The following is a 50,579-nucleotide window of genomic DNA, read 5'->3' as shown; positions in this document are numbered from 1 at the left end:
CGGTCATAGCGAACGGCCCTTGCGCCCCGGGTGCCTGCCGTTCGCGGTGCGGTGCAACGAGCGTCTCAGAAGGGTCGTGCTGCGTCCGTCCGCTCTTTAAACTCATCGCTGGAAAGCGGCCAGTCGACAGTGCGTACTCCCGACCCTAACTTGCCGTTCAGCCTTTCCGTGACCTGAACGGCCGCTCCCGAGCGGTATAACGGGCTCTCAAGGACGCCGCCCCGCCTGCTAATGCTCAGGACGCGCTGAAAGGCTGCTACCGGTCAAGCCGGCGCTCACCGACCGCGCACGGATTTAGAAGCCAATCGGATGCCACTATCCTTTGCTCCCAGCGGTTGGTGTCCCGAGCCCTCGAATGCCGTTCAAACCGCGCCTGCCCCCCATGCGAGGAATCCACCGTCCACCGGAAGCACGATCCCGTTCGTGTATCCAGCTTCCTCGGACGCCAAGTAGCAGACGGCTGCGGCGATTTCCGACGTCGTGCCGTATCGCTTCATCGGAATCGCATTTGAGTATTCGGCACGGAACTCTTCGCTGTGGAGCGCCTTAGTCATCGGCGTATCAACTGGACCCGGGGCGATTGCGTTAGCGGTGATGCCGTAGTCACAGAGCTCCACCGCCATCTGGCGCGTTAAAGCGATGACAGCGCCTTTCGACGTGCCGTAGGCCGTGCGTCCCTTACCGACCGCTCGCATGCCGGCCACCGACGCTATATTGATGATGCGGCCCCAGCGGTTCTTAACCATCAGACGCGCGGCATGTTGGGAGCATAGAAACGCGCCAGTTACATTGACCTGCATGGTTTTGAGAAACGTGTCGAGGGGATAGTCTATGAATGGCACCAGCTTGGCAATGCCGGCGCCGTTCACCAACACGTCACAACGCCCGTGCGTCTTGTCGATCGCATCGAACGCAGCGGCAATCGATTCGGCGCTTGAGACATCCATCTCCGTAGCCGAAACTGACAGGCCCGCGCGCCGCAAGTTTGACGCCGCTTCCTCTGCGGCGTTCTGGTTGATATCGGCAAGAACGACGTGATAACCCCGTTTTGCAAGCTGTTCTGCTGAATCTGCACCGATGCCCATTGCGCCGCCCGTGACCACTGCAACGCGGCTTGCGTCTTTTTGCTCCATCTGCTCCACCTTGTCCCTTTTGATGTCAGACCGCTAGCGGCATCGACAGGATGCCCGTAAGCGTAGAACGACGGCGCTGCGCGCCATCCCGTATGGAGATTATTGGAGCCTAAGCGGACACGGTCAAAGGATAATAAGGCCGCACATTGTGAAAAAAAGTCACACTACATTACGTAGATCGCGGCGAGAAAACAGGCTGATGAGGCTTCATCCCTCCATTTGCTGTAGCTCGTTCCTCAGCCATTCCACCAAGGCGACGGTTTTCGACTGACTCTCCGCGTGAGGAGCAACCCACAGCACAATGCTTACAGGGCCTGGGACAAAGCCAAACGGCGCGACAAGACCAGCTGAGTCCAATTCGTCCCGGACAAGCATTCTCGGCACTGCAGCGACTCCCAATCCGCATTTAGCGGCCTGGATCTGAAGATAGAAATGATCGAACGATTCAGCGATCTCGGGCGGGTTTTCGAGCACAGTCGAGGTCGCCTTAAACCAGTCGGCCCACGCGGACGGTCGCGTATTGGTTGCTAGAAGCCGCACACGCGCCAGGTCGCTCGGTTTTTCGATCCGGTTTGTTTGCATGTACTCTGGCGCGCACACTGCGCCGATCCATTCCTCAATCAACGGTATCGGGGTGACACCTTTAGGTACCGGGATGGAGGAAAGCCGTATCGCCACCGTTATCTTGTCTCGGGTAAAGTCGATTTCGCCATGACTTGTGTTGAAACTCAGCTCAAGCGATGGGATCGCATTTTTCAGCTTTGAGAGGCGCGGCAGCAGCCAGTACATCATGATCGAGGCCGAGCACGAGAGCGTCAACGGCCCGGGCTTCAGCTGATCGACGGTCCTTTGTATAAGGTTGAACGCCACGCTCAGGCCTTCGGCCATCTGCGCCCCTTCGGGCGTCGGCTCCGTCAAGTGTGCATTGCGTGACAGCAGCAGGACACCCAGCTGGTCTTCGAGTGCACGGATATGTCTGCTGACCGCACCATGAGTCACGCTGAGCTCGTCGGCGGCGGCACCGAAGCTCCGCAGGCGAGCTGTGGCTTCAAAGGCGCGCAGCGCATTCAATGAAAGACGAGGCACATGGGCTCCTATGGGCCCGAGGCCCACGGCTTATGGAAGTGGCCTATTGTGAGTTTTTCGCTCGGCGTCGAGAAATCATATCGTTTGATGTCGCAACACGTCAAATCTATATTCTGGTCATCCCCCGGCTAAAGCGCATGCCGCCACGGCAGGTCCATGCGCCCGGTTTCAGCTCGAATACCCAGGACGAAGAGTCAAACATGGTCGAAATCTCCCATCAAAGAGCGGAATTCACTGCGCGCTATCTCGTCGAAAGCGCAGTGCCGATTGCAAAAGCCGCAGAAGTCATTGCGGGCGAACAGTCTAGCGGAACGTTTCTGTCGCTCCCGGGAGAGACCGATGCCCTGAAAAATCGTGCCCGTGCTCGCGTAGTGAAGGTGGATTCTCACCCCCCCGTTCTCGAGCCGTCGTTGCGCAGTGCTCACGTCGAACGGAAGGGGTCGCCGAGTGTCTATTATCGAGGCGAAATCGAGATCGCCTTTCCGGTGGACAACATTGGCGCCAATCTGCCCACCCTTTTATCCACTGTTGCAGGCAACCTGTTTGAGTTAGGGGAAGTGACAGGGCTGCGCCTGCTTGACGTCGATCTACCAGCAACGTACGCGGCACAATTCCCCGGCCCTCAATTCGGTATTGGCGGAACCCGTGACTTCGCTAAGGTATACGACAGACCAATGATCGGGACGATCATCAAGCCGAGCATTGGCTTGCTTCCGGAGCAGACGGCTGAAATCGTCGATAGTCTTTGCGCCGCAGACATCGACTTCATCAAGGATGACGAGCTGCTCGCCGATCCAGCATACGCGAGCTTTGATGAGCGTCTCGCAGCCGTCATGCCGGTTTTGCATCGACACGCGGACCGCATGGGTCGCATGCCGATGTACGCGATCAATATCTCCGGCACAATCGACGAGATGCTCCAGCGACACGACGCGGTTCTACGGGCCGGCGGTACGTGCGTGATGGTTTGCATCAATTGGGTTGGTTTTGCTGGCGTCGAGCATCTTCGCAAGCATGCCCAATTACCTATCCACGGCCATCGCAACGGCTGGGGTGCGTTCACTCGCTGCCCGCAACTCGGGTTCTCCTTTCAGGCGTTTCAGAAGTTGTGGCGACTTGCTGGAGTGGATCATTTGCACGTCAACGGCATTCGCAGCAAGTTTTGGGAGCCAGATGCATCGGTCATCGATTCGGCCCGTGCCTGCCTGGCACCGTTCGCGGGTGTGCAGCCGTTGATGCCAGTTTTTTCGTCGGGCCAGTGGGCGTCTCAAGCTCCTGACCTATATGCTCAGCTGGGCTCCGTGGACCTGATGCATCTGGCCGGCGGCGGAATCATCGGACATCCGCATGGAATCGCCGCGGGTGTTGCCAGTATGCGAGAAGGGTGGGAAGCAGCAGTCGAAGGAGTAGATCTGAAAACCTTCGCGGAGTCCCGACCTGCGCTGCGTGCTGCGCTGTCTCACTTCCAATCGGCGTAATCCAGGATGAGTGCAAAAGCTGAACAATCCGACGCGGCATTGCGTCTGGCTTTCTACGGCGACGACTTTACCGGCTCGACTGACGCTCTGGAAGTCCTGGCTTTCGCGGGGCTGCGGTGCGCCCTTTTCTTGACAGCGCCTTCGTCCGAAAGACTGTCGCAACTCGGCGGATTTGACGCTATCGGTGTCGCAGGTGACAGTCGAGGGATGAGTCCGTCCGAAATGGACGAGTCTCTTCCATCGGTATTCGGGGCTCTGCGCGCCCTGAATGCTCCGATCCTGCACTACAAAGTCTGTTCAACTTTCGATAGTGGCCCAGCGATCGGAAGCATCGGAAAAGCTCTGGAGATAGCCCGCGCTGGAATCACCAGTACGCCAGTTCCGATTGTTGCCGGTACTCCAGCATTAAAACGCTACTGCGCCTTTGGCAACCTGTTTGCCCGATCCGGTACCGATAACAAGACTTATCGAATCGATCGCCATCCGATTATGAGTGTCCATCCGGTCACACCGATGATGGAAGGAGATCTTCTGCGCCATCTGGCGCTGCAGACAGACCTGCCTCTCTCCGGGATCTTCCTGCCCAGTCTGGAAGGCGCTCGCGAAGAAATAGACCGGGCGTGGTCGGAAGCAACTTCAACCGGCGACGCGGGAATCTTGCTCGATACAGTCACGGAACGTCATCTGACCGAAGTCGGCCGCATCCTTGACGGCTACGCTTCAACGGTCGGTCCCATATTTACCATTGGCTCGTCCGGGGTCGAGTATGCGCTGACCCAATGGTGGCGTGAACTCGGGAAGCTTCCCAATACGCAGCGATCTTACGACCATATCGCGCCCACGAGTCAAATTCTTGCCATCTCTGGGAGTGCCTCACCGCTCTCTGCCGCACAGATTGACACGGCGATCGCGGCAGGCTTCGCCGAGATTGCCATCGACGCAAAAGCGCTTGTCCGGGAAGACTCGTGGCAGCAAACAGCTGAAGATATCGTCGGACGCACGATTGCGCTGGTCAGCGAGGGGCGCAGTGTCATCATGCATACTGCCCGTGGCCCGCGCGATACACGCATCGCGGAAATGCTCGAGTGCTTTACCGCCGACGGACTGACCCCGGACGACGCTCGGCATCAAGGGGGGCGATTGCTGGGCCAACGGCTTGGCGCGGTCGCGAGTGCTGTCCTTGAGGCCACTCATTTGCGCCGCCTGGTTCTGTCAGGCGGCGATACGTCGAGTCAAGTCACACAGGTTCTTGGGCCCGATGCACTTGAGATTGACGGGCGCCTCGCCGCAGGCGCGCCATTGTGCCGCGTGCTTTCAGACAAGTCTCATTTGCAAAACCTGCAGCTCGCCCTGAAAGGCGGCCAGATGGGCGACGAAAACTTCTTTGTCATCGCCCGGGATGGCACCACAAGATAATCGCCGCGCCGCACGACGCAGCCACACTTCTTGACGCCGCAAAGTAGGTGCTAACGGGAAACCGCGACCTAAAGCGCGTTCCCGTTTCATCAATCAAACACGTCGGACAACGGCCCCCACGCTTCGGCGATGGGGAGAAGGAGGACCTCCGCACTGAGTCACGCGGAGCAAGTCTCTATCGCATAAGTTCCCTGTACGGATGGAGACCGACTGCAATGTCGTCGCATCTGAAGGCGGTAGTTGCTCGCTTTCCCAAGCGGCGTCATCTCCGCCCGCTTCGATTCCTCGTCTCTTCCGCACGAAGTCTTCCGTAACCTGAGAATCTTCATCGATGAACAGAAACCGCTCCACGAAAATCCTTGCGACGCTCGGACCTTCAAGCTCCGCCGAGAGCCTGATTGAGAGCCTGTATGTGTCCGGCGCCGACGTTTTCAGGTTGAACATGAGCCACGGCAGCCATACGGAACAGGCTCAGCGACTGCTGGCAATTCGGCGCATCGAGGCCCGACATGGTCGTCCGATCGGCGTGCTGCTTGATCTGCAAGGGCCGAAGCTACGTGTGGCGCAGTTCAAAGATGGGAAGGTCGATCTGCGGCCAGGACAGACCTTCAGCTTTGACCTTGATAGCGCGCCCGGTGACGAGTCGAGGGTCTGTCTCCCTCACCCGGAAATCTTCGCAGTCGCAGCGATCGGCGATACTTTGCTTGCCAACGACGGCCTGCTGAGGTTCAAGATCGTCGATACGTCGCTTACCCGTATGACGACCGAAGTTGTCATCGGCGGCATCCTTTCGGACCGAAAAGGCGTCAACGTCCCGAGCGTGGTCCTCCCCATTCCAGCACTGACCGATAAGGACAAGCAAGACCTGCAATTCGGCCTAGGACAAGGCGTAGAGTGGATCGCACTGTCTTTTGTGCAGCGGGCAGACGATGTGCGCGAAGCGCGTAATCTGATCAAAGGCCGGGCTAAGATTATCGCCAAGATCGAGAAGCCGTCCGCCGTTGATTCGATCGAGGAAATCATCGAGGCTTCTGACGGAATCATGATTGCGCGTGGCGATATGGGTGTTGAACTGCCCCCCGAAGAAGTCCCGGTAATCCAGAAGCGAATCGTAGGTTTATGCCGGGAGGCCGGAAAGCCTGTCGTTGTAGCAACGCAGATGCTGGAGTCGATGGTGAACTCTGCCGTGCCCACGCGAGCAGAGACGTCCGACGTAGCGACGGCCGTTTTTGACGGCGCCGATGCCGTTATGCTGTCCGCGGAGTCCGCGTCAGGTGCCTTTCCAGTCCAAGCCGTTTCGATGATGAATAGGATTATCGAGCACACAGAGAATGCGCCCTCGTATCGTCAACTGCTGAAAGCAGTCAGGCCACCGGCCTCTGCTGACGCACCGGAGGCGATTAGCGCAGCGATCTTTACCATTACATCAATGTTGTCGGTTGCAGCAATCGTCGCCTATACCACTTCCGGCGCGACTGCCGAGCGGATTGCTCGCGAACGGCCAACCTCCCGCATCCTGTCGCTCACTCCTGATGAAGCCGTTGCGCGTCAACTTACGTTGACCAGGGGTGCCTGTCCTTTACATGTCGACGATGCGGAGAACGTTGAAGATATGGTCACGAAGGCCACGGCGGCAGCGCATCGGATCGGTGTCGACCGCCGCAAACCGCTCCTGATCGCAGCAGGTGTCCCGTTTGGCACGCCCGGCATCAGTAATCTGCTGAGAATCGTCTACCCTTCCTGATCTTTCATTCATACGTCAGGGCATGGGGGCGCGCTGCGCGGGCCCCATGAGTTTCGGCAAGGCGCTGGTATCCGCCATGGTAACGAAAGCACGGAATCTCAAAAAACCACGACGCGGACCGGCGCTGTCCAAACAGATGCTTCTTCCGCTTCCCTTGCCGCTTGTCAAAGACCTGTCTTTAGTCTCGCACCTCGCCCTTGCTTCGTTTCAATCCGGCCACGGCAGCCAGCATCTGCTATATCAACTCATCCGAACAACATATCTCTCATATTTGATGTGGAACGAGGGACTGGGCGCCGGCACCTATCAGCTTTACTGCGACGCTGAGCGCGAGATAGAGGCCATCGCTGCTGTTCGCGCAGGCGGCGGGCCATGGACGCTCAGTGAGAACGCGAGGTCTATACTCGAGAAGATCGTATGTATCTACGACGTCCAGCTTAGCGGCATATCCGGGGGGCTTTTCACACGATGCCACGCTAAGTTGGAACAGCTCCTTGGCATGTTGGTAGTCCGATCCGGGGAAGCCTTGCTGCAGTGCGATCAAACTCGAAGCGCCGATAAAGCCAACGGGGATTGATCGTCCATCCAGCGTATCGTATCGGCACAGGCGAGCTTGTTGCAGGCACCGTTCTTTTCTCTTGTTCCGCAACTTGATACCGGCGGCAACGCACTGACGCCGTGTCCAATCCGCGCTGGCGATAGTTGCTTCCCACCATCTCATGGCCTTATCAACTTATCAACATCGCCACGATCCCCTGATGCCCCGAAGCGACTTCCAAACAAAAAAGGCTGAACGTGCGTCCAGCCCTTTTGATTTCTGCGTTAGGCGCCTCTCAGGTTTTCAGAAAGCCGGTCGAAATCCACGGTACCGCTGCGATGACCACAATGCCAATGAACAGTGCAGCCATATAACCCATGATCGGACGAATGCCCAAGTTCGGCGAGATCTTGCTGACTGCACACGCGCCGTAATAGCCGACCCCGAACGGCGGCGAGAACAGCCCCAAACCCATCGAAAGAATGACAACCATCGCGTATTGAACTTCATGGATGCCGACAGCCCGGGCAATGGGGAAAAGTAACGGCCCGAAGAGCACGATGGCTGGTATTCCCTCGAGGACGCTGCCCAGGATGATGAACATGAAAATTGACACAACCATGAAGGTGAACGCGCCCCCTGGCAGATGCTGCATGAAATCCGCCAGTCCGTGAGAGAAGCCGGACTGTGTGAGCGCCCACGCCATCGCTGTAGCCGTACCAATGATGATGAGGATCGCACCGGAAAGAGCGGCCGTCTCCACGAGCATGGGGCCAACACGCTTCCAATCAAAGCATCGATACACCATGAGCCCAGCGACAACAGAATACGCGATGCCGACTGTCGAAACTTCCGTTGCCGTGGCTACGCCTTCGACCACAGCCACGCGGATGATAACCGGAAGGGCCAAGGCCGGGATCGATACCACAAAAGCCTTTCCGACCAAGGACCACGCGGCCCTCGTGGAGGACGTGGGCTCGAATTTTCGGGCCCGCCACCAGACAAGCATGCACAACATGAACGCCAGTACGAGCCCCGGCAACAGACCGCCGGTAAAAAGCGCAGAGATTGATACGCCAGTAACCGATCCGATCGTGATGAGCACGATGCTTGGCGGAACCGTTTCGGTCTGTGCGCCGGTTGCCGATAGCAGTGCGATGAGCTCGCCGGGATTCTCGCCACGCTTCTTCATCTCAGGGAACAGAATCGGAGCAACGGCCGCCATATCGGCCGCCTTTGAACCGGAAATCCCAGAAATCAGGTACATCGCGCCAACCAAAACATATGAGAGGCCACCCCGAACGTGACCCAGCAACGATGCCAGGAAGTTGATCATCGCCCGTGCCATCCCTGTCATCTCAATGAGAAGCCCGAGGAAAATAAACATCGGCACAGCCAACAGAAGGATTTGAGACATTCCTTCGTCCATGCGGCTGACGACGATTTCCAACGGCATGGAGGTTGACATTGAAAGGTAAGCAAACACGGAAAGGCCGAAGGAGAATGCGATGGGCATGCCGCTCAAGACCGTGAAGCCGACCACTCCAACGAAGAAAATCACTAGGTTAAGGTTTCCAAGCGATTGCAAAACAGGTCCGGCATGTTCCAACGCAAACACACTTACTAGCGACACCGCAACCCCAGCGATAGCGGTCTTCCAGCCGATTGCTAACAACTTGACCACGCAGATCAGCAGCATCGACACAACCCCGAAGATGATAGCCGCAACGCGTACGCCGTCATTGATCTCCATTGTCGGGGTCAGAATGTCCCACTGCTGCTTGATGTAAGCGATCGATGGAACAAGTATGAGCCCGAGAAAAAGCATGCTCGCCACCATCGAAATGGTGTCCCAGAATGGGTCCCAGTGCTCGCCCATGCGGTTGACCAGTGCCGTCATGCGCATGTGGCTTCCTCGGTGCAACGCCGTAGCGGCACCTGTCATTGCTAGCCAAAGAAACAGGATGGCAGCGAGTTCGTCGCTCCAGATTAACGGGTGGTGCAGGACATAACGAGCAACAACGCCGCTGAAAAGCAGGATAACTTCTGCTAGCACCAGCAGTGCCGCAGGCACAGAGACGATTACGCCAAGCGCAAAGTCCACACGGGACAGCCAGCGTGGCATTGTCTTCGTCGTCTGGTGGACAGTTGCGCTGGTCTGTTGTTCGAGCGCGTCATCCACGTCTTTCAGCATTTGCGTTCTCATGCGAGCTTCCCCGTGTATTTCTCCATGAGACTCCATTCTTCGTCGCCGAAGAATTGCTTCTGCTCCGTGTAGAAGTTCGCGGATTTCAGGGTTTGGCGGAACGCGTTCGCGTCAGTGGCGTTAAACGCAAGCCCTCTGCCCTCAAGCGTCTTTTGCAGGGAGGCGTTCAACTGGATCACGTCTTGTCGTTGCTTCAACGCCCCCGCATTGAGGTGCTTTGAGACGATGTCACGGACGGTGGACGGCATTTTTTCCCACGCTGTCTTGTTGCCCAGCAACCAGTAGCCGTCCCACATGTGGTTCGTCATCGAGCAATATTTCTGGACTTCATAGAGCTTCGCGGCGTCTACCACAGCGAGCGCGTTCTCCTGTCCGTCGACGACCTTTGTCTGCAACGAAGAATAGACCTCGTTGAAGCTGATCGACGCCGGGGCTGCGGAAAGCGACTTGAACAGCGAGATCCAGAGACGACCACCCGGCACCCGGATTTTCATGCCCTGCAGGTCGGCAGGAGTCTTGATGGGCTTCGTACTGGTCGTGATCTGGCGGAACCCGTTGTTCCAGATCTTGTCCTGAACAACCAGATTCGCCTTTCCAATAAGCCCGCGAATATGGGCGCCAAGGTCGCCATCGAATGCCGCGAATACCTGGTCATAGTCTTTATACGCGAAGCCGACGCCAGAAATGGATGCCTTCGGCACCAGAGTCGACAAGGTATTTGCGCCCGACACCGTGTAAAACTCCAGTGCCCCAGCTCGCAACTGCGAGAACATGTCCGGGTCGCCACCGAGCTGATTATTTGGAAACACGCGGAGGTCGACCCGACCGTCTGTCTCCTTTTTGATCGCATCCGATGCCTCTTGAATACGAACATTCAGCGGGTGATTTACCGGCAGGTTCGTCCCGACCTTATACGAGAACTCTGCCGCGTTGGCGCGTCGAACCCACGGACCATCCAGGAGGCCTGTCGCTGCGACAACGGCTGCTCCGGTTCCGGTGATGAGAAAGTTTCTACGATTGAATCCCATGTTGTCTCCTACGATTTGAATAATCGTCCGTCAAGGACTTGCGCTTTATATGCTTAGCCGCCCTTCCCGAACGGGATGGGTCGAAGGAACGTCTTGGTGCGCTTTTGATTTGACGCGCCGGTCAGATCGGTGCGTGCATTTAGAGTAGCGGACGCGCCGCTCCTCAACAAACGACTTTATCTCGGCTTACGGTGAGAAAAACTCGCTGACAGGAAATCGAGACGCGACGGCCTCGGCAGACGCTCCCCGGCGCAGCGCAGCGGCTGCGGACTGTCAAGAATGTCGCGTGCAGTGTGGGCGACTGCGCACTTTGAGGATCGCCTCTAGCTTCTACGCACCGGGGGCGACGGGGAGGGCGATATTTATGACGCGCGCGGACCGATTTGGCAGCCAGTCGCGCTCGCAAAAAAGATCAACATTGCGGGAGAATTCTCGAACTGCTTGAAAGCCTTCCGCGGTGAAAAAAACTCATCGATCGGACCGCGGGCTTCTAAGCGCCGTCGCCCCGATCACAATGAGAGGTGCCATGGCCTTTGGCTTCGTGATCTTGCGTTCTCCGTCGCAAGCGCTACTTTGCGGCTGCTACCGGAGCTAGTCCGGCCATTCCAGCGCCGGGTCGTTCCAGGCGCTGAACGTCGCCTTCTGGCCGTGTCGAGGAAGTGCCACCGGCAATTCGCTCGCCGGAAACCGGCCATTGAGCGACGGCGGACGAGGCCTTGGTATCTAAATTGGATGGCGGCTTCGACCGACCGCTTGTGGCCGACTGCTGCCCGATGCTACCTGAATAGATCGCTCCGTAGCTGTCGGCGGCGGAAGTAGTGACGAGCGTTCGTCCGTGTGCACGCTCAGCATCGCTGTGTTTGGATTGCGCCGGTCCGAAAGTCCACCAACAATCACGCGACAGCTCAGTTCTATGAGTGACAGGTCACCTCAGGCGCTGCACCAGTTCGTCGATCTGGTGCTGCAACGAGCGGACTTGCTCCGTCAGTTCCACAATACGCCTGTTCGCGCTTGCCACCAGCGATTGTGCCGAATCTCGCTGCTGCAAAGCATCGGCGAGCCGCTCCTCCAGCGTTCGCCTGCGGCTGCGGAGCTTGATGCGTGCCTGACGCTGCGATCTGTGATCAACCTTGTGCAGTTCGACATATGCCTGGATTTCTCGAATCAACGCCGGAAACCGCGCCTTCTTAAGTGCGGATGGATCGCAACCGGCTTCGCGAGCAACGTTGTTCTGTGTAACGGCCGTTCCGCGATCCAGGACGTTCGGCTCACCGTTCTTGATACGTTCAAAGGCCTCCCGAAAGCGCATTTCGGCATTCATTTTGTTAATTGTTCTCGACGACGTTCAGATAGTTCTCCATGCCCCGGCATTCAGAAAGTAGCGCGTTATAGCGGGGACTGTCCTGAGGCAGCTGAGATTTTTCCCTTCTCAGGGACGACAAGTCCTGCCGAATCTGGTTCTCTTTGGCTCTATCAAAAAGCACATCGGCGCAAGGCTTCCCATCATCACCGCCCGCGCATCGAGCAATCGACTCAACCCCACCGTATTCGCACGCACCGGCCTTCATGCAACCACCAAGCCGGTGCTCACGGAATGTCACTTTTCCCCTCTTGGCCCAAGTGAGCAGCGTTTTGACGTCTTTATCGCTCAGCAGATTGACAAGAATCGCATCCTTTCTCTCGGGTGAGTGCGGAGAAACAAAACGTGCGCTCATTGCTGACTCAAGCTGAGCGGCCATTGTTTCATACATCGCTTTGATGATGGCGGTTTCCACATGCTCGTTAAGGCGCAATCGGGTGTACCCTCGACCATAGTAGAGAGGCATCAATCGGGAGCTATGCTTCATATGCTGTTGCATCGAGACATCCGATATGAGACCCGATGCGAACATGCTCACGGCACCCGTGCGTCGATATTGGTGCCATGCCAAAGGCCATACCTTCCCGACGGCGAACTCGTCTTCAGGCAAGTTCGGCGTCAGCTGGCGCGCAATCTTGAGGTCCTCGCTGGTAATGCGCAATTGCTCAGGGTCCATCAGCTTTGGATAAATTTCCAAATATTGCTTAAGGCTCCAGGTTTCGGCGCGAATCTCATAAGTTTTGCGATTGCTGGTGACCCAAGGTTCGGATGGTGAGCTGAACAGAAATGGGTCGCGCTGGTCCGCGGCCGTCGTTGCGCGAGCTGGGTTTGCCTTGTCACAGAACATCCGGAGCCGGGCAATGACAGTCATGGCCTCGATGGCGACGCCGACGCTAGGGCTCGCAACCCAGCGTGCATCCGAGTCAGGATCGGTCTTGGTCGTCTCTCCGCAAATCAAGGGGACTCGCCCCAGTTTTTCATCGTCCTCCCAAACCAAACAGGCCACCCTGAGCGATGCGGCCTCGTCCCTGCGCTGAAGCGTGAAGTTTGCAATGTATGCGAGCCCCGCTGCGCTCACCAAGCTCATGTATGCGGACAACGAAGTCACCAGAAAGCGCTCAGGCCGAACGTCTAACCAGCGTTTGAGTAGATTGTCGATACCGAATCGTTCCGCCGTTTCGGCGAATGGCCCGTAGGACGTGCCGGTGTTTCGACTAGTTCTGAACGGCGCTTTGAGACGATCCCTGTTCGCCGTAAACGCTTTCTGCAATGACCCATAGTTCTCCGCATAGGCATCCAGGCAAAACATGTAGCATGCCTCGAGCTGATCGCGGTGGCTATGGAATTCGTCGAGACACTCGCGCAGTCGATTGACCTGATACACCCAGATTCGTGGCGGGATGTAGGGCGTCTGGACTTCTATATGATCTTTTCGGGCAGTCGCCAGCCGCTTGAGCCCCTCGGCGTCCAGAATAACGAAACCGACGTGCTTCCTCGCGTCATAGAAGCGATGAAATTCAGCTAGCAGATTGTCCCCCTTGCTTGGCGCCATAACGTTAGGAATCTGCTCTAGCACTCGTGGAAAGCGCATCAGACGATCAGCTGGAATGCCGTTTTTGCTGCACAACGCAATCACAGCCCGCATCCGGGTAAATTCAGATTTCAGCGTACTCGCCTTCCGTACGGCACGGTTCCCCCACATGCGCCAGGTCACGAGTCGTCGTAACAGGTCCGCATTTACGGGATCTATCGGATCGGTTTGACAGACCGCGCCGTCACCGAAATTCAGCGTCAGAGTTGTGCCCGCCACAGGGGATAGATCCCATATGGAGTCGCCCCACACAGACAGGACGTTTCCGTTACGATCAATACTCACCGGCCAGTCGCGTGGCGGCGGCCAACTCGGGGGGCGAAAACAGGATGCAGTGGAAGCCATCCAGTCTGGCTTCATCGCAAGAACGAATTCCCGTAACGAACTGTTCATCCCGCAACACCTTCCATGTTTGCGATTAGCATCTGCCAATCAGCGTGGTAGTGGCCTTCCTCCACCCGCGCGAAAGACTCTTCAACCCACGCTCGTCGTGTCTCATTCGAATTCCGGAACCACATCAGTTTCATACTTATGCGGCTGATCGCATGATCGGCGGGGTGCGTTACTACAGCTCCCTGGGGAGGGCGATATCGGCCCACCTCCAGAATTTTGAGATGTCTGAAGCAGCTCAATGCCCATACATAATCCAGCGAATCAATATCGCGATGATGCTCGCACCAGAGACAGCCTGATGGACGGATGCAGTCGGGTTCTGGCGCGCCCTGGGGTATGTCTTGCACTGCGGAAGGTGCGCCGTCACACTCGCCGGGCGCGATAGCCGTGACTGATGAACGCCTGGCAAGATGGGGATCGGCTTGCTGCCAGAATCGCGTGACTTCTCCAATCGTGCGTTGTAGCGATGGAATTTCATAAGTTCCAAGCAGCGTTTGCTTGCGGTGTTGGGCCATCTCGGCTGTCAGACCCGGATCGCCACTCCGCCGCAAGAGCCAGTTGATCCTGGTGCTTCGCAGAAGCCTAGGCGGAACCCAGCGGACGCCTGCTTGCTTGCACGCTTGTTGGATCTGCAGAAAGCCAGGAGGAGTCGATTCGAACGTCTTGAACCTGAACACTGGGAATAAGCGACTATCGTCGGGGAAAACGGAACGTCGCCAGACGAGATAGCGCTCGAAATGACTCCGGTATTCCTTGAATATTTCGAAGATGACCTCGCCGCCACGCCGGGCCTTATAGTCGCGGACTTTATAACCATCCACATCGCTGGCATAGCTGAAGTGGCGCAACGTTAGCTGATGTGCTTGCGCGAGATTCATCCCGGTCTGAGCGATGAACGTTAGCAGTTCCGCCAGAATACGCATATTGGCAATTGGGTACCGGGTGCGGAGTGTTTTGTCACTATCGAACATATTCTTCTGCTTTTCGGCTCGCTTGATATGATTCCCATGCTTTGACGGCTCAGCAGGAGGGGCAGATCGTCCCGAGTAATGGAGCAGTTCGCCGCCGCCAGAGAGCGGGATACGAAGCGGTGTAGGACCCCACAGCGCGTCGAGCGTGATCCCATCGCAGATATCTTGAAGCAAATTTCCGAACGCAAACGTCTCGGCCACGTTCTGCTTGTCAGCTTTTACACCTTGCAATTTTCGGTTCGATTTCGGCTTTTTTAATCGCGTCGACATAATGATCGCGGAAGGCCTTTCAAGTGCGAGGTCCAGGATCTGCCCGACCGCTCGGCCTAGCGTGTAAGCGGTCTTGTCGTTGAAGCTCTTTCGGACATGAGCTTCGTGGATAACCGAATCTGTCCAATGCATATAAGCGTCGGCGACGCCATTCAGGTCGAATGGATAGCCGTGATCGTCGACCCATCTGACGAACCTGTTCATCGCAATCACTTCGTTTCGCGCCGTCGCTCGGGCACCTCCAAGGACCAACTTCGACCTGATAGCAGCATGAATTGCTCGGACGAGTTCAAGTCGACCGACTTGCATAACACCCCAGCGCCCCGCCCGTATTTGCGGATAGACGGTCTTATGCAACGCCCCGGCGGCTCCTAAGTACAACCAGCGCGACAAATCCCAGACCGTTTCGCCCGACCCAAGCGCTATTTCGGGGATCGTCAATTCATTTGGACCCAAACTCTCAAGCATCAAACCTGTTCCAGTTGCGGTTGCGGATTCCCGAGAACGCAGCGGTAAATTCGTTCGCAATGGCAGCCTTGATCGGGGTTTGCTGAATAAATCTCACGTAGCGAAGCGTCACCGCTTCGTCTTTGTGCAACATCGCGTCGCGAACAAACGCAATGGCCGCCGCCTCTTCGGCAACCCGCAACGCCAGCTCCATCAGCCAAGTACCGTAGGTACACCGGGTCTGGTGAAACTTGAAAGTCAGCATGAAGCGCAACCCATGTCGTATGGCCCGACGCCGAAGATCAGTCATGAGACGATTGAATGTTTCGGGCTGGTAGGGATTGCCGCGGGAGGTTAAAAACAGCAAGTCGCGACGCTCCTCGCTGGCCTTCGCCTGCCTGGTCAGGCGAGCCATGGAGTACGAGTATCGACGAAGCGCTTCGATCAAGAACCGAGGCACCAGTAAATCGCCTGAGACGCTAAACTTCGTGCTCACGCCCGTGCCTGGGCCGACCGGAATACGGTAAAAGTCAGGCATCGACGGATCTGGCATTGCATCCTCAACACTCTTGACGCGCAGCGTTGTAATTGTGCCTATGCGCGCACCCGTGAAAAAGCCGAGCGACAGTATCAGGTGGATCTCATCGAGGCTCTCCGAAGCCGTGAATTCCATCAACTCTCTCACGTGCTCGCCGCGCAGAGACGTGAGTCCGTCCTCCAGCAAAAGGCCGGGCCGCGCGCGATTCGGAATGGCCAGATCAGAGGAGACACGCATCAGCGTGCGCTCAAACCCGACGGCATCGAAGTAACGGATGACTGACATCCGGTCGTTCCACATAGGAGCACGTCGGCTCACAAAGCCTTGTACTTGCGCGTAACGGTAAAACTGGATGACAGCTCGCATTCTTGAAGTCACCGTGCTGGGCTTCAAAAATCCTGTATCCCGTTGGCTGATCAGGCTTCCACGATAGCGAACCAGGCACCGGTCTGCCATACGACTGGGGAAATGGCGCCAGTCGATGCCCTCGGCTTCGAGCCAGCCCGCGTAGGCACTCAGGTGCTTCATCAGTGCAGATACGGTCTTAATGTCAGCGCCGGTCGTGCTTGTCGCACGGTCCAAGGCCCAAAGATTGGCCTCTACCCAGCCGTCACCTGTCGACCAGAAGATCTGCGGCAGGTATTGAATGAGAGAGCCGATCTGGTCGGGTGCCCATACGACATCGCCGTCTACGATCGACTCACGCATGGGTGTAAATCTAATGTATTCAAGACGCGCCATGGCGAAACACCAGTTTTTGGGCGGCGGGCCCTTGCAGAGTTCCAGAGTGCAGGCGCTCCATGCCGAATTCCTCCGTAAGTCGTTGTCCTGAAATCCCATGTCCATGGGCTAACATACAAGGGTTGCGTGTCCATAGGATGTAACTCGCGGGTGTCCTTGTCCCACTGGATGATCGAGCGGTCGGCCATCGCAGCGTTCTCGATCGGCACCAGCCTCGACAGCTTGCCGCGGCTGATCACGAAGCCGCCGCTGTGCTGCGAGAGATGTCGTGGAAAGCCCAGCAGCAACGCCGCGAAATTCGCCCACTGCACGATCAGCGGTGCTTCAGGGTCGAGCCCGGCCTCGGCGAAGCGGTTGAGCAGATCGCGGCTTGAGTCGAACCACTGGTAGGCCTTCGCGACGCGATCGACGATTTCCGGATCCACGCCGAGCGCCTTGCCCGATTCGCGCAGCGCGCTGCGTGGGCGGTACGTCGTCACGGCGGCCGTCAGCGCTGCCCGATCTCGCCCGTATTTGCGATAGATGTACTGCACGACTTCTTCACGGCGCTGATGCTCGAAATCCACGTCGATGTCAGGCGGCTCACCCCGCTCTTTCGAGATGAACCGCTCGAAAAGCATCGACGAGCGCGCAGGATCCACTTCGGTCACGCCAAGAGCAAAGCACACGGCCGAGTTGGCCGCCGAGCCGCGCCCCTGGCACAGGATGCCTTCGCTGCGCGCAAACCGGACGATGTCGTAGACCGTCAGAAAGTACGGCTCGTAGCGCAGATCCCCGATCAGCGCGAGCTCGTGTTCGATCTGCAGTTGCACCTGATGCGGGACGCCTTCCGGCCAGCGGCGATGTGCGCCGACGTAGGTTTCCTGCCGCAGGTAGCTGGTCGGCGTATGGCCGGCCGGCACCAGCTCGTCGGGATACTCATAGCGCAGCTCGTCGAGTGAAAACGTGCACAGGCGAGCGATTCGCAGCGTCTCCTCGAGCGTGCGTTGCGAATACAGGTTGGCGAGCCGCAGACGAGATCGCAGGTGCTGCTCGGCGTTGGGCGCGAGATCATAGCCGCATTCCCCGACGGGCTTTCCGACGCGGATCGCCGTCAGCACGTCCTGCAGCGGCTTGCGCGAACGCACGTGCATGACGGGCGCGCCGGTCGCGACGACGGGAACGCCGTGACGCGCCGCGACGTGTTCGACGGCGCCGCGGTGAATATCGTCCATTGCACGCGCGTGCAATGTCAGTGCGACCCATGCGCGATCGCCGAAGGTCTGGACGAACCACTCAACCTGCGTATCCAGTCTGTCTTCATCGGCGGGGTAGTCCGGTGACAGGATCGCGACGCACCCGGGCAGTCCCCGCAGGTGTCCAAAGGGCTTCTCCGGGTGCGCGAGATCCAGCGGCGCGAGCCGGTAGCTGCCCTTGTGTGCGCGCATGCGGCCGAGCGTGATCAGCTCGGACAGGTTGCCATAGCCTTCGCGCGTCATCGCCAGTGCGGTGAATGACAGGGCCGGCGAGCCGTCGGCGTTGGTCAGGTGGAAGTGCGACCCGACGATGAAAGGCAGCCCGGCCTTCTTCGCCTCGACGTGCGCGCGCACGACGCCGGCCAGCGAGCATTCGTCCGTGACGGCCAGCGCGGCATACCCGAGCTGTGCGGCGCGAGCGGCGAGATCCTCGGCGTGCGATGCGCCGTGCAGAAAGGAAAAGTTGGACGCGCACTGAAGCTCCGCATAGTCGGGCAGTGCGCCGTAGGTCGGCGCCATGGGCGATCACCCGAACAGGCCGTGCAGGAACCAGCGCGGCTCGCGTTCGTCGACGGCGCTTACTCGCTCCCGGAAGACCCAGTAGTGCAGCGCGTCTTCGGACTCCGCGACAAAATAGTCTCGCGTCACCGGATGCCCATCCTGCCAGCCGACCTCGATCCGTTCGCCCGGCGAGACCATGCGCAGCGGCGTGCCGTAGAACGGGCGGTGGCCGCGCATGATGAGCTGTACCGGCTTGTCGAGCAGCCAGGCGGGTCGCGGAAGATTCGGCGGCGGCAGCGTGGCCCTGGCGGTCTCGCCGATGGGAAGCCAGCGTGCGGCGACTTCCGGACGGTGGTCGGCAACCGGCGCCGCCTTGAGCACGTTCTGCGCGCCGAGCCGGGCGACGAGCAGCTCCATGAGGCGCGCGTGATCCTGAGGCGAGCCGCCGGGCTCCGGGAACAGCGATTCGCTCGGCGTGTCCGCTTCGCGGACGTCCTTTGCATCGAGGCGAACGGCGATGACCGGCGCGGCCAGTTCGACGCGGCCCAGCCGTTCTTTCAGAAGACGCACGAGGTGCTCCTCGCGCGACGTCGGTTCCGCGAGGGCAACTTCGATTGCCGTCGGCGGCACCGCCGCGCGGCCGCGTTCATGCTCGAGCTCAAGTACAAACCGCGCGATCGCCAGCTGTCGGGCCGACAGCCAGCCGGTCATCTGCAGGATCAGGCGCCGCGCCGCGAACAGCACGGCTTCCGCATGCTCGATCCGGTCGGGCAACTCGAGCCGCGCGCTGAAGGCGGGGGGCAACGCCAGCCATTCGTACACTTCGGGCGCTGCGCCCGTCGCCCGATCGAGCGCATCCAGCAGCGCCGTGCCGCAGCGCTTCTTGAGGCCTGCGCGGGGTAGTCGCCGGACGTCGTCGACCGTTTCGCATCCCAGTCCGTCGAACCATTCGGCGTAGGGGCGCGCAGGCGGCAGGGCAGGTAACGGCACGCGACGCAGTGCGCGGTCGACGGAGCGCAGCGTGAGCGCGATGCCAGCCGATGACCGGGCGAAGAGCCACGCGGCCTGCCCCGTAGGGGCAACGGCAAGTGTCGCGGTCACGCCGAACGCGCTCACCGTTTCGCCCGCCCGCCGGCGCAGTGGCCGGATGCCGCCGAAGAGCCGCAGGCTCGCCGAGACGTCGGCCAGCACGACCGATTCCTCCGCCAGCACCACGTGGGGGGTGAACTGCAGCAGGGCGAACGCCACGCCACGAACCAGCTCCGCTTCACGGGTGAGATAACGCTCCCGGATGACCGCGTCGGGCGCGAGCGTCAGCACGCCACCGCGGCGCATGCCGGCCACGATCCCGGCGGGATGCGCCGCGCGGTCGAGTGCGACAACGCGGTCCTTTTCCAGCACGACGAATCCGGCCTCATGGCGTGGCGTCGACCAGCGCGGGAGAAACGACTCGAGGGCGAGGTGCGGCAGATGTACGCCGATCCAGAGTTGCATATCGGCTCAACAGGGCCGGTGAAGGCGTGAGAGGAACGAAAACGGGTTCGTCGCGCTGCGGTCCGCGGCGCTTGACGAAGGTCACTTCAATGCCGCCCCTGGCGGCTCGCAGCGCAAGCCGCAGCGGCGCCGGCGACGTCGCCTGGGCGGCCGCGAGCGGGCGAAACAGGAGCAGCAGGGTGTCCGAGGCCTGCGCGGCCAGATGCAGGCGCCGGAGCGCTTCCTGCCGGACTTCGGCCTGCCAGAAGAGCAGGGCGCCGCAGGTGCCGGCACGCAGGATCTGCTCGGCGGCCCACAGCGCATCAGCCGTGCGGGGTGCGCGCAGCACGCAGGCCTGTCCTGCGGGAACGCCCAGCCACGCCAGTCCGGTGGGTTGTAGCCGATGCGGCGGCTGCAGCAGGAGCAAGGGGCGGGATCCAACGGTCGCCAGTGCGGGCTGCAGCAGACGCAGTTCACCGCAGCCCGGCTGCGGTGTGAGCAGTTCGGTGAGCGCGCCAGCGGGCCAGCCGCCGCCCGGCAGCTCGGCGGTTAGCGCGGCGTGGCCGCACGACACCACCCGATCGAAGCCGGCGGCCAGCTGCGAAGCTCGCCATAGCGTTATTCCCCCCGAGCCGGGATACATAATTTCGTGCAGTAGAGCATCCAGAGAACGTGTCCGCTCGTCTGGAGAACGTAGTTGCACGGGAACGGTGGCGGTGCGGTTCATGGGAAGCGCTCGCTAAATACTGTATAAATATACAGTGATTCTAGCGCAAAAATTGCCGGGCCGTTTGCGGGAGCCACTGTCTACGACGTAGTCAGGTCATCAAGGCCCTCCACGTTGTCCGGTCGTCCCTGATCGACCCACAACTGCCGTTCGGACCGCTACAACTGCAATGACAGCTTCCGGGGTACAACGGACAACCACCCAGTCGGTAACTCATCGACCAATGCGGTCATTGAGCCGATCGCCGGCCAAGGGTCGCCATCGGCCCCCAAAGCGACCCTTCCGATTTCCCGAGGGTAGTCGTTCATCTCGTCGAGTTGTCTGTCAGGTACACGGAAACAGACAGACAGTGCAACCGCCGTTGGACGGCGAGGCAATTCAAGAGCCTCTCTTACTTTTCTTTCTTCTTCTCCTTCCGAATCTCGGCCTCTTGCGCCCGGCTTACAGCAACCCGCGAGAGGGATGGTCCTGACGTGGAGACAACTATTTCCCAATACCGAGAAGGAATTCGCGATCGGGCTCCGGCATTGAATTGAGCCATTCCGATTCGGCTCCAGGTGCGGGCAACACCTTACCGTACTCAACCATGTGGGACGGCGGTAACTCAGAGAGATACACCCAAACGGAGCGCTTTTCGGCGCCCGTCGCGTTTGCGACAAGCGTGACGAGAGCTTCGAGCAAACCCCTCTTCTGATCCGCGCTTCTGCCCGCACGGATCTGTCCTTGGACAAATAGCTGATCCGACACGAGCGGTGCTCCGCCGAGGAAGTGATCGCCAGCCGGAATGGCCTGAAAAATCACCTGCGCGAAAAAGCCCTGCGCGCCGGTCGCCTCGCTGTGTACGCGCGTAATGTCTCGCGCGATCTCCCGCTTCTGCGGATCGGTAAGCCGCCCAGCGGCCGCCATCACGGTATAAGTTGGCATGCTGCTCTCCTGTTGCGATTGCACGCTACGTTGCGGATTTGCAAATCTCGAATTGGGGCGATGGATACGCCTCGTCCCTCACGGCCCCGACGCGATATCTCAAGGAATCTGTTTCCGCGCCGGAAAATCGGTGACTCGGAATTAATGCGCCTTGCTATCGACAGATTGTGACCCATTCAGCGTTACCGATCCATCGATCGAGATGCGTTGATCCCGCTCTCCGTAGAGCACCGCGTGCATTTTCGACCGATCGAGCTCCCCCTCCCACGCCGACACCACGACAACCGCTACTGCATTGCCAATGACGTTCACCAACGAGCGGCATTCTGCCATGAAGCGATCGATACCCAGGATGAGCACCATTGCCGCCACAGGGACGGTAGGCACAACCGCAAGACTTGCCGCAAGCGCAACAAAACCAGCACCGACAACCGCACTGGATCCTTTGGACGTGAGCATGGTTACAGCCAGGAGCGTCAATTCCTGGCCGGTCGTCAGATGTATATTCGTCGCCTGGGCAAGGAACAGAACGGCGAGCGTCATATAAATGTTGGCACCGTCAAGGTTGAACGAGTACCCGGTAGGCACGACCAGACCAACCACCGCTTTCGAGCAGCCCAGTCTTTCCAGCTTCTGCATCAATTGAGGAAGCGCCGCTTCGGACGTGCTCGTTCCAAGCACAATGAACAGTTCATCCTTCAGATAGGCGAGAAGCCGGAACACGCTAAACCCCGCTATCCTGGCGACAGTCCCAAGCACCACTGCAACAAAGATGAACGCCGTCACGTAGAACGTCAGGATCAGCTTGAAGAGCGGTATCAACGATGCAATTCCGTACTTCCCGACGGTGAACGATATCGCACCGAATGCACCGGCAGGCGCAGCTTTCGTGATGATCTTGACCAGAGAGAAGAACACTGCAGACAGCTTTTCAATCATGGCCGTCACGCCGCTTGCCTGCTCCCCCGCCGCAGAGATCGCAATGCCGAACATGATGGATACGAAAAGGATGGGCAGCGTGTCGCCCTTGGCAAACGCATCGAAGAACGACACGGGAATGATCCCGAACAGAAAGCCGGTCAGCCCGTCGAGATGTTCCGACTGGCTGACGAAGCCTGCAATCGCCCGTGTGTCCAGCGACGCGACCGACACATTGAACCCGTCGCCAGGATGCAGCACATGGCCGGCCAGCAAGCCGATCATCAAAGCAATGGATGACACGACCTCGAAGTAGACCAGCGCCTTTCCACCGACGCGTCCCACCTTTTTCAGATCGCTCATGCTGCTGATGCCCGTCACCACCGTACAGAAGATCACCGGTCCGATGATCATGCGAATGAGCCTGATGAATGCATCCCCGAGCGGCTTCATTGCGGTCGCGTACTGCGGGTACAGGTGACCGAGCAGAACGCCAGCGGCAATCGCCAGCAGCACCTGCACGTACAGAACTTTGTAGAAGGGTTGTCTCATGATGTCGTTTTCCGTTAGCTCGTGGTCTTCTGCCGGGCCTGATCCAGTGCCAGCCTGATATCCGTTGCCCGGACAGGTAGGTGGCGCATCCGCACGCCCACAGCAGCAAAAATCGCGTTGGCGATCGCCGGTGCGACCACGGTAGTCGGAGGTTCGCCAAGTCCGACAGGCGCCTCCGTGCTGTCCACAAAGGCGATGTCCATGTCCGGAACGTCCGCCATGCGCAGCGGCGTATAGGTATCCAGATTCAGATCCTTCACATACCCATTTTCGAATCCGGTGCCTTCGTAGAGCGCCATGCTCAAGCCCCACAACGTCGCGCCCTGGGCCTGCGCCATGGCACCATCGGGATCGATGATCGAGCCCGCATCGATCTCCATCCACAACTTTTGCACCGTTACGTGTCCCGTCTGCCGGTCTACCTTGACCTGCGCCACGCACGCACACCATGTCGGCATTGCGCGCTCCTGTCCGAACGAACTGGCAAGGCCGAGACCCGTGTCGGGCGGCATCGCGCGTCCCCAACCCGCACGCGCTGCCACGCGCCGGATGACGTTGGCCTGCCGCAGCGCGCCACCCGTCGAACTCGGCGCGGCGCCGGCGTTCCGGCCCGCGCCTGTGAGGTGCGCGAGACGCAGCGCCACGGGATCGATTTTCTGCACATGCGCGACCTCGTCCATGAACGACTCGAGCGCCCAGTTCGTCCATCCCGGCGCGACTGCACGCAACCACCCCGGACGAAAGCTCTTTTGTGCGAGATCGTTGTTGACTGCACGGACCCGCAGTGCGCCCACGTCGTACCAGTGGTCCGCGCCCGAGATCGAGAACGGATCGTACGGTGCACCATTGGTGCCCTTCTGCATGTTTCCCGGAAACACCGTCAGACTGGGCCAGCCTGCAACCGCGACGTGTTCCATCGCCACGATCTTTCCATCGTTATTCCAGCCAAGGCGTAGCCGCTGTAGCGTGGGCGAGCGCAGCGAGTCGAGCCGCGTGTCGTCTTCGCGGGTCAGCACCATCTTGAACGGACGCCCAAGCGCTTTCGTGGTCAGCGCCACAGGAACCGCGTAGTCGCCGTTTAGCCGTCGACCAAAGCCGCCGCCTATCAGGTACGTCCGCATGACAATGCGTTCTACCGGAACCTGAAGCGCTTTGGCGAGGACGGGCAGAATGAAGCCCTGCGCCTGATTGCCGGTGTGAATTTCGAAGACGCCGTCTTTTTCGAACGCGACGGCGTTGACGGGTTCGAGTTGGAAATGCAACACGCCCGTCGTGGTGTAAGTGCCTTCGAGCTTCTTGGCTGCCTGTGCGAGACCACCGTCGAAATCACCTCCGCCTGTATTGAGCAGCGCGCCCTGGCTCCGGTCAGCCACCAGCGCTGCGGCATGGTCGAACAGATCCTTTGCGGATACCGTTGCCGTGTCGCCAACCTGCCACTTCACCTTCACGAGATCGACCGCGCGTAGCGCCGCGTAGAAGCTGTCCGCTATCACCATCACCCAGCCAGGTACCGTTCCGGACGGATCGTCCAGCGCCACACTACGCAGGTAACCTTTGACGCCTCGCGCAGCACTGTCGTCGATCGAGAGCACCTTCGATCCGTAGCGTGTGGGCGGTAGCTTTGGCCGGCCGTAGACCATGCCTGGCACGTCGACGTCGATACCATAGACCGCCGCGCCGATGGTTTTGTCGGGAACGTCGAGCGCCCGGGTCGGCTTTCCGATCAACGTACGATTGGCGGCGCCTTTGATCGGCAGCGCTTTCAGCTCGTCAGCGGAAAAGCGGCGTCCGAGGTTGCCGCGGCGGACGATCTCGCCGTAGCTGATTGAACGGCCATTCGCATGGACGGCGCCATTCCTGGCAACACATCGTCCAGCGGACACATCCAGCAGCTTCGCACCTGCTTCGATCAACGCAATACGACCGGCCGCACCCGCCCGGCTAAAAACCGGGAACGTCGCCCACACCGATGTACTTCCGCCCGTGACCATGAACCCCCATCTTGGATTGGTATCGACACCCACGATCCGGACCATGTTCCAGTCGGCTTCGAGTTCGTCGGCCAGAATCCGCGCTATGGCTGTGCCGATGTGCTGACCCATCTCGGCCTTCGGCACGTTCACGGACACAACGCCTTCGTGGTCGATCTCGAACCACACGGTCGGCTCGAAGACCGGCTCGCCCGATGTCGCTGATGCTGACGCCGGCGACGCGCCTCCGAACGCATTGAGCGCGAACGCGGCCTGCGAAAAGCCGAAGAACGCGCCTGTGGCAACTGTCGCCACCAGAAAAGAACGGCGCGACAGATTAACGGCCGAATCTTCGCCGCCATGCTGAGTCCTGCTCATGCCTTGTTCTCCGCCAGTTCCCGCGCAGCCCGCCTGACTGCTTCCCGGATACGCGAATACGTCATGCATCGGCATAGATTGCCGGTCATCACTGCGTCGATATCCGCGTCGGTTGGATCGGGAAAGTCTTTGAGCATGGCGGCCGCCTGCATGATCTGACCGGACTGGCAATAGCCGCACTGGGGAACCTGCAGTTCTCTCCATGCACGTTGCACGGGATGCTGGCCGTGCGAATCGAGCCCTTCGATCGTCGTGATATCGGCGCCTTCCACGGCACCTAGCTGCGTGACGCACGAGCGCGTCGAGCGACCACCGACATGGACCGTGCACGCACCACACATGCCAATCCCGCAGCCGAATTTGGTGCCTTTCAAGCCGACCTCGTCACGAATGACCCACAACAGCGGTGTTTGCGGATCCGTGTCGACCGTGGCGGGACGGCCATTAATACGAAACGTTGTCATCGAATTTCTCCTGGCCCTGCGGCACGGATCGCTGCAACCTGTTTCCCGAGATCCGGCCACGGCGCTTTGGTCGTTCGGGTACTGCGCAAATAACCGGCGATGCTCGCTACATCTTGGTCCGTCAAGCCACGTGCGAAGCCGGGCATCACGATGCTGGCGGCGCCGTCCTTCGCGTTGATGCCATACAGAATCACGCGAATGAGGTTCGACGGATCGTCCAGAAATACGGCGCTGTTCAGTCCCAACTCCGGCCTGTCTGGATTGACGTCGGGCGCCCGGTTGTAATGGCACGAGGCACACGCGGCGACGAACAAACGGCCTCCCGCACTTGCCATACGGCTACGATCCTGCGCATCGACGTCGAGCGCCGATGACACCGCCGAAGCCGTATGAGCAGCCCTCGCATCGCCCTCGCCGATCGACTCGACGTAGGTCACCAGCGCCTGCTGGTCCTCGGCACTGAGAGCGCCGAGTCCCTGCGTGACGGGCGCCATCGGCCCTGCCGCTGTTCCGTGATAGTGGCTCGCTCCGGTCGTCAGATAGTCGTGCAGTTCCGCTGACGTCCACGGCACCGGCGCAGGATTGGTCGCGGTCAAAGCCGGCGCGAACCAGCCGTCGACCGATGCACCCTGATAGAGACGACTCGTGAGTTCCTCGCCCAGCGGACCGCGCGGCGTGTGGCAGGCGGAACAGTGGCTCAGCCCCTCGGCGAGATTAGCGCCGCGATTCCAGGCGGGCGATCGATCGTTTCGCGGTTCGAATCGCTCCGGATGGAAAAACAACAGCTTCCATCCCGCCTGAAGCGCCCGGATGCCAAACGGAAACGGCATCTCGTTCGGATGGTTCTCTGCGTACACGGGCTGCTGTGTCATGACGAATGCGTACAGCGCGTGAATGTCCTCGTCCGACAGCCTGGTGAAGTGGTCATAGGGAAAGGCGGGGAAAAGATGCGACCCGTCGCGCGCCACGCCTTCACGCATGGCGCGAAGAAAGGCTTCTTCCGACCACGAACCAATGCCCGTCTCGCGATCCGGTGAGATGTTGGTGGAGTAGATGGTGCCGAAGCCCGTCTTCATTGCGTAGCCGCCGGCAAATGGCCTGCCGCCCATGACCGTATGACAGCTCGCGCAGAATCCCGCAGCGGCAAGACGCGCGCCTTGCTGTATCAAAGCGGGCGAAAAGCTCGACGGGTCAGGCGTCGGCACTTCCGAAAGTGCCGGCCTCCAGGCGAATGCAATAAATCCGCACATGCCTATGACAAGCACTGCCGCTACCCACGCCACGACGCGCCTCATACGACGACGCTCCGATCGTGGCGCTTCTTGCGGCGATGTATCCTGATCTCTCGACATTGCATCCCTCTTCAACCGTTGGCGTGTTCACCGACGATATTCACCGGAGGATTAAAGGAACCTGAGGAACCGGAACGGCGGCCGTTGCAGGCGCTGCCAGAAACCTGTTGCCACTACCTTAGATGACGCCGATGCCTCAAACCATGTCGAATAGGCAGGGTTTTCAGGTCATCGAGAAACCCATAAAAAAGGACCGGATACAACGCATCCAGTCCTTTCACGAACTTGCTCAATAACCGGGATCAGTTCGTGCGCGCTTTCAGTTTCGCCACCAGGACGTCACCGAATTCCGGTGCCGACATCGGCTGCTGACCCGTAATCAGTTCGCGATCGACGACCACGTTGCTGTGCCAGTTCGCGACCGTATCGACATGCGCGCCCGCTTCTGCGAGTGCATTCACCGGATAGAACTGAACATTGCCGCCGAGACCGTTCGGGCCTTCGAGTTGCTGCTCTTCACCCGTGGAGAACACGGTCATGCGATAACCGGCATACGGCCAGCCTGCAGCGAGCGAATTCGCCTTACCATCATTGGCGATCATCGATGCGACGAAGGCGTCCGGGTCCTTCAGCGTGGACAGCAGCACGATGGGTCCGTGGCAGATGATTCCAGTCGGACGGCCGCTGTCATGGAAGCTGACCAGGATCTTGCCGAGATTGCGGTCCTTCAGCAGATCCACCATCGGGGCGTGGCCACCCGGAATGAAGAGCCCGACATAGCCGCCTGTTCCCTCGGCGACCACCGAAGCGAGCGTCTTGGGATGCTTCAGCTGCGCGATGCCTTGCGCGTACTTCAGTGCGTCAGCGCGCGCCGCGTCATCGCCGCCAAAAAACATCTTGTTGTTCGAATTGGCGTCCATGACGGGCATGTCGCCTTTCGGGTTCGCGATGACCGGCTCGTAGCCTGCCTCGACGAGCTTGCGATACGGCACGACGAACTCGTTCAGGTAGTAGCCGGTCTCGTAGTGCTTGCCATCGCGCAGGTCGAGCTCATGCGCGCTCGACATCACAACGAGGACCTTGCCGCGTGACTGTGCCGACGCGCCCACCGGCAATGCAAAGGCACTGGCCATCGCGAGCGCAGCGGCGCCGAATTTAAGGAGGTTCATGATCAATCTCTTTCGCGTTATGGGTTGGTGGGCTTACTGGGCGGTCGTGGCGTTCGACGTGTAGCGCGGCGCTGCCTTGGCATTCGCGAACCGGGGAGCCAGCGCGCGACGGTCGGCTTCCCACTTCGTCCAGTCGTCGCCATCGTGCAGCGTCGGGATGGTCACGAGTTCGCCCTGATCGAGGCCTGCGAGCGCGGCATCCACCAGATCGTCGGCTGTCATCGTGCTCGCGGCTTCCTTTTGCTTCGCATAGCCAGCGACGTCCCAGAACTCGGTTGCCGTCGCTGCCGGCAGCACGGTCTGCACACGCACGCCCTTGCCTGCGAGGTCGCGCTGAAGCGCATGGCCGAAGCTCAGCACGTACGATTTCGAGGCGCTGTACACACCGTTCAGCAGTTCGACTGCAATGCCGACCACCGAACTGATGTTGATGATCGTGCCCGAGCCCTTGGCGACGAACGCAGGCGCAACCGCGTAGGTGAGACGCGTCAGTGCCGTGATGTTCAGGTTGATCATCGATTCCATGGAGTCGACGTGACCGTCGAGAACCGATGCAACCGAGCCGACGCCCGCGTTGTTCACCAGCATCGTGATGCGCGGGTCTTCGCGAAGCAGGGTCTCGATTTTCGCGAGCGCAGCCTTGTCGTTGAGATCCGCGGCAATTGTTTCGATCGAGCGGCCCGTCTCTTTCGTGAGGCGCTCTGCGAGAGCGTTCAGTCGGGTCTGGTTGCGTGCCACCAGAATGAGGTCGAAGCCGCGCTTGGCGAGACGATCAGCGTAGATGGCGCCAATGCCAGCCGACGCGCCGGTGATCAGCGCGAAACCGTTCGTAGAGGAAGTCATTTTCAGTCCTTTGAGTGGGTGGTTGAACCAACAGGGCGTCGGTTCATGGAGCGAATTCTGAGCTCGGCCGCCTACGACCTCAATGCCATATATGCAATGATTTATGCCATTCCTTCGCCTACACTGCTGTCCGTTCTGTGCTACCTTCAACGAATCAAGCCATGACTCACGAGGCATCAATGCATACCGTCGGACTCGTCGTCTATCCCAACTTCCAGTCGCTCGCGCTCGCAGTGGCGAGCGTCTTCGAATACGCCAATCTGCTGCGCGGCGAAGCAGCTTACGAATTCAGCATCGTGTCCGAGCACGGTGGACCTATCGCTTCGTCCCAGGGGTTTTCGGTTCATAGCGAACCACTTGCCAAAGAGGGCTACGACACCCTCATCGTGGCGGGCGACAACGAATGCCGCCTTCCTTCGGCTGCGCTGGTGGATTACCTTCGGGAAGCGCCGCGCCATTCACGGCGAATTGCGTCGATCTGTACGGGCGCATTTGTTCTGGCTGCTGCAGGTCTGCTGGAAGGAAAGCGCGCAACGACACACTGGTTCCACGCGCGTGACTTCCAGAAGCAGTATCCGAACATACAGCTCGAAGAAGACCGCATCTTCGTCGTGGATGGACAGATCTGGACGTCGGCCGGCATGAGCGCCGGCGTGGATCTCGCGCTTGCGATCGTCGAAAACGACTTCGGGCTGGACACCTCGCGCATGGTTGCGCGCAAGCTCGTGCTTTATCAGCGTCGCGGTGGCGGTCAGTCGCAGTTTTCGGCGCTGCTGGAGATGGGCGCGCGCTCAGACCGCGTTCAGATGGCACTCACGTACGCGAGCGAAAACCTGGCGAGCGATTTGTCGGTCGAGCGGCTGGCCGAAGCGGCACGGCTCAGTCCGCGTCAGTTCAGCCGTGTGTTTCGTGAGGAAACGGGTCAATCGCCCGCGAAGGCAGTCGAGCGGCTTCGCGTTGAAGCCGCTCGTCTGATGATGGAGACGACTCGTCACCCGATCGAGATCGTCGCGAGAGAGACAGGCTTTGGTGACCGGGAGCGGATGCGTCAAGCGTTCCTGCGTGCATTCGGTCAGCCACCGCAAACCATACAGCGGGCGTCGGGTGTCACGCCCCTTGCGCTTTAAGCGTAGTTCGCCTTACTGCTCGCCCGGCGTCCACTCCGGGCTATAGCCGCCCAGCGCCGGGTGATACATCTCATCCCCGGAATGCTGGGTGAATTCGACGTTGAGCCGGTCTTCACGCAGGCCGAGAATTTCGATGCAGTGCGCACACAGCGCTTTGGCCACGTCCATACGCAGTTCGGGCGTCCTGCCCTTTCTGACGTCCAGCATCATGACCGCGACCGGGGTGGGCTCTTCACCGGCTTCGGGAATCCGCCAGACACCGCCATCTCCCAGCTCTCGAATCGCGACGCTGATACGCCTGATGTCGACCGACATCATCCGCGCGTAGGTCTCGCTCATCTTCAGCGCCAGGCGCCGCTTGTCTTCCACTGAATAGTGGTCGTTTACGTCCAGTTGCAGGTAGGGCATAGCGTCAACACTCCTGGAAAGCCCCATTTTTTCACAGGACGCGGTGCCTCTCCAATGTCAGATGTGCAAGGTTTCCGGACACGCAAGTGATTGCGTTCCTTCGCCGTGGATCACTTTCTGGACGCCGCGGGATTGCTTGCGCGAGCGCTTTCATATGCGGTCAGAAATTCATCCGACGCGACGTGATCGGCGAGCGCGCGCAACGCTGCGGCCGATTCCCGCCCGAGTACCACCTCGACACGCTCGTTGACTTTAGTCCAGTGCATGAACGCTTGACGAACCCGCGCTGCGCCCATGCGCGTTAGCGCGGCACGTTTGGCCGCCCATCCAGCTCATCGGGCCGCAGTTCGACCAGGCCGTCTCGAATGAGCTGCCAAAGCGCATGAGTCACGGCGGAAATCTGAATGGCGCGTTTGATCGCCAGGTTAAACGGTCGCTCGCGAGAATGTCGGCCTTATCCGGTCCAAGCAATGACGCGTCCTGCCTCGGTGTAAGCGCGGCGACTACCACGTGCCCTACGGCCTCTCGGCCGCGTCAGATCGATCGTTCCGGCGCGGCCAGACAAGCCCGCTTACTGCGCCGTCCATCCTCCGTCGATACGCAGACTCGTACCGGTGATCATTGCGGCAGCTGGAGACGCAAGATACAGCACCGCCGCAGCGACTTGGTGACTTGAAAGCAGACGGCCCATCGGAATCCGGTTGAAGACCCAGCGCTTGAACTGCTCGTTCTCAAAGAACGGCTGCGTCATCGGGGTATCGACGAACGTAGGTGCCACCGTGTTCACGCGTATTCTGGGCGCGAGTTCAACAGCGGCTGCCTTCGTAAGACCTTCCATCGCGTGCTTCGTCATGCAGTACACCGATCGATCAGGTGCCCCCACGTGGCCCATCTGCGACGAAATGTTGATGATGGCACGGTCACCGGTCGCTTCGCATTCGAGCATCTTGCGAACGGCCGCGCGGGTTACCAAGAACGTCGCCCTGACATTCAAGCCGATGACAAAGTCCAGATCCGAAGTTTTGACGTCCGCGAGTCGTGAAGGGATGTTGGTGCCCGCATTGTTGACGAGGATGTCCAGCGTCGGGAGTTCGGAGAATGTCCGCTCTAGTTGGTCATCTTTTAAGAGGTCGCATACAACAGAAGTGCAAGCGCCACCGTTTCGATGGATACTAGCGGCGACTTTATCCAGTTCCCCGGCATCCTTGCTGAGCAGATAGACGTGCGCGCCGGATTCGGCGAGCAAAGAAGCGATGTCCGCACCAAGGCCACGACCCGCGCCAGTCACAACAGCAGTCTTACCATCAAGACTAAAAAGTCCCTTAGACATATGTCCCTCTCTGATTCAAATCCGGTTGATTGATTGTTTCGCTGGCTGCGTCCACACCGTGTGCCCGCCGATTTGTGACAGTCCATTCGGAGGCAGGCGAGCAGAGTCGCGCACGACTAGTTGACCACTGACGATGCGTGGCCCCGCCGATAGGTCGCGACCATCGCCATTTGGTCGTTCGCGCAAAAGATGGCGTCAGTCGCGAGTTGTTTCATTTTCTTGATGCAGTCGTGTGGTGTTGTGTGAGGTGCGGTGTGTTGTGCCACCCATGATTTCCAGGCCACTCCAGTTCGTCGAGGTACAGGTTCCGCCTCCACGCGGAAGCGATCAATCTCGACGGAGCGCGACTCCGCCTTCATGCGTTCCGCTAGCCGGAATCAACATCGCCGTTGAAGGAGCTTTGCGATCGTTGGCGACCCTTGCGAACAGGGCACAGACGAGCGTGATGCCGGCCGCAATCATTGCGAAGATGGCCACGGGTGTGTAGTCGCCGTACTTCGCGAGCAGCGCCGTCGCGATTAGCGGCGTCGGCGCACCGGCAACCAATGCGCCCAATTGGAACCCAATCGTCACCCCGCTATAACGCACCTCGGGGCTGAACATTTCGGCGAACCAGGCGGCCATCGGCGAGAACACAGCAGCGTGAGCAATCGTGAGCACCATGATTTCCGCAAGCAGGATCATCGTCGGGTTCCCAGTTCCTATCATGTGGAAGAACGGGAAGGGTGCCACCACCGCAATCGATGCGCCAAAGACTACCACCTGCTTTCGACCAAACTTGTCAGATAACGCGCCGAAAAGTGGATTCGTCAGCAGTTCAAGCGCAGCGGCAATTAGAATCGCGACAAGCACCGTCTTCCGCGGCAGGCCAAGATGGCTCGTCATGTACGTCAGGCCGAAGGTGGTAAATACGTAGTACAAAATATTGTCCGCAAATCGGAGTCCCGCAGACATCAGGATCGCCCTCGGGAACCGGCGAACCGCCTCTACGATAGGCAGTTTGACGGTTGCATCGGTGTCAAGTACCTTCTTGAAAGCGGGCGGCTCTTCGATGCGGAGTCGGATCACGAGACCGACAGCGACAAGGACAGCACTGAACAGGAACGGAATACGCCAACCCCACGCCAGAAACTCCGCTTCAGGCAGGCGACTTGCCAGTTCCATTCCGCCCACTGCCATACACAACCCTGCGGGAAGACCCATCTGGGGGAAGCTGCCATAGAGGCCACGTCGGTTCGGGTTTGCGTGCTCGACGGCGATCAGCGCGGCCCCGCCCCATTCTCCGCCTACGGCCAACCCTTGCACGATGCGCAGCAGGATCAGAAGGATCGGCGCAGCGAGTCCGATGCTGTTGTAAGACGGCACAAGACCGATGAGCGTGGTCGACAAGCCCATTGCGAGCAGCGTCGTGACCAGCACGAACTTGCGCCCGACACGGTCGCCGAGATGACCCGCGACGATACCGCCGAATGGCCGCGCGATGAAACCGACCGCGAACGTACCGAACGCCAGCAGCGTCCCGGTCAATGGATCTCCACCGGGGAAATACAGCTTGCCAAAAACAAGTGCCGAGGTGATCCCGTAAAGAAAGAAGTCAAACCACTCAATGGCACTTCCAATAAAACTGGCGGTCGCAATCGTCAGCATCTTCGATAACGAATGCCCTGCCGCAGTCGAGTGCTTGGTATCCAAACCTGTCTCCTAATGCATAGGTATGCAAAGTTTTGTGAACGTATCGACAGCCCATATCGTGGGGATGTCGATCACGCGTAAGGCGGATCAGGCAGCTGCTTGCCACCGCGGATGATGAACTTGGGAACGAATTCAAGCAGGCCGGTCTCGATGCGGTCTTCTGAAATGCCCGCGAAATCGCTGAAAATGGCGCTCACTTTTTTGACAAGAGTGAGCTTCGCTTCGTCGGATCGACCGGCGCGAATGTTACACATGATGAGCGTGTCGCCGCCCGGTTCTCCACCTATGTAGCTGCTTTCGGACGCCAGGTCATTAAAGATTACGCTGATGATTTCGAGCGGGGATTTAATGGTCTCGTTGACGGCGATGGTGATCGCCTTCGCGATCTTCCGCTTGACATCGACATCCAGTCCTGCGCGCGTGTTGCAAACGATGATGGGCATTTCCGAGAGCTCCTAGAGAGGCGAATCAGGTTATGGGTTTTGTCCGGATTGAATACGTATGCAGCTTACGAAAACTGCATGGACCGGACAGCATCGCGTTAATTTCCGGTTGTATATACATCTATATGGATGTAAGTTGGCAGTGCGACGCGGGTGGCCCCAACAAGGCGCAATGTCTCGTCCGCTACCACTTCTGATGCGCTCACCCTTGAATTTAACGGCTAGATTCAATCGGGTAGAGATGTACCTACAACTGATGTATATGCATCAGTCTAGTGAAGATGGGCAGGTTTGAAACCTAGTGAGAACCCTACGGACCCTCGATGCCCCTGTCATAAAGTCTGAATGGGCGCGGAGTCCGATTTTAGATCTAACTTCAAACCGGTCACCGGTTCTACATGTCGCTGTCGAGAGGTGATACGATAGTTGCATATACACTGCGCGTCTATCCGGAGGACCGTCGATGTTCACTGAATGCTATTGCACCCAGTTCAGGCGCTCGGCGAACGCCCTGACGAGCATTTACGACGACGCTTTGCGCCCGGTGGGTCTGAAGATCACGCAGCTCACCCTGTTGCGTGGTCTCGACCGCCTCGGCTCGGCAACCTACAACGAGATTGCGACTGAGTTGTCGCTCGACAAGACGACAATCTCGCGCAACATCAAGTTGCTAATCGATGCGGGATGGGTTGAGGTATCGAGCGATGAGGATGCGCGCTATAAGCTGGCGAAGCTTAGCCCCGCCGGTGCCCGTGTATTGAAAAAGGCTGAGCCGCACTGGCGCGCGGCGCAGACCCAAGTCGAGAAGGAACTCAAGAAATATTTGAAGGGACCTGCCAAGGACGTGCTTCTGGAAGCACTGGAGACACTGCAGCAGTTTGGCGGCGAATGATAGGCAGCCGTCGCCGGGAGAAGCGGAGCACGAATTGCTCCGCTTTTTTTCTTTTGCCTGGGCGTTATGCCTTCCCGGTGAGGTTGTAACACGGAGCAGGCTTGGCGTTTGCAAATTTAGGCGTCGTCGTGCGCCGATCTTGCCTTCGCGACCTGCATGCGCAGTTCGGGTGTTCGTCCCCTTCGAATGTCACACATCATCACGGCGGCGGAAACGGGTTCTCCGTCCACGATTCTCCAGACGCCGCCATTGCCCACTTCTCGAATGGCGATGCTGATGCGTCGTATGTCTATCTTCATCATGTCGGCATATGTCGACGCCATTTTCTGCGCAAGCGCTTTCTTGGCCTCTACCGGATACGTGCCGGTCACGTCCAACTGCAGATACGGCATGCGGAAATCCTGAAGCAAAGCGGACGGTGGCCGTAGCGCTCACGACGCCCGCTGTCTTCACACGTTCACTTTAGATAGTTGATCTGGCTATGCCAGCAAAGAGACTCTCAGCGACTGCCTTGAATTTGTTGCACCGCGCTACGTAGATCGTCAGAAAGCTGGACCGGCCGGCGAGTGATACGGTCGACGTAGGCGTGAACGAAGGTGCCATGCGCGAACGATTGATTACTGTCGTTTCTGAACAGGCTGATCTCATAGGTTACGCTGGTTGTACCCACTCTGCTTACGGACAGCCCACAGGTGACGAGGTCTGGAAAGACGACCTCGTCAAAGTACTCGCAGCTCGTGTGCACGACCAAACCGACAGCCTCACCGCGAACCGGGTCCAGGAGGCCTCGTTCGACGAGCCATCCATTGACTGCGGTGTCAAACCACGTGTAGTGAACAGCGTTATTCACATGCCCGTAGATGTCGATGTCTTTCCACTGGGTATTAACCTGGCAGAACCAGTGAAAGTCGGTTCGCGGCCGCGGCTTGGTCCGTGTCATGAGCGTTTCCTTATCGGCAATCAGGCGGGGACGGCGGTACCGTAAGGCACATCGCGGTTGCCGAAGCGACGCACGCGGATGTTGGCTTGCTCGCCGTGGGCGATCATGCCCTCGATGGCGCAGAGCCGAGAGCAGTACGAACCAATCAAAGCGCTCGCTTCATCCGTCAGGACCTTCTGATACGTGCAGGTCTTGATGAACTTGCCGACCCAGAGGCCGCCCGTGTAGCGCGCGGCCTTGCCGGTCGGCAGCGTGTGGTTCGTACCGATGACCTTGTCGCCGTAGGCGACGTTGGTGCGCGCGCCAAGGAAGAGCGCACCGTAGTTCTTCATCCTCTTCAGGAAGTAGTCCGGGTCGCGCGTCATCACCTGGACGTGCTCGGACGCGATGCGATCGGCTTCCGACACCATCTCCTCGAGCGTGTCCACCACGATCACTTCACCATAGTCGCGCCACGAAACGCCCGCCGTGTTCGCCGTAGGCAGGATCTTCAGCAGGCGCTCAACTTCAGCGATGGTGTCCTTGGCCAACTGCAGCGAGTTGGTGAGAAGAACAGCGGGGGTATTGAAGCCATGCTCTGCCTGACCCATAAGGTCCGTCGCGCAAATTTCTGCATCGACGCTGTCGTCGGCGATGATCAGCGTTTCCGACGGTCCTGCGATGAGGTCGATGCCGATGCGACCGAACAGTTGACGCTTCGCTTCCGCGACGAACGCGTTGCCCGGTCCGACCACCATTGCAACCGGATCGATCGTCTGCGTGCCGAGCGCCATCGCAGCGATGGCCTGAACACCACCGAACGTGTAAATCTCATCAGCACCGCCGAGATGCATGGCGGCGACCACAGCCGGGTTGGGTTTGCCACCGACCGGCGGCGATGCGGTGATGATGCGCGGGACGCCTGCAACCTTGGCCGTTACGACGCCCATGTGTGCCGAGGCAACCAGCGGAAACTTCCCGCCGGGAACGTAACACGCCACGCTCTCGACCGGCATGTTCTTGTGACCAAGGACCACGCCCGGCAGCGTTTCCACCTCGATGTCGCGAAGCGAGTCGCGTTGCGCCTGGGCGAAGTTGCGCACCTGCGCTTGCGCGAACTTGATGTCTTCGAGCTGACGCTGAGACAGCGAGCGAACACAGCTTGCAATCTCGTCTTCCGACAGTCGGAAGCTTTCAGGCGACCAGTTGTCGAATTTCGCCGAGAGTTCAGCGACCGCTGCGTCGCCGCGCGATGCTACGTCGGCGAGGATGCCCGTGACCACGTCGCGAACCTTCGCGGCGTCTTGCGAGGACTCTTCGGCGCTACGACCGTGCTTCAAGAATTGGATTGCCATTTGCATTTCCTTTTTGCAGGGGGGTGATCGGTAGCAGCGTGCTGTCTGAAGTTGGGTAGTCTGCTGCGTTGATGCAAATGTAGCGCAAATTTTTCTGCAAAATCTGCGCAAATGCTCCATACTTACCCTAGCGGCCAGCATCCTTAGCGTGAAGTAACCTGTCTGCACCACCCCGCCAATGCAAATTTATGCAAACTAACATGCGTTCGATTGTTCGCTCAAAGTCTTCAAAAGTCCGGCTTGAAGATGTTGCCGAGCGCCTTGGCATCTCGGTGTCCACTGTGTCTCGTTCCTTGACGGGGCACCCAGCCATCAGTAGCGACACCCGTAGCGCCGTGCAAGCGGTCGCTGCCGAAATGGGATACAGGATTCCGTCCCAAGGTCGACCCACGCGTAAGTCGGCAACGAAGCTGATCGGCGTGGTTGTCGGAGCGTTGCATAACCGGTTTATGACGTTGTTGCTGACGCATCTACATGACGCTCTGCAGGAATTCGATTACCAGATCACGCTGATGATCGACTCGATGAACGATTCAGGAAATTTGCTCGCGTTTCGGCCTTTGATCGATGGCTATCTCGATGGAATGATCTTCGCGACCGCGACACTGGATTCACCTGTCGTGGCGGAGATGCAAAGACGAGGCATTCCCTTGGTACTCGTCGTTCGGTCCGTCGACAATGTGAGGGTCGACACGGTAGAGATTGACAATGTTCACGCTGGTGCGATCGCGGCCGAACATCTCTACCAACTCGGTCATCGCCGAATCGGGCTTGTAATGGGTCCGCAGAACACGTCGACAAGCAGAGACCGCGTCAAAGGGGCCATGCAGTGGTTAGAAGGAGCGGGCATACCGCCGACTTCGGTACCGTTGATTTTTTGTGATTACACCAGCGAAGCGGGGTATTCCAGCGCCATCGCAATGCTAAGCGAGGAGAACCGCGTCACTGGCATCGTTGCGGGCAATGACACCATCGCGCTCGGTGTGCTTGAAGCAGCAAAACGGCAGGGCATCGCAGTGCCGGGGCGGCTATCGATTATCGGCTTTGACGACATGCCGCTGGCAGGCTCGCCGCTGGTCGGCCTGACATCAATCCGACAGCCTGTCGAAGCGATGGCACGAACTGCCGCGCGCCGGCTTGTGGAGCGCATCAGAGCGGGTGGAATGGGACCGCCGGTCCACGATGTTTTGCCCATTCAACTGGTGCGGCGCGATACCACGGGACCGTGTCAGTAAGTGACGCGACTCGATGACGAAGTCCTTCGAATTGCCCGGGAGCGGGCCGTCGCGCGGTGTGCCGACCATACTTATCGTGTGCGTCCGGACCGGCAACGAGGTAGACGAATCTCTCGCGAAACCCGAATGGCGCTTTACGGAGTGGACCCGTCATTCAAGTGTCGATGGGAGCGCTCGAGCGAACGTCGCTTCATGGCCGTACCCAGCCATCCTTTTCCCAAAAAACGGATCGTTCACGAAGCTACCGCGGCCCGCTCAAAACGATGTATTTCGATGTAGTCATACATGGAATCAGGAGTTACGCGAAAGCCATGTCGCGCAACGCGTGCATGCCCGCAAGTCACAAACTATGCATCGTTAGGGTATAGGTCCATAGCGCGGGGTGGATGTCTTCAGGATGACGCGGCAGGGCGTTCATGGGGCATGAATACTGTATGGATATACAGTATCTAGTGTAGCGCTTATCGCGAGAAAATGTGAAGCTGGTGCACATCCTTCGCTTCGCGTGGCTCGTCGACGTGCGCTATCTGGCCGGCAACCCGTTAGTGCCTGACCGCCCAAATGAAGGTGCGCTCGATTCCACACCCTTGAGTCGTTGGCGGACCGGCTGGACCCGCCGTAGACTAGGCCATGGCTGGGCGTTGTGGATTACATCGGACACAGTCAAGATGCTGGAGAACTTCGAAGAAATATTCCGCGAAATCGTAATTGGCGTGACGGGTACGGAACCGCTTTGGAAAGTAGGTGCCACCGATGAGGCATATAGCGAGCGCATTAAACGCGTGTATGAGCGTCTCACACAAGGAATGGAAATTGAGGAGTGGGCTGGAGACGCGGACACGTTAGCGCGATCCGCACTGGATGCGCTCCTACGCAAGATGCTCGGCACAGAACAATTCGAATCGCTACGGCGTGCGGTCGTCTTACGCGCAGTCAAGGAGCTTGGCGGGAATGGCAGATAAGATTAAATACCTTGAAGATTTGAAAGCGGAACTAGCGCAAGCACTCGGAGAGGCAATTTGGGCGTTTGCGATGATCGAGCAATTGACCTATCGCTACATGAAACAGCTGTCGAGTGACCGGCTTGACGAACTCATGGGTGGCCAGCAATTCAAGGCGCGCATTGAACTGGTGATCAAGCTTGTCGAGCGATTGAAAGGGCAAGAGAGCGATAAAGCCGTTGCGCTCAGCTATCTCAAGAAGGCCCAAAAGCTTGCCGATAGACGAAACCTGCTTGCCCACAATCCATGGCAAATCTGGATTGATCTTGACGAGTCAAAGTTCAAATCGGAAATAAAGAAGGTCACAGACGAAACAAAGAGGGTGGACTTGGAAATGGTCCGCGCGTTCAGAGAAGACGCGGGTGAGGTCGCCTCCACGCTCGAATATGTCCTTGGTGAGCTTCGATACCCTGGACCGTAACCGCCGAATCAGGGTAGGCCCCGTCCCGCGCGGCAAGACTCGAATCCATCGCGGGACGCGCGCAGGACTCTCCTATTTGAAGACCGTATGCAGCGCGCCTTGATCGAGCGTCGTTGTGCAGTTGGGTCCTGTGTCTGTGTCGCGCGAGGTGCGGCCACAAAGCGATGCGCCAAGCAGAAAGCTACAGGAACACCGCGCAAAAAAGCTGTAGTCGACTGGGCGTGGACGACGTCCGTTAGCCTCTCAAAGCGGCCATTGCCGATGCGGCGACCCGAGTGACGGCAAGGGGTCGATCACAGGCGTCGCCGCTCGGCCCAGAAGTAGCATCGTCGCGATGACTCACGAAGCCGTGAAGGTGTTTGAGGAGAACAGAGCCCCAACGCATATTTGAGACACGCGTCCAAGCCCTCATCGGGACCAGTAGAAATCCACGGGGATAAGCTCGACGACCCATCCACCTTCTTCGCCCAGCGTGGCCGCCGGGTGCATGGAGGCGATGCGCAACGCCTCGTCATGGGTATCCGCCTCGATGATGAACAGGCCGCCCACGACTTCCTTCGACTCGGTATAGGGCCCATCGGTGACGTGTGTCTTGCCATTGCGCGGGCGGAGCGTCCTCCAGTTGTCCAGATCGCCAAGCGATGCGGAAATCAGTACCTTGTCGGTAGCCCGCATCTTGTCGTCCAATGCGGGGCATTGGCTCACCAATTTCTTGACGTCGTCTGGCGCCATCGCGGCGAATTTATCGGGGGTGAAGTAGGCCAAGCCGAGGTATTTCATGGGAGATCCTTTGGGTGTGAATAACCTGACGACGAAGCTGATGATCGAAAATCGACAATCTTCTGAAAAGTTTGTAGCGGGTCTCGCCAGACTGTCCGCTTTTGGGGTCGCGCGGTGCCGACCGCTGGGTTCGTGCTGCACATGCGGATCGCGTGAGGCAGAGGTCGGCCAACAGCGGGCATTCCTGTTGATTATTCTGCGGACGTTTGAAGGTCGGCTCCGCACCGACAACGGACGGTGACCTTCCACGTTGCAAGAAATTCACGTCGACCGAGCGCCGTTGCCTCTGCGAGGAGACAAACAGATATCCCTCCTTCTATATGATCTTGATGACGACCTTACCCTTTGCACGTCCCGTTTCGACATAAACCAAAGCCTCCCGGGTTGACTCGAATGGGAAAATCCGATCGATCACGGGCCTTATTGCACCTGCCTCGATGAGCTTGGCGATGTGGCCTAGCTGGTCTCCATCGGCACGCATAAAAAGGAATGAATAGCTGACGTCATGACGTCTCGCCGCCTTTCGGATGCGATGGCTTAGAAAGCGCATCGCCGTTTTCAGGAACCAGGAGGCACCCATCTGTTTAGCAAATTCAGGATCGGGTGGACCGGCGATCCCGATGAGCTTCCCAACCGCCTTGAGCACTCGCAGTGATCTTTCGAGCGTATTTCCGCCCTGCGTATCCAGCACCAGGTCGCAGTCTTTCAGCACGGCGGCAAAGTCGTCTTTCTTGTAATCGATGACGATATCCGCGCCAAGTTGCTTCATCAATCCGGCATTCGCGGCGCTCGCTGTCGTCGCGACGGTCGCGCCCAGATGCTTGGCCAGTTGAATGGCAAAGGTGCCAACGCCGCCCGAGCCGGCATGTATCAGTACCTTTTGCCCTTTCTTCACTTGCCCTTTTTCGACCAGCGCTTGCCAGGCGGTCAAGCCCACCAGCGGGATTGAAGCCGCTTCTTCCATAGTGAGTGTTTTGGGCTTGAGGGCTACGCCGTCTTCCTTGACCGCGATGAATTCCGCGAAGGTGCCGATCCGATCTTTGTGCGGTCGCGCATAGACCTCATCGCCCGGCTTGAATCGCCGCACGCGCGATCCGACGCGGACAACAACTCCGGCCAGATCATTGCCCAAAATCAGCGGCAAACGATAGGGCAAAATGAGCTTGAACTCTCCATCCCTGATCTTTGAATCGAGAGGATTCACGCCAGCGGCGTGAATCTGGATCAATACGTCGTCCTCACGCAGCTCCGGAACCGGCATATCGCCGGCCCGTACGCCATTCTTGCGTCCATATCGATCGACGACGAATGCCTTCATCATGGTTCGTTGTTCCTTGCCAGTTCACGTTGCGTTAAGTAATTCCGTCTACGTTGTGAGCCGCAGATCTTTGCGAATGCCGGCGTCTACCACGCCCGCGGGCGCAAACCTGCGTAGCAATCGCAGACGGCTGGCGAGTCCACCGGCTGTATAGCGGAGTTTCGGGCGAGCCGCGAGAGCGGCCTGCAGCACGGTCTCGGCCACAATCTCGGGACCGTCAGCACCCTCGACCACCTCCTTGACTCGCTTATCCACGGCCGAGCGCACCTCGCGGTACTCGTCGAGGGGGGCGTCGGGCGCCATGAAGTTCGCGTCGAAAGGCGTCTTGATGTAGGCAGGCTCAATAACCGATACTCGGATGCCCATTGTGCGCAATTCATGGTCGAGCGACTCTGAATACCCTGCAACCGCGTGCTTGGTGGCGGAATAGAGCGCCATATAGGGCATGGGTAAGAAACCCAGCACGGAGCCGATGTTGATGATGCGGCCGCTACCTTGTCGCCGCATGTGGGGCAACACGGCGCGCGTCATACGGACAATCCCGAAGAAGTTCGTATCGAAGATCGCACGGGCCTGGTCAAGCGAACTCTCTTCCGCAGCGGCAGGGGCGACGCCGAAGCCAGCGTTGTTCACCAGCAGGTCGATGCGGCCGTCTAGGCGCAGTACTTCCTTGACGGCAGCTTCGACTGATTCTTCGCTAGTCACGTCAAGAGGCAGCATCTCGAACGTCCGCTGGCCGGCTTGTGCGCCGCGTCGGCTCGTGCCATAGACCTTGTATCCGGCCTTCGCAAGGCGGTTTGCCGTGGCTTCGCCGATGCCCGACGAGGCGCCCGTCACGAGCGCTATTCCGTTTTTCATAATGTCTTTCCGGTAGTGAGGAATGTCTTTACATGGTTGGTCGAGCGTCTATTTTGTCGAAAATATGATGATCATCATATTTATGGTCCAGCAAAAACGCACGCCGGATGCGCGCAGTTACTCCTCAACGGGTGCGAATTTTTTCAATGCGGCTTCAAGAAAACTGTCCGACAGCTTGGGGTCGTCGACGGCGCGTGCCAGCACCATGGTGCCGACCATGGTGGCAACGGTCATAAGTGCCTGTTCATGCGAGCCCGGTTGCCCCCAATCGGGCAATTGACGAGCAACGACATCGATCATCTCCTTGATGCGGCGGGTGGCCGCGCGTCGCACGACCGGCGCCTGGCGCGGCATCTCCGAGCCAAGGGCGGAGACCGGGCAGCCCGTTTCTATGGCTTCACGATGCTCCTTCGACAGATAGGCGCGCACCATCGACGGCAATGCCTGCTCCGGCGGCACAGATGCTGCGATTTGCTCCGACAGGGCCACGGCCTCCGAGCCGGCGCGATCGGCAGCTTCGGCAAGCAGCGCCTCGCGCGACGGAAAATGGGCATAAAAGCCACCATGAGTCAGGCCGGCCTCCTTCATGATGTCTGCCACGCCCGTCCCGTCATAGCCGCTGCGCCGAATCGCGCGCGCGGCAACCTCGACGATGCGCTCGTGTGTGATTTCCTTGCGGCTGGCGGGTTTCCGATTTTTAATCGATGACTTTTGCATGATGGTCATCATATCCCATTTCGGCACAATTTGCAGAACGGCGTAATCTCGATGCAGATCAAGGCCTCCACTAGGCAGCGTCAGCGCGCGCTAGTCGCTTCAAGACACTGAGCCCGAGCTCGGTGTTTCATGTCCGTGGTCTTGGTAGGTCTTGCAGTCGCGCTTCCCGGCTACCACAAGCGAACTGACGATTTCTTGTTGGGCTTACACCTGGGTGACCGCCTTGCCTCGGAAGCGGACGTATAGACTACGCGGCACCGAACGGCTGATAGGGGTCGCGTGCTGCCGCTCGTGGCACGCACGGGTCGATCGCACGACGATGGGCAAGGTACGGCCCATCTCCAGCCGTTCGCCTGATACCGTGCGCGTTCCTCGGAAACCCAAGAGGAATCAGTTGCGCACGCGGAATCGCGTTGTTCATCCTGTTCGGCACGCAACCGACCACGGCCGATGACACCGGAGATACGACGTAGTCGTGCGGGAAATGCCCCGAGATATACTTCCTGCATGGAACTCGACCCCCGCGACCTCGATAAAATCAGTGCCGTCACGTTGCAGCACTACGACGCGCACGCGAAAGATTTCCGCGACGGCACGTATGACCACGACGTCACGCAGAACATCGCGGCGCTGCTGCACCATATCGAAGTCGAGCCCCCTCTTACGATCCTGGATTTTGGCTGCGGGCCGGGGCGAGATCTCAAGGCCTTCACTACACTCGGCCATTGCGCGGTCGGCCTCGATGGCGCCGAGCGCTTCGTTGCAATGGCGCGTGACGCGACTGGCTGCGACGTCTGGCAGCAGGATTTCCTGCATCTCGATTTGCCGGCTGCGCACTTTGACGGCATTTTCGCCAACGCCGCGCTGTTCCATGTCCCGAGTCAGGCGTTGCCGCGCGTGTTGCGGCAATTGCACGCGACACTGAAGCTCGGCGGTGTGCTGTTCAGCTCCAACCCGCGCGGCACGAATCAGGAAGGCTGGAGCCACGGCCGCTACGGCGTCTTCCATGATCTCGAAGCATGGCGCCGATATATGGCGGGCGCGGGATTCGTCGAAATTGAGCACTATTACCGGCCCGCCGGCTTGCCGCGTGAGCGGCAGCCGTGGCTAGCCAGCGTGTGGCGCAAGCCGGTCGCCTGAAACGCCAGGGGCTGTCACCGTATGCCCGCGTTGGGCTTGGTAGATGCTTGCGTTCAAGCCGCTTTGATGCAGCGCAAAGCAGCCGATTTGCAGCACTGTCCATCGCGCAGAGAAACGGCCAGTCGTGGATCTCGCACAATCGGCAGAAGCGGGGACGCCTGTCGTCGGCCGCGACAGGCAGCGTGCGTCCAATTTGAGCCATTCGACACGGCATGGTGGATCGTCGATGGTTCCGCTTGACCTCGTCAACCAAAGTCTTATGGGGTGTCCAATGAGCTGGGATGTGTCGCTGTATAAGTTCACTCGGGGTTATAGCCACATCCAGGACATTCCCGGCGAGGAGCAACCACGTCCACTGGGAACCCTTTCCGAAGTACAAACGACAGTGTCGGACGTTTTCCCAGGTACGAACTGGAATGATCCTGTCTGGGGCATCTACGACGGCGAGTTTGGCTCGATTGAGTTCAACGTTGGAAAAGACGATTCGGTGCAAAGCTTGGCCCTTCACGTACGCGCGAGCGATACCATCGTTGGCGGAATACTCCAACTTTGCGAACGCCTTGGCTGTCAGGCCATAGACCTTTCGGACAGTAGCTTTCTCGACCAGGCGGAGCACCCTGCCGCCGGCTTAGCGAAATGGCGTGAGTATCGCGACCAGGTCATCGCAAAGTCTCGTGGCTAATCTGTGCGAGCGCTACGCCGACGTCTGCTTCAGGTCGGCTGAGCAAGCACACCGCTTCGCTTCCAAATCAGGTGCGCCAGAGATCGGCCAGTTTGAGACGTTCGACGTCGTCACTTGAATTGTTTTCAATCATCAGGCACGGCCTTGAATCTCCGATATCATTTTCGGCTGAGATGTCTTGATACTACGGACCCCGGCACTCGTTGAAGACAAAAAGCGGAAAATTCTCAGTCATGTTGGACGCATGAGTCGTTCACGACAGAAATTACGACGCCTTTAGAGTTGGTGATTTGTGGCCCTGATTCGCGAACCCGGTAACGGATATGGAAGAAAAACACGCAATGTTCGACGTCACGCTACCGATTGCGAATTTAATTTTCAACCTTGCCAACATGGCGCTAATCGTCGGAGCGATCCTAGTCGCCATCGGTACTATCGCCGCGATTTGGGCTAGCGGCATCCGCGATCGTTTTGCCGATGAAAGAATCCAAGTGAACGAAGCGCAAACCGCCACTGCCCGAGAGGAGGCGGCCCGCGCGAATGAAAACACTGAGAAGTTGAAAGAGTCCAATCTGATACTTCAAGCTGCCGCCGATCATGAACGTGCGGAACGGTTAAAACTAGAGGCTCGAATGGCGCCGAGACGGTTGTCCGCCGGAGCGACAGCGGCCATGAGCGCCAAGGCGCGTGAGCTATGTCCACGTATCGGGAACATTCCTGTCACAGCCGCAGGTGGCAACAACGAAGCACAGACCTATGCAACGGACTTCGTGACGATCTTTCGAGGCGCGGGCTGTGCGTCCGATCTAGCCTTACCCACCCCAGGACTGCGACCAGAAGTCGAGGGAGTTCACATCGGCGTTAGGGACATCGCCAACATTCCGCCCGAAGCGCGCTTGCTTGGCGAGATCCTGACGGCTGGTGGCGTCGCCCACAGCATAGGCCCGCTCACACCGGAATTCTTTGCTGGCGAGCGCTTGGTTCTAATCGTCGGCGCGAAGGCGAACGACATACGCCCGTAGATGTTGCACCCTGAAAAAGTCGCATGAAATTCAACACGAGACGGCTTTGAAGTTGCGCCGCGTTCGGTCGGAGTCGGCAGTTCTACTTCGGGATGAACCCTCGAAGCCGCTCACCGGAGCGCGGAGCTCCCTTTGAGCATCCTTTCAAGAGAGTCGCCTGCCCCTTACGGGTCGTACACGGCCGGTCGCGTCAGGCAGTAACCGGCCTGAACGGTCAGTCGACATGGGTGCCTGAATCGTCGGCAATCCGCGCTTCCCGCATCGGACGGTGGAACCGCGTATGCATTAGCTTTGCCGATCTCAGCGATTTTTTGAGGTGCCGAAGCGATGCGCCGAGGCGGAATAAACAGCGCTGTTAAGTCGCATACTGACCAAAAATTGGATACGCTATGGACACGTTCGACGATGACCTCAAACTAGATTCTTTGCCCGACCTCGATTGCCTACGCATCATTGGCACAGCTATAGATAAGGCGCGCGACGACGATGACGCAACCCTGAATGCTCGTGCGCTGGCGTGGTGTGAAGAGCTTGATGCGCGCACGCTGAGCGGGGGGCACGCAGTGATGCTCGACTACTTTCGGTCAAACGCTTTGGCATTTGCCGGTGCTCGTCGACGCTCGGAGGAGGATTCCGCGTGGGAGTGGGACCAAGAAGAACTGCAAAAGCAGATCTACTTTTTGAGGCGTGCAACCCGGTATCAAGAGTACGAACAAGTAGATCTCCAGTTGCAGTGTCAAATCTTGACGAATTTAGCGGGCGCTCTGAGCCATTGCGGACGATTCGTGGAAGCAAGTGCAGTTTGGACCGAGGCCTTGCGCAAAAATCCAAAATTCTGGATGGCTAGAGGTAATCGCGGCAGCTCCTTGATGGACTATGCCCGTTCGCACAATGATGGTCCCCATGGTCCCATCTTCATGTGGTTCGCCCATCGCGAACTGGAGCAAATGCTTAACCACACGGATGAAGAGCCAACTATAGGCGATCAGGGCCTGCGCTCACACTTTGCATCCAAAATCGATCACATTGAGCGTTACTACAAGTTGGAAGCAATCGACGAAGCGTTCTCGCTGGATGCCTCGGGAAGCAACCTGAATGTCGGCGATGAATATCGTCGCTGGTGCCTGTTCAGTGGACTGTATTTGAACACGTTGAACGACATTGGGCCGATCGAGTTAGCGGCGCACGATGACCTCGACTTACCCAGCATGGTCACGAAGCTCGGTAAGGCACCGGTTGTGGTTGGATTTTTCAACCAACTTAAGCAGGAGTTCGTCTCTGCCCGTTGGTTGTATTTCGAAGCGGTAAATTCAGACGAGGTCCATGACTCTGACTTAGGAGTGTACCTGTACAACACGCTGGATTACCCCGCGTATGGTCTCGCCGTAGAGAAGCTCAAGATCTCGTTCCGCATGGCGTACTCGATCCTGGACAAGATCGCGTACTTCATAAACCAGTACCTTGATCTGGGCATCGCGAAAAACAAAGTTTCATTTCGCGGCATCTGGAAGGAGGAGAAGTCTCCCACGGTTAGACCAGAATTCAACGCATCCAAGAACTGGCCCCTGCGCGGCCTTTATTGGCTGAGCAAGGATCTGTTCGAGCCCGAGTTTGCGGACGTTACTGATCCAGATGCGCAAGGACTCAGCAAGCTCCGGAACCATCTGGAACACAAGTACGTGAAGGTGCAATCATTCGCGATACCGGAATCGGATACCTCGGATATGTGGTTCGATGACTTTGCGTACTCGCTCACCGTCGATGAGTTCGAGCGCCGCACACTTCGCCTACTTCGCCTTGTCCGCGCTGCTTTGATTTATCTCATATTAGGTATGCACACAGAAGAGCGGCGTCGGCACGACGAATTGCCGGCAGACGCATTGCTCGGTGAGTTCGACCTCATACCCTTCGAGAATGAGCGAAAGCGGCGGAACTGAAACGGTGAGGGCTTACTGGAAATCCGACGGTGATTCCAACCAAATAGGTCGCAAACTGTCTGAACTACCGTGTCTGCAAATGACTGCTTGAAGGAAAGCCGTGAGACTGCTTAGGGTTGAACTGCGACTTTCGAGCACCCTCGACGGATCTGCCAATCCGATCCAAGATAGTGTGCCGCAGCTTGTGACTCGTGCGTATCACCCGGCTAACGTGGATATGGTCGGTTTTGTCGCCGGCGATGCTATTAGGATATGAGAGTACGCGGACCGAGACTGTCAGAAGGTGTCAACGCGAGCCGCTTGAAACCGGACAATTGCTCGAGGTCGTACGTAACGATGCTCCTGTTTCGCTGAGCGCCAATTGGGTCCTTCTCGGACGCCATGTCATGGGGCTGACGTAGTCCAGTATGGTCCGGCGAGCATTCTAACGGCGGACCCGTTGACAACCTCAATCATCCCAGCGTGCCTGGTAGCCAAATGGCGGCCTTGCAAGCGTGTCAACTTCGGAGGAGTCCATTCAAAAATGTTGATTAATATAATTATGTAAAATGAGAAGGAATCCGAAGTTTATCGGCTGCCGAAATCAATAATGCAACGCCCCCTGCGGCAAGGGTTCCGCCCGAATAGTAATCGGCCAAGGTTTGCCGATACGGCGATTACGGGATCGGGGAATGGTCCGTTCCCATCAAAAACCCCCTCAGCTGCCGCTCCGCTTCGAATACTTCGTGAAGAGGAGCCCTTCCGAGCTGGGCGTCATACAGCGTCAGCAGCGCTTCAAAGTCGCTGATTACCTCAGACGCGAGCCGCCACTCCCCCGTCTCGTGGGCGTGCGCCAGGGTGTTCTCGACCGCATATTCGGCGGTCTTGAACTGCTCCACCAGTTGGTTGCCGTAACCAGCACGCTGCAGATACCAGCTCAGGTACACCGCGCACATAAGTTCATTGACCAGATGGCTGTTGCCATGTCCGTCGCGGCATGCGACCAGCGCAAGATGACAGGACAGCGACCGTTCACTGGCGGAGGCGCGATCCATCGGCAATAGAAGCGCTTTCGTCAGCGGCCTGCGGGCTCGGCCGGGGGATCTGTTTCGCTTGGAAGACATTTTTTCGACATTGCGACGCCGGGAAGCGATTGATTATATCGAAGCCTTATCAGAGATACGGCCGCGACGACAACCAACGGCCGAGTTCGACCCTCAACCGTCATTCGTCCTGGCACCGCAGCTATGGCCGCTCTCGGCGTCTGCCGGTCATCGGAGCCGTTGTGCCAGTCGGCACGTCGTCGGCCGGGACGGCTCTTTGGCGATTTTTCCCGATTATCCGGAGCCTCCTTGAATCAGGGCATTGCCCCTTGATCGGAAATCACCGTCTCTCGATCTCGAAGTGTTGGCAAGGCAGAACGACACCCGCCTGAACAAGCTCGCCTTGTACTGCCATGATGATCCTTCGTAGGTGCGATAGCGCGCAGAAGAATTCTGACGTGGGTTCATAGTAGTTTTGGTCCGCTTGATATGAGGTGTGTGACCTGCGTAACCCCGGCATCAAATTCGCCATATTGACAGGTTCATCAGGATTGCTGCTTGCGGGCTGTGCCGGGACGTGTGAGGCATCGCTCGCGTAGAGGGTTTGAAGCGAACCATGGTCATTATTCGGGGCAATTCCAGGTTCAGGCTCTTCCTCCACACCGGGTTTGTGGCATTGGCGTACTACGCAGGCGCAAAAGTAGGACTTGCTTATGCGATAGTGGGCGGCGCAGTGTCTCTGGTGTGGCCTTCCAGCGGCATCGCCCTTGTTGCGCTGCTCGCTCTGGGCTTCGAAGTTGCCCCCGGAATCGTCATTGGCTCCTTCCTGGCCAACGTGTCGGTGGGCGTGCCCTTGCCAGTGGCCGCGGTGATTGGCGCCGGCGCTACAGTGGC

At 58.7% G+C, this 50,579-nt stretch carries 43 protein-coding genes and 2 pseudogenes; 14 read left to right on the top strand and 31 right to left on the bottom strand.

The window, feature by feature from the left end; translation table 11 throughout:
* Positions 1 to 362 precede the first annotated feature (362 nt).
* Positions 363 to 1,133 (bottom strand): SDR family NAD(P)-dependent oxidoreductase, encoded by a 771-nt coding sequence (locus AC3WLT_RS31925; RefSeq protein WP_492595614.1) that lies wholly within the window; start codon positions 1,131 to 1,133, stop codon positions 363 to 365.
* Between the two features lie 207 nt (positions 1,134 to 1,340).
* Entirely contained in the window at positions 1,341 to 2,219 is an 879-nt protein-coding gene (locus AC3WLT_RS31920) for a LysR substrate-binding domain-containing protein (RefSeq protein ID WP_492595613.1), read from the bottom strand.
* A gap of 200 nt (positions 2,220 to 2,419) precedes the next feature.
* On the opposite strand from AC3WLT_RS31920, the gene AC3WLT_RS31915 reads away from it, so the two are divergent.
* The 4 genes from AC3WLT_RS31915 (at position 2,420) to AC3WLT_RS31900 (ending at position 7,434) form a co-directional block, all read left to right on the top strand.
* Positions 2,420 to 3,697 (top strand): ribulose-bisphosphate carboxylase large subunit family protein, encoded by a 1,278-nt coding sequence (locus AC3WLT_RS31915; protein WP_492595618.1) that lies wholly within the window; start codon positions 2,420 to 2,422, stop codon positions 3,695 to 3,697.
* Between the two features lie 6 nt (positions 3,698 to 3,703).
* Positions 3,704 to 5,113, top strand: a complete 1,410-nt coding sequence (locus tag AC3WLT_RS31910) for a four-carbon acid sugar kinase family protein (protein ID WP_492595612.1) — start codon at positions 3,704 to 3,706, stop codon at positions 5,111 to 5,113.
* A 331-nt stretch (positions 5,114 to 5,444) separates the two neighbouring features.
* Positions 5,445 to 6,857, top strand: coding sequence for a pyruvate kinase (gene pyk, locus AC3WLT_RS31905; RefSeq protein ID WP_492595611.1), 1,413 nt, complete (start codon positions 5,445 to 5,447; stop codon positions 6,855 to 6,857).
* Between the two features lie 46 nt (positions 6,858 to 6,903).
* Complete coding sequence (locus tag AC3WLT_RS31900) at positions 6,904 to 7,434, top strand: hypothetical protein (protein WP_492595610.1); 531 nt, start codon at positions 6,904 to 6,906, stop codon at positions 7,432 to 7,434.
* 256 nt (positions 7,435 to 7,690) lie between these two features.
* On the opposite strand, the gene AC3WLT_RS31895 is transcribed toward AC3WLT_RS31900, so the two are convergent.
* From AC3WLT_RS31895 to AC3WLT_RS31820, 16 genes and pseudogenes are all read right to left on the bottom strand, one after another.
* Positions 7,691 to 9,520 carry a TRAP transporter large permease gene (locus AC3WLT_RS31895; RefSeq protein ID WP_492595617.1) on the bottom strand — a complete coding sequence of 610 codons (1,830 nt, stop codon included), beginning with the start codon at positions 9,518 to 9,520 and terminating at the stop codon, positions 7,691 to 7,693.
* A gap of 77 nt (positions 9,521 to 9,597) precedes the next feature.
* The gene (locus AC3WLT_RS31890) at positions 9,598 to 10,629 is read right to left on the bottom strand and encodes a TRAP transporter substrate-binding protein (RefSeq protein WP_492595609.1); all 1,032 of its coding nucleotides are present in this window, start codon (positions 10,627 to 10,629) and stop codon (positions 9,598 to 9,600) included.
* 925 nt (positions 10,630 to 11,554) lie between these two features.
* Positions 11,555 to 11,950 (bottom strand): hypothetical protein, encoded by a 396-nt coding sequence (locus tag AC3WLT_RS31885; protein ID WP_492595608.1) that lies wholly within the window; start codon positions 11,948 to 11,950, stop codon positions 11,555 to 11,557.
* Between the two features lie 4 nt (positions 11,951 to 11,954).
* Positions 11,955 to 13,973, bottom strand: a complete 2,019-nt coding sequence (locus AC3WLT_RS31880; protein WP_492595607.1) for a hypothetical protein — start codon at positions 13,971 to 13,973, stop codon at positions 11,955 to 11,957.
* The gene (locus AC3WLT_RS31875) at positions 13,970 to 15,682 is read right to left on the bottom strand and encodes a site-specific integrase (RefSeq protein WP_492595606.1); all 1,713 of its coding nucleotides are present in this window, start codon (positions 15,680 to 15,682) and stop codon (positions 13,970 to 13,972) included. Before AC3WLT_RS31875 ends, AC3WLT_RS31880 begins: the two co-directional genes overlap by 4 nt.
* Positions 15,675 to 16,907 carry a tyrosine-type recombinase/integrase gene (locus AC3WLT_RS31870; RefSeq protein WP_492595605.1) on the bottom strand — a complete coding sequence of 411 codons (1,233 nt, stop codon included), beginning with the start codon at positions 16,905 to 16,907 and terminating at the stop codon, positions 15,675 to 15,677. The genes AC3WLT_RS31875 and AC3WLT_RS31870 overlap by 8 nt, the downstream gene beginning before the upstream one ends.
* 176 nt (positions 16,908 to 17,083) lie before the next feature.
* A pseudogene (locus AC3WLT_RS31865) lies at positions 17,084 to 18,694 on the bottom strand (PHP domain-containing protein); the annotation flags it as partial.
* 6 nt (positions 18,695 to 18,700) lie between these two features.
* Positions 18,701 to 20,170, bottom strand: coding sequence for a Y-family DNA polymerase (locus AC3WLT_RS31860; RefSeq protein WP_492595604.1), 1,470 nt, complete (start codon positions 20,168 to 20,170; stop codon positions 18,701 to 18,703).
* The gene (gene imuA, locus AC3WLT_RS31855; RefSeq protein WP_492595616.1) at positions 20,091 to 20,792 is read right to left on the bottom strand and encodes a translesion DNA synthesis-associated protein ImuA; all 702 of its coding nucleotides are present in this window, start codon (positions 20,790 to 20,792) and stop codon (positions 20,091 to 20,093) included. The genes AC3WLT_RS31860 and imuA overlap by 80 nt, the downstream gene beginning before the upstream one ends.
* Positions 20,793 to 21,359: 567 nt before the next feature.
* Complete coding sequence (locus AC3WLT_RS31850) at positions 21,360 to 21,800, bottom strand: tautomerase family protein (protein WP_492595603.1); 441 nt, start codon at positions 21,798 to 21,800, stop codon at positions 21,360 to 21,362.
* Between the two features lie 141 nt (positions 21,801 to 21,941).
* The gene (locus AC3WLT_RS31845) at positions 21,942 to 23,270 is read right to left on the bottom strand and encodes a dicarboxylate/amino acid:cation symporter (protein ID WP_492595602.1); all 1,329 of its coding nucleotides are present in this window, start codon (positions 23,268 to 23,270) and stop codon (positions 21,942 to 21,944) included.
* A gap of 14 nt (positions 23,271 to 23,284) precedes the next feature.
* A complete protein-coding gene (locus tag AC3WLT_RS31840; RefSeq protein ID WP_492595601.1) occupies positions 23,285 to 25,618 on the bottom strand; it encodes a xanthine dehydrogenase family protein molybdopterin-binding subunit in 2,334 nt (777 codons plus the stop codon).
* A complete protein-coding gene (locus tag AC3WLT_RS31835; protein ID WP_492595600.1) occupies positions 25,615 to 26,082 on the bottom strand; it encodes a (2Fe-2S)-binding protein in 468 nt (155 codons plus the stop codon). The genes AC3WLT_RS31840 and AC3WLT_RS31835 overlap by 4 nt, the downstream gene beginning before the upstream one ends.
* On the bottom strand, positions 26,079 to 27,287 hold the full coding sequence (locus AC3WLT_RS31830; protein WP_492595599.1) for a c-type cytochrome: 1,209 nt from the start codon (positions 27,285 to 27,287) through the stop codon (positions 26,079 to 26,081). The genes AC3WLT_RS31835 and AC3WLT_RS31830 overlap by 4 nt, the downstream gene beginning before the upstream one ends.
* Positions 27,288 to 27,676: 389 nt before the next feature.
* Complete coding sequence (locus AC3WLT_RS31825; RefSeq protein ID WP_492595598.1) at positions 27,677 to 28,543, bottom strand: type 1 glutamine amidotransferase domain-containing protein; 867 nt, start codon at positions 28,541 to 28,543, stop codon at positions 27,677 to 27,679.
* A 33-nt stretch (positions 28,544 to 28,576) separates the two neighbouring features.
* Positions 28,577 to 29,386 (bottom strand): SDR family NAD(P)-dependent oxidoreductase, encoded by an 810-nt coding sequence (locus tag AC3WLT_RS31820; RefSeq protein ID WP_120310692.1) that lies wholly within the window; start codon positions 29,384 to 29,386, stop codon positions 28,577 to 28,579.
* A gap of 179 nt (positions 29,387 to 29,565) precedes the next feature.
* On the opposite strand from AC3WLT_RS31820, the gene AC3WLT_RS31815 reads away from it, so the two are divergent.
* Positions 29,566 to 30,513 carry a GlxA family transcriptional regulator gene (locus AC3WLT_RS31815; protein WP_492595597.1) on the top strand — a complete coding sequence of 316 codons (948 nt, stop codon included), beginning with the start codon at positions 29,566 to 29,568 and terminating at the stop codon, positions 30,511 to 30,513.
* A gap of 12 nt (positions 30,514 to 30,525) precedes the next feature.
* Here the strand turns inward: AC3WLT_RS31815 and AC3WLT_RS31810 are convergent, their stop codons facing one another.
* The 5 genes from AC3WLT_RS31810 to AC3WLT_RS31790 form a co-directional block, all read right to left on the bottom strand.
* Complete coding sequence (locus AC3WLT_RS31810) at positions 30,526 to 30,921, bottom strand: tautomerase family protein (RefSeq protein WP_429315929.1); 396 nt, start codon at positions 30,919 to 30,921, stop codon at positions 30,526 to 30,528.
* A gap of 110 nt (positions 30,922 to 31,031) precedes the next feature.
* Positions 31,032 to 31,187, bottom strand: a complete 156-nt coding sequence (locus AC3WLT_RS31805) for a hypothetical protein (protein ID WP_492595596.1) — start codon at positions 31,185 to 31,187, stop codon at positions 31,032 to 31,034.
* Positions 31,188 to 31,492: 305 nt separating this feature from the next.
* Entirely contained in the window at positions 31,493 to 32,251 is a 759-nt protein-coding gene (locus tag AC3WLT_RS31800) for an SDR family NAD(P)-dependent oxidoreductase (protein WP_492595595.1), read from the bottom strand.
* A 327-nt stretch (positions 32,252 to 32,578) separates the two neighbouring features.
* Complete coding sequence (locus AC3WLT_RS31795) at positions 32,579 to 33,943, bottom strand: MFS transporter (protein WP_492595594.1); 1,365 nt, start codon at positions 33,941 to 33,943, stop codon at positions 32,579 to 32,581.
* Positions 33,944 to 34,014: 71 nt separating this feature from the next.
* A complete protein-coding gene (locus AC3WLT_RS31790; RefSeq protein ID WP_492595593.1) occupies positions 34,015 to 34,386 on the bottom strand; it encodes a tautomerase family protein in 372 nt (123 codons plus the stop codon).
* A gap of 463 nt (positions 34,387 to 34,849) precedes the next feature.
* Here AC3WLT_RS31790 and AC3WLT_RS31785 point away from each other — a divergent pair, with 463 nt between their 5' ends.
* Entirely contained in the window at positions 34,850 to 35,278 is a 429-nt protein-coding gene (locus tag AC3WLT_RS31785) for a MarR family winged helix-turn-helix transcriptional regulator (protein WP_429344227.1), read from the top strand.
* Positions 35,279 to 35,406: 128 nt separating this feature from the next.
* Here the strand turns inward: AC3WLT_RS31785 and AC3WLT_RS31780 are convergent.
* From AC3WLT_RS31780 to hisD, 3 genes and pseudogenes are all read right to left on the bottom strand, one after another.
* Positions 35,407 to 35,670 (bottom strand): annotated as a pseudogene (locus tag AC3WLT_RS31780) (tautomerase family protein); the annotation flags it as partial.
* 107 nt (positions 35,671 to 35,777) lie between these two features.
* Positions 35,778 to 36,218: an acyl-CoA thioesterase gene (locus AC3WLT_RS31775; protein ID WP_429344228.1), complete on the bottom strand. Its 441-nt coding sequence runs from the start codon at positions 36,216 to 36,218 to the stop codon at positions 35,778 to 35,780.
* Positions 36,219 to 36,238: 20 nt separating this feature from the next.
* Positions 36,239 to 37,552 (bottom strand): histidinol dehydrogenase, encoded by a 1,314-nt coding sequence (gene hisD, locus AC3WLT_RS31770; RefSeq protein ID WP_429315936.1) that lies wholly within the window; start codon positions 37,550 to 37,552, stop codon positions 36,239 to 36,241.
* A 200-nt stretch (positions 37,553 to 37,752) separates the two neighbouring features.
* On the opposite strand from hisD, the gene AC3WLT_RS31765 reads away from it, so the two are divergent.
* From AC3WLT_RS31765 to AC3WLT_RS31755, 3 genes are all read left to right on the top strand, one after another.
* Positions 37,753 to 38,787 carry a LacI family DNA-binding transcriptional regulator gene (locus AC3WLT_RS31765; RefSeq protein WP_492595592.1) on the top strand — a complete coding sequence of 345 codons (1,035 nt, stop codon included), beginning with the start codon at positions 37,753 to 37,755 and terminating at the stop codon, positions 38,785 to 38,787.
* 476 nt (positions 38,788 to 39,263) lie between these two features.
* Positions 39,264 to 39,749 (top strand): hypothetical protein, encoded by a 486-nt coding sequence (locus tag AC3WLT_RS31760; RefSeq protein ID WP_492595591.1) that lies wholly within the window; start codon positions 39,264 to 39,266, stop codon positions 39,747 to 39,749.
* Complete coding sequence (locus AC3WLT_RS31755) at positions 39,739 to 40,209, top strand: hypothetical protein (RefSeq protein WP_492595590.1); 471 nt, start codon at positions 39,739 to 39,741, stop codon at positions 40,207 to 40,209. Before AC3WLT_RS31760 ends, AC3WLT_RS31755 begins: the two co-directional genes overlap by 11 nt.
* A gap of 408 nt (positions 40,210 to 40,617) precedes the next feature.
* Here the strand turns inward: AC3WLT_RS31755 and AC3WLT_RS31750 are convergent, their stop codons facing one another.
* From AC3WLT_RS31750 to AC3WLT_RS31735, 4 genes are all read right to left on the bottom strand, one after another.
* Positions 40,618 to 40,989, bottom strand: a complete 372-nt coding sequence (locus AC3WLT_RS31750) for a YciI family protein (RefSeq protein ID WP_492595589.1) — start codon at positions 40,987 to 40,989, stop codon at positions 40,618 to 40,620.
* Between the two features lie 316 nt (positions 40,990 to 41,305).
* Positions 41,306 to 42,307 carry an NADP-dependent oxidoreductase gene (locus AC3WLT_RS31745; RefSeq protein ID WP_492595615.1) on the bottom strand — a complete coding sequence of 334 codons (1,002 nt, stop codon included), beginning with the start codon at positions 42,305 to 42,307 and terminating at the stop codon, positions 41,306 to 41,308.
* Between the two features lie 48 nt (positions 42,308 to 42,355).
* Positions 42,356 to 43,165, bottom strand: a complete 810-nt coding sequence (locus AC3WLT_RS31740; RefSeq protein ID WP_492595588.1) for an oxidoreductase — start codon at positions 43,163 to 43,165, stop codon at positions 42,356 to 42,358.
* Positions 43,166 to 43,282: 117 nt separating this feature from the next.
* Positions 43,283 to 43,894, bottom strand: a complete 612-nt coding sequence (locus tag AC3WLT_RS31735; RefSeq protein WP_492595587.1) for a TetR/AcrR family transcriptional regulator — start codon at positions 43,892 to 43,894, stop codon at positions 43,283 to 43,285.
* Positions 43,895 to 44,389: 495 nt separating this feature from the next.
* Between AC3WLT_RS31735 and AC3WLT_RS31730 the strand changes: the two genes are divergently transcribed.
* From AC3WLT_RS31730 to AC3WLT_RS31715, 4 genes are all read left to right on the top strand, one after another.
* On the top strand, positions 44,390 to 45,022 hold the full coding sequence (locus AC3WLT_RS31730) for a class I SAM-dependent methyltransferase (protein WP_492595586.1): 633 nt from the start codon (positions 44,390 to 44,392) through the stop codon (positions 45,020 to 45,022).
* A gap of 124 nt (positions 45,023 to 45,146) precedes the next feature.
* A complete protein-coding gene (locus AC3WLT_RS31725) occupies positions 45,147 to 45,704 on the top strand; it encodes a hypothetical protein (protein ID WP_492595585.1) in 558 nt (185 codons plus the stop codon).
* Positions 45,705 to 46,027: 323 nt separating this feature from the next.
* Positions 46,028 to 46,726, top strand: a complete 699-nt coding sequence (locus tag AC3WLT_RS31720; RefSeq protein WP_492595584.1) for a hypothetical protein — start codon at positions 46,028 to 46,030, stop codon at positions 46,724 to 46,726.
* Between the two features lie 389 nt (positions 46,727 to 47,115).
* The gene (locus tag AC3WLT_RS31715) at positions 47,116 to 48,663 is read left to right on the top strand and encodes an LA2681 family HEPN domain-containing protein (RefSeq protein ID WP_492595583.1); all 1,548 of its coding nucleotides are present in this window, start codon (positions 47,116 to 47,118) and stop codon (positions 48,661 to 48,663) included.
* Positions 48,664 to 49,319: 656 nt separating this feature from the next.
* Here AC3WLT_RS31715 and AC3WLT_RS31710 read toward each other — a convergent pair.
* Complete coding sequence (locus tag AC3WLT_RS31710) at positions 49,320 to 49,697, bottom strand: hypothetical protein (protein ID WP_492595582.1); 378 nt, start codon at positions 49,695 to 49,697, stop codon at positions 49,320 to 49,322.
* 604 nt (positions 49,698 to 50,301) lie between these two features.
* On the opposite strand from AC3WLT_RS31710, the gene AC3WLT_RS31705 reads away from it, so the two are divergent.
* On the top strand, positions 50,302 to 50,579 hold a 278-nt coding region (locus AC3WLT_RS31705; protein WP_492595581.1), incomplete at its 3' end, for an MASE1 domain-containing protein.

The organism is Paraburkholderia sp. FW306-2-2C-D06C (assembly GCF_058781505.1).
The sequence above is the reverse complement of the archived record's forward strand: the minus strand, read 5'-3'. Positions and strand labels throughout refer to the sequence as shown.

What these genes read in the sequence shown, in the direction of transcription:
- AC3WLT_RS31840 (WP_492595601.1), bottom strand. Translation starts at nt 25,618, where the DNA reads ATGAGCAGGACTCAGCATGGCGGCGAAGATTCGGCCGTTAATCTGTCG.
- AC3WLT_RS31800 (WP_492595595.1), bottom strand. Translation starts at nt 32,251, where the DNA reads ATGTCTAAGGGACTTTTTAGTCTTGATGGTAAGACTGCTGTTGTGACT.
- AC3WLT_RS31900 (WP_492595610.1), top strand. Translation starts at nt 6,904, where the DNA reads ATGAGTTTCGGCAAGGCGCTGGTATCCGCCATGGTAACGAAAGCACGG.
- pyk (WP_492595611.1), top strand. Translation starts at nt 5,445, where the DNA reads ATGAACAGAAACCGCTCCACGAAAATCCTTGCGACGCTCGGACCTTCA.
- AC3WLT_RS31895 (WP_492595617.1), bottom strand. Translation starts at nt 9,520, where the DNA reads ATGCCACGCTGGCTGTCCCGTGTGGACTTTGCGCTTGGCGTAATCGTC.
- AC3WLT_RS31755 (WP_492595590.1), top strand. Translation starts at nt 39,739, where the DNA reads ATGGCAGATAAGATTAAATACCTTGAAGATTTGAAAGCGGAACTAGCG.
- AC3WLT_RS31825 (WP_492595598.1), bottom strand. Translation starts at nt 28,543, where the DNA reads ATGAACCTCCTTAAATTCGGCGCCGCTGCGCTCGCGATGGCCAGTGCC.
- AC3WLT_RS31810 (WP_429315929.1), bottom strand. Translation starts at nt 30,921, where the DNA reads ATGCCCTACCTGCAACTGGACGTAAACGACCACTATTCAGTGGAAGAC.
- AC3WLT_RS31875 (WP_492595606.1), bottom strand. Translation starts at nt 15,682, where the DNA reads ATGCTTGAGAGTTTGGGTCCAAATGAATTGACGATCCCCGAAATAGCG.
- AC3WLT_RS31745 (WP_492595615.1), bottom strand. Translation starts at nt 42,307, where the DNA reads ATGAAGGCATTCGTCGTCGATCGATATGGACGCAAGAATGGCGTACGG.
- imuA (WP_492595616.1), bottom strand. Translation starts at nt 20,792, where the DNA reads ATGTATCCCGGCTCGGGGGGAATAACGCTATGGCGAGCTTCGCAGCTG.
- AC3WLT_RS31730 (WP_492595586.1), top strand. Translation starts at nt 44,390, where the DNA reads ATGGAACTCGACCCCCGCGACCTCGATAAAATCAGTGCCGTCACGTTG.
- AC3WLT_RS31765 (WP_492595592.1), top strand. Translation starts at nt 37,753, where the DNA reads ATGCGTTCGATTGTTCGCTCAAAGTCTTCAAAAGTCCGGCTTGAAGAT.
- AC3WLT_RS31735 (WP_492595587.1), bottom strand. Translation starts at nt 43,894, where the DNA reads ATGATGACCATCATGCAAAAGTCATCGATTAAAAATCGGAAACCCGCC.
- AC3WLT_RS31815 (WP_492595597.1), top strand. Translation starts at nt 29,566, where the DNA reads ATGCATACCGTCGGACTCGTCGTCTATCCCAACTTCCAGTCGCTCGCG.
- AC3WLT_RS31880 (WP_492595607.1), bottom strand. Translation starts at nt 13,973, where the DNA reads ATGAACAGTTCGTTACGGGAATTCGTTCTTGCGATGAAGCCAGACTGG.
- AC3WLT_RS31715 (WP_492595583.1), top strand. Translation starts at nt 47,116, where the DNA reads ATGGACACGTTCGACGATGACCTCAAACTAGATTCTTTGCCCGACCTC.
- AC3WLT_RS31785 (WP_429344227.1), top strand. Translation starts at nt 34,850, where the DNA reads ATGTTCACTGAATGCTATTGCACCCAGTTCAGGCGCTCGGCGAACGCC.
- AC3WLT_RS31790 (WP_492595593.1), bottom strand. Translation starts at nt 34,386, where the DNA reads ATGCCCATCATCGTTTGCAACACGCGCGCAGGACTGGATGTCGATGTC.
- AC3WLT_RS31860 (WP_492595604.1), bottom strand. Translation starts at nt 20,170, where the DNA reads ATGCAACTCTGGATCGGCGTACATCTGCCGCACCTCGCCCTCGAGTCG.
- AC3WLT_RS31740 (WP_492595588.1), bottom strand. Translation starts at nt 43,165, where the DNA reads ATGAAAAACGGAATAGCGCTCGTGACGGGCGCCTCGTCGGGCATCGGC.
- AC3WLT_RS31720 (WP_492595584.1), top strand. Translation starts at nt 46,028, where the DNA reads ATGGAAGAAAAACACGCAATGTTCGACGTCACGCTACCGATTGCGAAT.
- AC3WLT_RS31850 (WP_492595603.1), bottom strand. Translation starts at nt 21,800, where the DNA reads ATGCCAACTTATACCGTGATGGCGGCCGCTGGGCGGCTTACCGATCCG.
- AC3WLT_RS31870 (WP_492595605.1), bottom strand. Translation starts at nt 16,907, where the DNA reads ATGCGTGAGTCGATCGTAGACGGCGATGTCGTATGGGCACCCGACCAG.
- AC3WLT_RS31885 (WP_492595608.1), bottom strand. Translation starts at nt 11,950, where the DNA reads ATGAATGCCGAAATGCGCTTTCGGGAGGCCTTTGAACGTATCAAGAAC.
- AC3WLT_RS31750 (WP_492595589.1), bottom strand. Translation starts at nt 40,989, where the DNA reads ATGAAATACCTCGGCTTGGCCTACTTCACCCCCGATAAATTCGCCGCG.
- AC3WLT_RS31835 (WP_492595600.1), bottom strand. Translation starts at nt 26,082, where the DNA reads ATGACAACGTTTCGTATTAATGGCCGTCCCGCCACGGTCGACACGGAT.
- AC3WLT_RS31910 (WP_492595612.1), top strand. Translation starts at nt 3,704, where the DNA reads ATGAGTGCAAAAGCTGAACAATCCGACGCGGCATTGCGTCTGGCTTTC.
- hisD (WP_429315936.1), bottom strand. Translation starts at nt 37,552, where the DNA reads ATGGCAATCCAATTCTTGAAGCACGGTCGTAGCGCCGAAGAGTCCTCG.
- AC3WLT_RS31710 (WP_492595582.1), bottom strand. Translation starts at nt 49,697, where the DNA reads ATGGATCGCGCCTCCGCCAGTGAACGGTCGCTGTCCTGTCATCTTGCG.
- AC3WLT_RS31925 (WP_492595614.1), bottom strand. Translation starts at nt 1,133, where the DNA reads ATGGAGCAAAAAGACGCAAGCCGCGTTGCAGTGGTCACGGGCGGCGCA.
- AC3WLT_RS31915 (WP_492595618.1), top strand. Translation starts at nt 2,420, where the DNA reads ATGGTCGAAATCTCCCATCAAAGAGCGGAATTCACTGCGCGCTATCTC.
- AC3WLT_RS31775 (WP_429344228.1), bottom strand. Translation starts at nt 36,218, where the DNA reads ATGACACGGACCAAGCCGCGGCCGCGAACCGACTTTCACTGGTTCTGC.
- AC3WLT_RS31820 (WP_120310692.1), bottom strand. Translation starts at nt 29,386, where the DNA reads ATGACTTCCTCTACGAACGGTTTCGCGCTGATCACCGGCGCGTCGGCT.
- AC3WLT_RS31890 (WP_492595609.1), bottom strand. Translation starts at nt 10,629, where the DNA reads ATGGGATTCAATCGTAGAAACTTTCTCATCACCGGAACCGGAGCAGCC.
- AC3WLT_RS31845 (WP_492595602.1), bottom strand. Translation starts at nt 23,270, where the DNA reads ATGAGACAACCCTTCTACAAAGTTCTGTACGTGCAGGTGCTGCTGGCG.
- AC3WLT_RS31805 (WP_492595596.1), bottom strand. Translation starts at nt 31,187, where the DNA reads ATGCACTGGACTAAAGTCAACGAGCGTGTCGAGGTGGTACTCGGGCGG.